The 47,508-nt window shown below is 55.7% G+C and carries 51 protein-coding genes, 1 tRNA gene and 2 pseudogenes; 30 read left to right on the top strand and 24 right to left on the bottom strand.

What is annotated here, in order from left to right:
* Window positions 1-289: 289 nt before the first annotated feature.
* Window positions 290-1,153 (bottom strand): LysR family transcriptional regulator, encoded by an 864-nt coding sequence (locus tag Q0796_RS15850; RefSeq protein WP_298444902.1) that lies wholly within the window; start codon window positions 1,151-1,153, stop codon window positions 290-292.
* A gap of 99 nt (window positions 1,154-1,252) precedes the next feature.
* Here Q0796_RS15850 and Q0796_RS15855 point away from each other — a divergent pair, with 99 nt between their 5' ends.
* Window positions 1,253-1,900 (top strand): TetR/AcrR family transcriptional regulator, encoded by a 648-nt coding sequence (locus Q0796_RS15855; protein ID WP_298444905.1) that lies wholly within the window; start codon window positions 1,253-1,255, stop codon window positions 1,898-1,900.
* A 27-nt stretch (window positions 1,901-1,927) separates the two neighbouring features.
* Entirely contained in the window at window positions 1,928-2,641 is a 714-nt protein-coding gene (locus Q0796_RS15860) for a DNA-3-methyladenine glycosylase I (protein ID WP_298444906.1), read from the top strand.
* Between the two features lie 200 nt (window positions 2,642-2,841).
* On the opposite strand, the gene Q0796_RS15865 is transcribed toward Q0796_RS15860, so the two are convergent.
* The 4 genes from Q0796_RS15865 to Q0796_RS15880 all read right to left on the bottom strand — a co-directional run bounded on the left by Q0796_RS15865 (window position 2,842) and on the right by Q0796_RS15880 (window position 4,764).
* A complete protein-coding gene (locus Q0796_RS15865; protein WP_298444907.1) occupies window positions 2,842-3,387 on the bottom strand; it encodes a DUF1415 domain-containing protein in 546 nt (181 codons plus the stop codon).
* A gap of 118 nt (window positions 3,388-3,505) precedes the next feature.
* Window positions 3,506-3,931: a DUF3069 domain-containing protein gene (locus tag Q0796_RS15870; protein WP_298444909.1), complete on the bottom strand. Its 426-nt coding sequence runs from the start codon at window positions 3,929-3,931 to the stop codon at window positions 3,506-3,508.
* Between the two features lie 2 nt (window positions 3,932-3,933).
* Window positions 3,934-4,278: a RidA family protein gene (locus tag Q0796_RS15875; RefSeq protein WP_298444912.1), complete on the bottom strand. Its 345-nt coding sequence runs from the start codon at window positions 4,276-4,278 to the stop codon at window positions 3,934-3,936.
* Window positions 4,279-4,383: 105 nt separating this feature from the next.
* Window positions 4,384-4,764, bottom strand: a complete 381-nt coding sequence (locus Q0796_RS15880) for a PH domain-containing protein (RefSeq protein WP_298444913.1) — start codon at window positions 4,762-4,764, stop codon at window positions 4,384-4,386.
* Between the two features lie 271 nt (window positions 4,765-5,035).
* Here Q0796_RS15880 and Q0796_RS15885 point away from each other — a divergent pair, with 271 nt between their 5' ends.
* The 3 genes from Q0796_RS15885 to Q0796_RS15895 all read left to right on the top strand — a co-directional run bounded on the left by Q0796_RS15885 (window position 5,036) and on the right by Q0796_RS15895 (window position 6,692).
* A complete protein-coding gene (locus Q0796_RS15885) occupies window positions 5,036-5,329 on the top strand; it encodes a DUF2845 domain-containing protein (RefSeq protein ID WP_298444915.1) in 294 nt (97 codons plus the stop codon).
* A 588-nt stretch (window positions 5,330-5,917) separates the two neighbouring features.
* On the top strand, window positions 5,918-6,040 hold the full coding sequence (locus Q0796_RS15890) for a hypothetical protein (protein WP_298444916.1): 123 nt from the start codon (window positions 5,918-5,920) through the stop codon (window positions 6,038-6,040).
* Between the two features lie 64 nt (window positions 6,041-6,104).
* Window positions 6,105-6,692, top strand: a complete 588-nt coding sequence (locus Q0796_RS15895) for a CPBP family intramembrane glutamic endopeptidase (protein ID WP_298444918.1) — start codon at window positions 6,105-6,107, stop codon at window positions 6,690-6,692.
* A gap of 44 nt (window positions 6,693-6,736) precedes the next feature.
* On the opposite strand, the pseudogene Q0796_RS15900 reads toward Q0796_RS15895, so the two are convergent.
* Window positions 6,737-6,925: pseudogene (locus tag Q0796_RS15900) on the bottom strand (ISAs1 family transposase); the annotation flags it as partial.
* A gap of 390 nt (window positions 6,926-7,315) precedes the next feature.
* Here Q0796_RS15900 and Q0796_RS15905 point away from each other — a divergent pair.
* Window positions 7,316-7,474 (top strand): hypothetical protein, encoded by a 159-nt coding sequence (locus Q0796_RS15905; protein ID WP_298444920.1) that lies wholly within the window; start codon window positions 7,316-7,318, stop codon window positions 7,472-7,474.
* 132 nt (window positions 7,475-7,606) lie between these two features.
* Here Q0796_RS15905 and Q0796_RS15910 read toward each other — a convergent pair.
* Window positions 7,607-7,682: transfer RNA gene (locus Q0796_RS15910), tRNA-Arg, on the bottom strand.
* A gap of 115 nt (window positions 7,683-7,797) precedes the next feature.
* Entirely contained in the window at window positions 7,798-8,916 is a 1,119-nt protein-coding gene (locus tag Q0796_RS15915) for a flagellar assembly protein T N-terminal domain-containing protein (protein WP_298444922.1), read from the bottom strand.
* Between the two features lie 145 nt (window positions 8,917-9,061).
* Between Q0796_RS15915 and Q0796_RS15920 the strand changes: the two genes are divergently transcribed.
* Both Q0796_RS15920 and Q0796_RS15925 read left to right on the top strand, forming a co-directional pair.
* Window positions 9,062-9,688 (top strand): FlgO family outer membrane protein, encoded by a 627-nt coding sequence (locus Q0796_RS15920; protein WP_298444924.1) that lies wholly within the window; start codon window positions 9,062-9,064, stop codon window positions 9,686-9,688.
* On the top strand, window positions 9,685-10,158 hold the full coding sequence (locus Q0796_RS15925; RefSeq protein ID WP_298444926.1) for an LPP20 family lipoprotein: 474 nt from the start codon (window positions 9,685-9,687) through the stop codon (window positions 10,156-10,158). The genes Q0796_RS15920 and Q0796_RS15925 overlap by 4 nt, the downstream gene beginning before the upstream one ends.
* An 819-nt stretch (window positions 10,159-10,977) precedes the next feature.
* Here Q0796_RS15925 and Q0796_RS15930 read toward each other — a convergent pair.
* The 3 genes from Q0796_RS15930 to flgA form a co-directional block, all read right to left on the bottom strand.
* Window positions 10,978-11,409 carry a flagellar protein FlgN gene (locus Q0796_RS15930; RefSeq protein WP_298444928.1) on the bottom strand — a complete coding sequence of 144 codons (432 nt, stop codon included), beginning with the start codon at window positions 11,407-11,409 and terminating at the stop codon, window positions 10,978-10,980.
* Window positions 11,402-11,710 carry a flagellar biosynthesis anti-sigma factor FlgM gene (gene flgM / locus Q0796_RS15935; protein WP_298444930.1) on the bottom strand — a complete coding sequence of 103 codons (309 nt, stop codon included), beginning with the start codon at window positions 11,708-11,710 and terminating at the stop codon, window positions 11,402-11,404. The genes Q0796_RS15930 and flgM overlap by 8 nt, the downstream gene beginning before the upstream one ends.
* A gap of 86 nt (window positions 11,711-11,796) precedes the next feature.
* A complete protein-coding gene (gene flgA / locus Q0796_RS15940) occupies window positions 11,797-12,558 on the bottom strand; it encodes a flagellar basal body P-ring formation chaperone FlgA (protein WP_363322322.1) in 762 nt (253 codons plus the stop codon).
* Window positions 12,559-12,637: 79 nt separating this feature from the next.
* Between flgA and Q0796_RS15945 the strand changes: the two genes are divergently transcribed.
* The 15 genes from Q0796_RS15945 to Q0796_RS16015 all read left to right on the top strand — a co-directional run bounded on the left by Q0796_RS15945 (window position 12,638) and on the right by Q0796_RS16015 (window position 27,215).
* On the top strand, window positions 12,638-13,570 hold the full coding sequence (locus Q0796_RS15945) for a chemotaxis protein CheV (protein WP_298444932.1): 933 nt from the start codon (window positions 12,638-12,640) through the stop codon (window positions 13,568-13,570).
* Between the two features lie 3 nt (window positions 13,571-13,573).
* Window positions 13,574-14,404 carry a protein-glutamate O-methyltransferase CheR gene (locus Q0796_RS15950; protein ID WP_298444934.1) on the top strand — a complete coding sequence of 277 codons (831 nt, stop codon included), beginning with the start codon at window positions 13,574-13,576 and terminating at the stop codon, window positions 14,402-14,404.
* A gap of 78 nt (window positions 14,405-14,482) precedes the next feature.
* On the top strand, window positions 14,483-14,878 hold the full coding sequence (flgB, locus tag Q0796_RS15955; RefSeq protein WP_298444935.1) for a flagellar basal body rod protein FlgB: 396 nt from the start codon (window positions 14,483-14,485) through the stop codon (window positions 14,876-14,878).
* 2 nt (window positions 14,879-14,880) lie between these two features.
* On the top strand, window positions 14,881-15,297 hold the full coding sequence (gene flgC / locus Q0796_RS15960) for a flagellar basal body rod protein FlgC (protein WP_298444937.1): 417 nt from the start codon (window positions 14,881-14,883) through the stop codon (window positions 15,295-15,297).
* A 10-nt stretch (window positions 15,298-15,307) separates the two neighbouring features.
* Entirely contained in the window at window positions 15,308-15,994 is a 687-nt protein-coding gene (locus Q0796_RS15965) for a flagellar hook assembly protein FlgD (protein WP_298444938.1), read from the top strand.
* A gap of 12 nt (window positions 15,995-16,006) precedes the next feature.
* Entirely contained in the window at window positions 16,007-17,413 is a 1,407-nt protein-coding gene (gene flgE, locus Q0796_RS15970; RefSeq protein WP_298444941.1) for a flagellar hook protein FlgE, read from the top strand.
* Between the two features lie 172 nt (window positions 17,414-17,585).
* On the top strand, window positions 17,586-18,326 hold the full coding sequence (locus Q0796_RS15975; protein ID WP_298444943.1) for a flagellar basal body rod protein FlgF: 741 nt from the start codon (window positions 17,586-17,588) through the stop codon (window positions 18,324-18,326).
* 13 nt (window positions 18,327-18,339) lie between these two features.
* Window positions 18,340-19,128, top strand: coding sequence for a flagellar basal-body rod protein FlgG (gene flgG / locus Q0796_RS15980; RefSeq protein ID WP_298444945.1), 789 nt, complete (start codon window positions 18,340-18,342; stop codon window positions 19,126-19,128).
* A gap of 31 nt (window positions 19,129-19,159) precedes the next feature.
* Window positions 19,160-19,816 carry a flagellar basal body L-ring protein FlgH gene (flgH, locus tag Q0796_RS15985; protein WP_298444995.1) on the top strand — a complete coding sequence of 219 codons (657 nt, stop codon included), beginning with the start codon at window positions 19,160-19,162 and terminating at the stop codon, window positions 19,814-19,816.
* 13 nt (window positions 19,817-19,829) lie between these two features.
* Entirely contained in the window at window positions 19,830-20,921 is a 1,092-nt protein-coding gene (locus Q0796_RS15990) for a flagellar basal body P-ring protein FlgI (protein ID WP_298444947.1), read from the top strand.
* On the top strand, window positions 20,921-21,979 hold the full coding sequence (gene flgJ, locus Q0796_RS15995; protein WP_298444949.1) for a flagellar assembly peptidoglycan hydrolase FlgJ: 1,059 nt from the start codon (window positions 20,921-20,923) through the stop codon (window positions 21,977-21,979). The genes Q0796_RS15990 and flgJ overlap by 1 nt, the downstream gene beginning before the upstream one ends.
* Window positions 21,980-21,990: 11 nt before the next feature.
* Complete coding sequence (flgK, locus tag Q0796_RS16000; protein ID WP_298444951.1) at window positions 21,991-23,892, top strand: flagellar hook-associated protein FlgK; 1,902 nt, start codon at window positions 21,991-21,993, stop codon at window positions 23,890-23,892.
* A gap of 11 nt (window positions 23,893-23,903) precedes the next feature.
* Window positions 23,904-25,112: a flagellar hook-associated protein FlgL gene (gene flgL, locus Q0796_RS16005; protein WP_298444953.1), complete on the top strand. Its 1,209-nt coding sequence runs from the start codon at window positions 23,904-23,906 to the stop codon at window positions 25,110-25,112.
* A gap of 126 nt (window positions 25,113-25,238) precedes the next feature.
* Window positions 25,239-26,615, top strand: a complete 1,377-nt coding sequence (gene dbpA, locus Q0796_RS16010) for an ATP-dependent RNA helicase DbpA (protein ID WP_298444954.1) — start codon at window positions 25,239-25,241, stop codon at window positions 26,613-26,615.
* A 192-nt stretch (window positions 26,616-26,807) separates the two neighbouring features.
* Entirely contained in the window at window positions 26,808-27,215 is a 408-nt protein-coding gene (locus Q0796_RS16015; protein WP_298444956.1) for a hypothetical protein, read from the top strand.
* A gap of 124 nt (window positions 27,216-27,339) precedes the next feature.
* On the opposite strand, the gene Q0796_RS16020 is transcribed toward Q0796_RS16015, so the two are convergent.
* Complete coding sequence (locus Q0796_RS16020; RefSeq protein ID WP_298444958.1) at window positions 27,340-27,699, bottom strand: hypothetical protein; 360 nt, start codon at window positions 27,697-27,699, stop codon at window positions 27,340-27,342.
* A gap of 142 nt (window positions 27,700-27,841) precedes the next feature.
* On the opposite strand from Q0796_RS16020, the gene Q0796_RS16025 reads away from it, so the two are divergent.
* Genes Q0796_RS16025 through Q0796_RS16045 form a run of 5 tightly spaced genes read left to right on the top strand, consistent with a single transcriptional unit; the run spans window position 27,842 to window position 31,540 of the window.
* Complete coding sequence (locus tag Q0796_RS16025) at window positions 27,842-28,177, top strand: hypothetical protein (protein ID WP_298444960.1); 336 nt, start codon at window positions 27,842-27,844, stop codon at window positions 28,175-28,177.
* 2 nt (window positions 28,178-28,179) lie between these two features.
* Window positions 28,180-28,875, top strand: a complete 696-nt coding sequence (locus Q0796_RS16030; RefSeq protein WP_298444962.1) for a hypothetical protein — start codon at window positions 28,180-28,182, stop codon at window positions 28,873-28,875.
* Entirely contained in the window at window positions 28,868-29,179 is a 312-nt protein-coding gene (locus Q0796_RS16035; protein ID WP_298444964.1) for a hypothetical protein, read from the top strand. The genes Q0796_RS16030 and Q0796_RS16035 overlap by 8 nt, the downstream gene beginning before the upstream one ends.
* Window positions 29,163-29,474 (top strand): YtxH domain-containing protein, encoded by a 312-nt coding sequence (locus Q0796_RS16040; protein ID WP_298444966.1) that lies wholly within the window; start codon window positions 29,163-29,165, stop codon window positions 29,472-29,474. Before Q0796_RS16035 ends, Q0796_RS16040 begins: the two co-directional genes overlap by 17 nt.
* A complete protein-coding gene (locus Q0796_RS16045; protein ID WP_298444968.1) occupies window positions 29,471-31,540 on the top strand; it encodes a heavy metal translocating P-type ATPase in 2,070 nt (689 codons plus the stop codon). The genes Q0796_RS16040 and Q0796_RS16045 overlap by 4 nt, the downstream gene beginning before the upstream one ends.
* 738 nt (window positions 31,541-32,278) lie before the next feature.
* Here the strand turns inward: Q0796_RS16045 and Q0796_RS16050 are convergent.
* Complete coding sequence (locus tag Q0796_RS16050; protein WP_298444970.1) at window positions 32,279-33,838, bottom strand: SulP family inorganic anion transporter; 1,560 nt, start codon at window positions 33,836-33,838, stop codon at window positions 32,279-32,281.
* A gap of 185 nt (window positions 33,839-34,023) precedes the next feature.
* Between Q0796_RS16050 and rssA the strand changes: the two genes are divergently transcribed.
* Window positions 34,024-35,019 carry a patatin-like phospholipase RssA gene (gene rssA, locus Q0796_RS16055; RefSeq protein ID WP_298444972.1) on the top strand — a complete coding sequence of 332 codons (996 nt, stop codon included), beginning with the start codon at window positions 34,024-34,026 and terminating at the stop codon, window positions 35,017-35,019.
* On the opposite strand, the gene Q0796_RS16060 is transcribed toward rssA, so the two are convergent.
* The 7 genes from Q0796_RS16060 to putP all read right to left on the bottom strand — a co-directional run bounded on the left by Q0796_RS16060 (window position 35,016) and on the right by putP (window position 43,300).
* The gene (locus Q0796_RS16060) at window positions 35,016-35,363 is read right to left on the bottom strand and encodes a rhodanese-like domain-containing protein (RefSeq protein WP_298444974.1); all 348 of its coding nucleotides are present in this window, start codon (window positions 35,361-35,363) and stop codon (window positions 35,016-35,018) included. The two genes, rssA and Q0796_RS16060, sit on opposite strands and share 4 nt — an antisense overlap.
* Before the next feature lies 1 nt (window position 35,364).
* Window positions 35,365-35,592: a DUF2892 domain-containing protein gene (locus tag Q0796_RS16065; protein WP_298444975.1), complete on the bottom strand. Its 228-nt coding sequence runs from the start codon at window positions 35,590-35,592 to the stop codon at window positions 35,365-35,367.
* A 14-nt stretch (window positions 35,593-35,606) separates the two neighbouring features.
* Entirely contained in the window at window positions 35,607-36,830 is a 1,224-nt protein-coding gene (locus tag Q0796_RS16070; RefSeq protein ID WP_298444978.1) for a hypothetical protein, read from the bottom strand.
* Window positions 36,830-37,627: an outer membrane lipoprotein-sorting protein gene (locus tag Q0796_RS16075; protein WP_298444980.1), complete on the bottom strand. Its 798-nt coding sequence runs from the start codon at window positions 37,625-37,627 to the stop codon at window positions 36,830-36,832. The genes Q0796_RS16070 and Q0796_RS16075 overlap by 1 nt, the downstream gene beginning before the upstream one ends.
* The gene (locus Q0796_RS16080) at window positions 37,614-40,145 is read right to left on the bottom strand and encodes an MMPL family transporter (protein ID WP_298444982.1); all 2,532 of its coding nucleotides are present in this window, start codon (window positions 40,143-40,145) and stop codon (window positions 37,614-37,616) included. The genes Q0796_RS16075 and Q0796_RS16080 overlap by 14 nt, the downstream gene beginning before the upstream one ends.
* Window positions 40,146-40,336: 191 nt before the next feature.
* A complete protein-coding gene (locus Q0796_RS16085) occupies window positions 40,337-41,644 on the bottom strand; it encodes an outer membrane protein transport protein (protein ID WP_298444984.1) in 1,308 nt (435 codons plus the stop codon).
* A gap of 216 nt (window positions 41,645-41,860) precedes the next feature.
* Window positions 41,861-43,300, bottom strand: coding sequence for a sodium/proline symporter PutP (gene putP, locus Q0796_RS16090; protein ID WP_298444986.1), 1,440 nt, complete (start codon window positions 43,298-43,300; stop codon window positions 41,861-41,863).
* A 92-nt stretch (window positions 43,301-43,392) separates the two neighbouring features.
* Between putP and Q0796_RS16095 the strand changes: the two genes are divergently transcribed.
* A complete protein-coding gene (locus Q0796_RS16095; RefSeq protein ID WP_298444987.1) occupies window positions 43,393-43,857 on the top strand; it encodes a GNAT family N-acetyltransferase in 465 nt (154 codons plus the stop codon).
* 73 nt (window positions 43,858-43,930) lie between these two features.
* On the opposite strand, the gene Q0796_RS16100 is transcribed toward Q0796_RS16095, so the two are convergent.
* The 4 genes and pseudogenes from Q0796_RS16100 to Q0796_RS16115 form a co-directional block, all read right to left on the bottom strand.
* A complete protein-coding gene (locus Q0796_RS16100) occupies window positions 43,931-44,632 on the bottom strand; it encodes a DUF3379 family protein (RefSeq protein WP_298444989.1) in 702 nt (233 codons plus the stop codon).
* On the bottom strand, window positions 44,625-45,191 hold the full coding sequence (locus Q0796_RS16105; protein ID WP_298444991.1) for a sigma-70 family RNA polymerase sigma factor: 567 nt from the start codon (window positions 45,189-45,191) through the stop codon (window positions 44,625-44,627). The genes Q0796_RS16100 and Q0796_RS16105 overlap by 8 nt, the downstream gene beginning before the upstream one ends.
* 119 nt (window positions 45,192-45,310) lie before the next feature.
* Window positions 45,311-46,960 carry a BatD family protein gene (locus tag Q0796_RS16110; RefSeq protein ID WP_298444993.1) on the bottom strand — a complete coding sequence of 550 codons (1,650 nt, stop codon included), beginning with the start codon at window positions 46,958-46,960 and terminating at the stop codon, window positions 45,311-45,313.
* Window positions 46,954-47,508: pseudogene (locus Q0796_RS16115) on the bottom strand (hypothetical protein); the annotation flags it as partial. The pseudogene Q0796_RS16115 and the gene Q0796_RS16110, both read right to left, overlap by 7 nt.

Here is a 47,508-nt window from a genome sequence, read left to right on the forward strand (position 1 = left end):
CCTGTGGCGAATCGCACCTACCAAGGCGGTGTTCAGAATAGTAGGTCCCGTTAGCCGCTGTTTGGCGTAACGTGACAGCCAAGCCGAGATGATCCCCGCCATTACCGCAGGATTGTTCGATTACGGCTGCGGCTAATCGCAGCTACAAATACGGTGTTCAGAATAGTAGGTCCCGTTAGCCGCGGTTTGGCGTAACGTGACAGCCAAGCCGAGATGATCCCCGCCATTACCGCAATTGTTCGATTACGCCTGCGGCGAATCGCAGCCACTAATGCGCCAAACCTTACGGTTACTGCTCTAACACCAAGGCGTTTAAGTTGGCGGACAACAGCGAACGCAGGTGCGTCATCGCTTGGGGATCGGCGCTGGGGTTGGTGTACAGCGATTCATTGAAGGCGGGCAGGGGCGGCAAGCCGTGCTCGGCGGGATCGAGCACCTGCATGCGCTCGCTGATGCGAAATTCCGCCACTGGGGCGATGGCCAGATCTTCCTCTACCGCCATGCACAACGCTTGCGGCGAAGGGGTGGACAGCATCACTCGGATTGGCCGCATCGACAGCTGATGATTGGCAAATACCTGCGCCCGAATCGGGCAGTTTTCTGGGTACAGTGCCATCTGCAGTACGTCTTTGGTGAGCACCTGACCGTTAAGCGCCCCCACCCATTTGAACTGCCGTTCAAACAACAGATCGCCGTTTTCTGGGTGCTGCCAGTGGGTTGCAATGATGGCATCAAACTCACCGGCTTCGAGCCGCTTAAACAAGTTGCCCGAGACGTCGGTATCAATGGTGAGCTGGTAGTGGGTGAATTCCCGAATGAACTCGATCAGCCCCGATTGCAGATACCAACGCACGTAATCCGTTGGCACCCCTAAGCGGATCAGCTGGCGTTCGTTACTGAATTTCACGTCATCAAGGGCTTGCAGGTTTAAGCGCACCAATTGATAGGCGTAGTTCAGCAGCTTGTTGCCGGCCTCGGTTAGGGTTACGCCGCGGTTGTCGCGATGCAGCAAGGTTTGGCCGGTGCTTTGCTCCAGCTTTTTGATCTGCAAGCTCAACGCCGACTGGGTGCGGCATACGCGATCCGCCGCTTTCGATAGGTTGCCGGTTTCTGCCACCGCAATGAAGCTTTCCAGTAATTCGATTTTCAGCATTGGCTATTGGTTTTCGTCATCATGCTGCAAGTTTTACTCACTTTCCGCTTTTGCCCAAGCTTGCTACCGTGCAAACGTGAGTAGTATCGAGGATTGGAAATGAGTACAAAGCAGCAACGTCACAACTTTTTGGTGGAAGTGGCCCAGCGCAGTTTGCGTGGCCGTAAGTCGTTTGATCTGTGTCGTTCCCACCTAGTGGCCAGCAGCTTGATCTCAAAAGGCACGATTTACAATCACTTCACCAGCGAAGCGGATCTGATTGTGTCGGTCGCCAGCGCGGATCTGCAGGAATTTTGGCAGCACGCCTGCACGCTAGAGCAGCGCTATGCCGATCCCATCGAACGCTTTTTGGCGCACCACTGCATGCGCTTACATCAAGTGTTGGAACTGCAACGGTTTGTGATCTGCCGAGTGATGCCCAATCCCGATCTGTTAGCGCAAGCTCGGCCAGAGCTGCAACAGCAGTTTATCGAGATCAGCGAGCGCTATAACCAGTGGAACATCGAACAGATTAAGCTGCAGGGCGAAGTGGCGGGGTACGATCGCTACGCCTTAGCCAATAACTTTATTCGCGGCACCTTAATTAACGTGTCTGACACGCCACCGGCAACCTCGGTGTTGGCCACTTACCAGCAGTTTTGTTACGCCCTGCTGCAACTGTTGGGGCATTCCGAGCTGCGGCTGCCAAGCCAAGCCCAGATCAGCCAGTGGCTGCAGCAAGATCTTCCGCAGGCGATCCCCGCTTAACCGTTTCTTCTTCGGCTGAGTTTGGGCATGATTAGCCCTCTATTCTTTAGCCAAGACCAAGTTGAAATGGAATCTTTTGCCGCCATTTGGCAGCGCGCCGCCGAGCGTAAAGGGGGCGATGCCGCCCTACAAGCGTTGTTACCGCAAGCCAACCCTAACCTAGCCGAGATGACCGACGCGCAGATGCTGTCGGCCATGAGCAGCCAGATCTTTAAATCCGGCTTTGTGTGGCGGGTAGTGGATAACAAGTGGCCCGCGTTTGAACAGGCGTTTTGGGGTTTCGAACCCACTAAGCTGTTGATGATGTCGCCGGAGCAGATAGAGCAACGGGGCAGCGATACCGCCTTGATCCGCCACGGCAAGAAGATCCAATCGATTTTTGATAACGCCCAGATGATTTTGAACATTGGCTACGATCACGGCAGCTTTGTGCAGTGGCTGGCGCAGTATGACAGCCGCAACATCATTGGCCTGTGGCAAGAGTTAAAGAAGCAGGGCAATCGCTTGGGCGGCAACACCGGCCCCTACTTTTTACGCAGCATCGGCAAAGACACCTTCCTGTTAACCAACGACATTGTTGGTTACCTGAAAGCCCACGATCTCTTAGACGCCGCGCCTACCTCGAAAAAGGGGATGCAGCAGGCGCAGGATATTTTCAACCAATGGCAAGACGAAAGCGGCCTGCCGTTGGCGCAGATCTCGAAGGTGGTGTCGTGCTCGGTGGGGGATAATCGGGTTTAGCCCGATCATCTGACGTCAGATAAACCTCGAAAACTCGCCTCGTCGATTAGGGTTAAACCCGACAGCCGGTTAGCCTTAGCTGAGGCCGATGGGCTTGGTTTTTGTTCGAGAGCAGGTTGCCATCAATGACGACCTACGAGGCACGGCATGGGATGCCGCTTTAGGCGGTCGCCGCCAATGGCGCCGACTCGACCGCGGGCTTACTGGCGGATGCGGCGCAACACCTGCTCGAAGTAATCCACCCCTTTTTGCTCAGTCACGCGGATATTGTTCTCTGGGATCTGCTCGGGGTTGGGGTAAACCCGCAACACCTTTTCCATGCTTTGTTCGCGGATCAGGTGCAGGGTGGGGTAGGGCGAACGGTTGGTGTAATGCCCCGGTGAATCCATCGGTTCATCTTCGAAGAAATAATCGGGATGGAAGTTTGCCAGCTGAAAGGTGCCATCGTAGCCAATGTCGAGCAGTAACTCGTTGGCGTAATCGACCAGCTCTAAAAAGCGCTCAAATTGGGCAAACCCATGGGTGAAAATCAGCAAGGTGGTTTCAGTTTGAGGCTGCTGCTCAAGCTGTTGCAGTTCGTGCGCCAAGGCCGCTAGGGCGGGCTCGAGTTTGCTGGCGTCGCATTCCACGTAGGCGATGGTGTTGTTCACAAACTCTTTTTTGGCAAATGGGCAAAAGTTGAGTTGGATAACAATTTCATCCAGCCATTGCTTGGTTTGTGCGGTTGGCGAGTAGTCGCGGCTCATCTTTTTCCCTGTACGGCTTATCCAGTGTTGGCGCACAGCATAACGGGAATTGCTGGCAACGGATAATCCGGCGGCGAAAACGGGCGCATCCCTGTGCCCATTGCCGTCATCCAAGGCGTTAGGCGAAGGCTTCTTGCAGTTCGCGCGCCAGTGATGGGTTACGGCGAGCTTGTTTCATCTGTTTGCACAGATCTTTAATGGCGTTCGCGGTCAGATCGCTCATCAGCTCGGTTTTGTATTGCTGCACTTGCTCGTCGGTCATGTCGTCGGGCAGTTTGGCTTTGTTGAATTCAGCCACGCAGGTGATGCCCACCATGCACTGACAAAATGCCGCCAAGGCGTGAAACTGCTCGAAATCGGCGAGGATCTTTTGCGCGCTGGCGGGCAGTTCTTGCCACGCATGGCTGATCTCGTCGGCGCTGCTTTGGTACATCGCCATTAACGCTTCAATGGTTGGCTGGCCGAGCTCTTCAAAGGCGATCAGCTGCTGCAGCGCAGGGGTAAGATCATTGATGTCGATAGGGGCATCGTTGCTTTGGGTCATGATTAAACCGCCGCCACTACCGAGATCTCAACCAACAGCACATCGCGCGCCATCTTGGCTTCAACGCAAGCGCGGGCAGGGGCGTGGCCTGCTGGTACCCAAGCGTCCCATACGGCGTTCATGCCAGCAAAATCGTCCATGGTTTTTACGTAGATGGTGGCGCTTAAAATTTTCTCGCGGCTAGAGCCAACGCTTAACAGCAGTTCGTCTACTTTTTCCAGCATGGTGGTGGTTTGGCCGGTGATGTCTTGGCTGGCGTCTTTGGCCACTTGGCCACACAGGTACACGGTACCGTTGTGGATCACGGCGCGGCTCATGCGTTGTTTGGTTTCTCTGCGTTCAATCATCTTGGTTCTCATTTAATGCGTGGGGGCTACCCATAAAAAACGGCGACATTATAGCGTGCCGCCGATCCAACTGATGTGATTTAAATGCAATCAAGATTAATTGAGTTAACCAAACAGCACGCGCGTTGCCAACGCTTTTTGGATGGCAACCACATCGCTGCCTTTCTTTAATTCCTGCTTAAACGGTTCGCTTTGGCCAGAGATCCAGATCCGCAGTTCTGAATCCATATCAAAGTGGCCCGCGCTTTCCACCGAAAACTGGGTGATCGCCTTATACGGCATCGAGTGGTAGCTCACCTTGCTGCCGGTCAGCCCTTGCTTATCAATTAGGATCAGCCGTTTGTTGGTAAATACAAACATGTCCCGCACCAGCTTGTAGGCCATATCAACCTGTTCGCTGTCGGCCAATATTGGCGCTAACTCTTCTTGTACGTCATTCACGTCCAGTTCACTGGCGTTGCCCATCAATCCATCTAACAGTCCCATATGGCCTCTCCTGCGTATTGTGTGTCACTAACCTAGCGCAATTTTTAGGCTGATGAACAGCGACTTTTCTTGGGTTAACGCTGATGCGAATCGACGGAATACATGGCATGTAGCATCCAAAATTTGGAGGCTAGTATGATTAGAGGATGGCAGTTAACTTTATTAATAACTTAGGTTTTATGTCCTATTGGTGTTTCTCTGTCTTTGATGGTCAGTTAGTTTATCAATGAGCTTGAGTAACGGCTCAGGCCATCATTACAAGGAAGATATGATGAAAAAATGGATTTTGATGGCGGCCTCTGTGGTCGCACTAAGCGCTACGACAGCTAACGCAGAAGAGTTTTCGGTGCCAAGCTTGCGCTGTGGAACCGATCTTTTGAAACTAGGCGATAGCACCAGCAAGATGCTGAAGACTTGCGGCCAACCTGTGTTATCCGAAGCACTGGAAAGTGCTGAAGGCGGAGTCGTTGCCACCAACTACCACTACCAATTTAGCAAGTCTTCACCCGCCACAGTGATTCAAATCAAAAAGGGTAAAGTGGTGGAGATCATTCGCGATCGTTAAGGTGCCTCAGGAAGGGGGGTAGCTCTAAAGCAATCCGATTCTCTTGGGCTAATAAGACTTGCGGTGTTGCCTGACAGTCAGTAAAACAGCGGCGGTACTCACTTCCGCTTTTTTATCTGGTGATAAGGACAGTGCATGCCCCCTTCGTCGCGATACTTTACTATGAGTTGAGCGTTGGTGCGAGTGGCAAAAAGTTGGCTCACCGTCACCTGTGGCACACCAAAATTCTCATTGGCGCGTGGCACGCTTTTGGACGACGTGAGTTGGCGGAGGCCTTAAAGGCAGATAACAGAGCGCAAGAAACTAACCCATATTCTGTTAATTGGTAAATTGTCAATGACTCGTTTAATTATCACTCATCGGATTGAAACGACAAAACTGGTGGACAGAGTGTTAACTATGGAATTGAAACAGACCTCAGGCACATTTATAGAAATGAAAAAACGGAAGGTAACTGAAAATTAAATTCAGCTTTTTAGTAGAGGTGTCACGCATTTAGTTGATGGCTATACTAAGAAGGGCGCGATTGTTTTGATTGCGTTCTAAGAGAGTGCCTCGATAAATATCTTGGCGAATCAAAAATGTCATATGAAAGAATTAAGCTTGAATGAAATCGAACAGGTAAGTGGTGGCTTCTTATTGCTGATGTTCCTATTTATTCCCGAAGATACCGGCGGTATGGAATGGCCAGTTACAGGAGCTAAGCCCTAAATAAAATTGGGGCGCAGTAGCTAAAAATTCTGCGCCCTATATTCTTGAATGGTTTTTGATATTTATGAACATTGAAAATATGAAGTTTAGCTCAATCATTTTTTTATCATTCTTTTTGCTTCCGTCCTTTTACTATATGTCCGCTGATCACATAGAATCGTTTCAAGTGAATGGCATACATGTCGCTGTGGGGTTGTTCTTACTTGTTCTGGCTTTATTTGAAGAGGTAGTTTTTAGATTTTTACTACCAAAAATTTTTGGTGAGAGTTTGAAATTGGTTTTGTTGTCATCAATACTGTTTGCAACTTGCCATTTGTTTAACGACGGATCTTCCATTACCTCATTTATTGTGACTTTCGTTGCTTCATTAATTTTATTTTGGATAAGGTTCAATATCGGCTTTTCATTTTCAGTTATCGCACATTTCTTTTGGAACTTTCAGATAGCCGTTTTGTTTGGACAGAAAGTGAGCGGTTTTGATTTATTAGGCAAGGTTGGTGTCGAGCCTATTCTGAAAACCGACAAGGTGCATCAATCCGCTTACGGTATTGAGGGAGAGTTTTCAACCTTAATTATATCTGTTGTGCTATTTGTTTTATTGTCTTTAAGGGTGGCTTATGTCCAAAAATTTAGAGTGCAGCAACACGCATGAGCCATCCATTGGTCCAGGGCGGAATTGAGCTTTGTTAAATCCCATTAACCAAAGAAAATCTCGCTTCTGAATTCATCATTCCACGAAGTTTTTCGCATCTTAGTAGGCTTGCTCGCTTTCAACGGGTGTTGCTGCAGAAGGTTGAGCACAATGCGGCGAAACAAAGCCATCTTCTTTGCATTTTCACGGTCGCCAATGCGAAACACATCTTGCCTAAATGTAACATCGAGTACTCGTTGCTAGTGGTTTTCGGTGGCTGATCCGCGCTAACAGTTCTGATACTCCTATACATACAGTACAGTCGCTAAGCTCCAAAGCAGCCATTCATCACCAGTCAAGAAACGTCTCCTTTGGGCACTTAGCTGTCGTTAATTCATCTCTGTTTTACTCGAAAAATTCTCGTAGTACAGTTATTCACAGAGTTCCAAGTTAAGCGAAGCCAAGCTCAGAAGCACTAGCCTGTCGCCATTGGTGGAGGCGGGTAATTAACAGCAGCCCTTCGCATTTCAAACCCTTCAACGCATAGCGAAAGCTGCCATCGTAGCGGCAGGCTTTAAGCTCACCTGTATTGGTATCGAAAACCGTCTGGTAAAGCGGTGATATAGGTAAGCGAGTGCCGAAAGATGGTGAATCACCTGAAGCTGAATTGTCAGCTGTATGACACTCGCCACGAATTACCTTTAGGTATTGGCACTACTGGCCGTTGTCAGCAGATCTGCGGCGAACAAATTGCCGTTTATCTGACCATTTTTAGCCTGACCAATGCAAAGGCTAATGTATAAAAATGGCGCTTTGGGCTGAAGGTTAGCTTTAGATTAGAGAAAGTGATGGTTTGTGCGGAGGTCGGCACATAGTTGGCACAAAATCTTGGTGATTTTGTAAGAGATTGATTTTTAATTTTAAAAGTGAAGATCTGGCCTCCCCATAGGGACTCGAACCCCAATCGGCCGCTTAGGAGGCGGCTGCTCTATCCTGTTGAGCTATAGGGAGGCGGAAGCAGAGCCATTCTAGCGGGGTTGTGGCTGATTGCAAAAGGGCAGTGATGTGATTGCCGCTAAATTAATCAGCCACTTGGCTGCAGGCGTAAACTAAAGCAAAAACGAGCTTAGTTGCCTTTGCGTTCCACCCAGTCGCCTACTTGCACACCCATGCTGTCGCCAAAATCTAAGATCCGCGCCAGCGCCTGCTGCGGTCGCACCTGTTCTAGCTGCAACATTATTTCGCTGGATTGCCCCCATTGCTGTTGCTGCGGCATAAACACCAGCATGTCACCGGCGCGCAGGCCGTTGTTGCTGCCGATGTCTAACTTAACTTGTTCGCCGCGAATGCTGGTGATCCGCCCACGCAGCGGCTTGCAGGTTAGGGCGGCGTCGATGTCGTGGCTGATTTGGGTTACCACGCGGCGAACCTCTTCGCCAAAGCCGCTGTTCCAGAATCGCTCGGTGGCGGTGTCGGCGATCTCTTGGCGTTTGTAGGGCCAGTTGCCTTTGCCGCGATAGCGTTGGCTCCAAACGACTTGGCCGCTAAAACCATCGTATAAGGTGGCGTTAAGTGCCACGGTGCGCTCGCCGCCGCGATCCCAATAGCCCAGCATTTTCGATTTCAGCTTAGCGGCTACGTCGTCGATGGTGATGGCTAAAACGTATTGGCTTTGTTGCTTGCGGCTCAGTTCCGTTACCCATTGTTTACCGGCTTGAGCAAAGTGGACATTGAGGTGGCTTAAATCGGCGGCGAAGGCGGCGTTGGCTTCGCCATTGAGGGTGTTGGTGAGCACGCGGGCAATGGCGCTGTCGATCTGATAGATGCCGCCAATCACTAACTGTTGGCGGTAGCGCACCTGCGGTCGTGGGATCACAATCTTCGCTTTGCCGCCCACCACATCGCACCGCTGCGCCCCCAGCGGTTCTACATCCACTCGCAGTGCCACCGAGATCTGCCGCCCTTGGCGATCTTCAGACAGCAGCTCCATGCTGCGAACTCGGCTTTGGCTGTTCCAGTTTACCTGCTCATCCGCAAGCACGCCGTTGTTGCTGCTTTGGTTAACGCTCACGGTGCCGCCTTGGCTCATGATCGCTTGCGATAGGGCGTTGTCGATGGCGCGCTGACGGGCATCGGCAATGTCGTCGTTAAAGATCTCGGCGGTGCCGATCACTTCCATCGGCATGGCAACAGAGACGCAAGACAGTAACAGCGTAAGGGCAGCAAGAGCGGCGCGCAGGATCATGGCAACTTAGGTTCCGAAATAACAATTGGCATAGTTTAAGCAAGACACATGCCTAAAGGTGCGGTAAGCGCAGCTAAAGATAAAAACATTGCCGCCGATAGCCTGATATCGAGTGGTTGCTTAAGTTGGCGTAAGAGGAATGCGGATGCGTTGGGCGATATGGGTGTTGCTGGCAATGCTTGCTGGTTGTGCACAGCAAGATAAGGTGAATGTGTATTACTTTGATGACGCTGAGCGTGGCAAGAGTTTGCCGCCACAGGGGCCATTGAATCACCTTGCCAATCAGATAGCCGATGATCTGGTGATCCACCACAACATGCCGATTGGCCGCCAAGTGCTGGCGGTAACAACGCCGGTGCCACTGACCGATTTCAGCAACAGCAGCGAATTTGGGTTGCAGTTGGGGGATGCGCTAATGAGCTCTTTGCATCAGCGCGGTTTCAACCTGGTGGATCTGAACGGATCGGATGTGGTGCGGGTAAGCCGCCAGGGTAACTTGTTGTTAAGCCGAGATGTGCAGCAGCTGTCAAACAGCATTCAGGCGGATCAGGTGTTGGTGGCGACCATTGGCCACACCACCGATGGCGTACAGATTTACACCCGCATGTTAACCCTCAGCAATAACCGGGTGGTCAGCACCAGCCAAACATCGGTGGCGTGGCAGCAGTTGCCAAACCATTTTAAGCCCAGCCGCCAAGTCAGCTTGGAACGGGGCAAACTGTTTCGACACGCCGAAAGCGGCAAGGGCCAAGTGGTGGAGTGGAACCAATGAAAACAATCACCATCGCGCCATTAACGGCTTGGCTGTTGGCGGTTACGATTGCCCTTGGTCTTAGCGGTTGCAGCGGCCTAACAACGCACGTTGAGTACGAAACCCTTACGCCGGCCAGTTTCCCCATCTTAACCGCCACGGGCATGGCGCCGTTGTCGCTGCAACAAGGCAGCACCGAACAAGAGAAGATGCGCCGCGCGATGCGGGCCGCCAAATTAGACGCCTACCGTGAATTGGCCGAGCAGGTGTATGGCCAACGCATTAACGGCAACAGCGAAGTCAGCGAACTGGTGCTGAAAAACGATCACTTTAAAGTGCAGGTTGATGGGGTGATCCGAGGCGCCAAGGTGATCCGCGCCTATCCGGTAGACGATACCTATGTGGCTGAAGTGGAACTGGATTACCGCCGTGTGTGGCAGCTGTACCAGCAGCAGCCGCAGCAGCGAATTAAAGAAGTAACTTATTACTGAAAGCGTGGCTGAGGTATGAGCCGAACACAACGCCGCCGGCCAGGGCGGCGTTGTTGTATCTGCTGCTTTTGGGCGTGGATGGTGTTTGGTTGTTCGATTACGCCTGCGGTTGATCGCACCTACGGGGGGATGTTCGATTACGCCTGCGGCTAATCGCACCTACGGGGGGCAGAATGTATACGGAGATTGTAGGTCACGTTAGTCGCTGTTTGGCGTAACGTGACAACGGCAAGGATTACCGCCGTGGGTGTGGTGGTTCGATTACGCCTGCGGTTGATCGCACCAACGGGTCGCACCTACGGGGGCAGAATGGATACCGAGATCCTAGGTCACGTTAGCCGCTGTTTGGCGTAACGTGACGGCGGCAAGGGTTACCGTTACGGGTGTGGTGGTTCGATTACGCCTGCGGTTGATCGCACCTACAGGTCGCACCTACGAGGGCAGAATGAATACGGAGATTGTAGGTCACGTTAGCCGCTGTTTGGCGTAACGTGACGGCGGCAAGGGTTACCGCCGTGGGCGTGGTGGTTCGATTACGCCTGCGGTTGATCGCACCTACAGGCCGCACCTACGGGTCGCACCTACGGGGGCAGAATGAATACGGAGATCGTAGGTCAGGTTAGCCGCTGTTTGGCGTAACGTGACGGTGGCAAGGGTTACTGCCGTGGGTGTGGTGGTTCGATTACGCCTGCGGTTGAACGCACCTACGGGTCGCACCTACGGGGGTCAGAATGGATGCCGAGATCGTAGGTCACGTTAGCCGCTGTTTGGCGTAACGTGACAACGGCAAGGGTTACCGTTGCGGGGAGGCGCTGCGGCTTAGGCTTTGATCGCTTTACCGAGGCGTTGGCCAACGTGGGTGTTGCCTTCGCCGGTGTAGGTCATGGCGCTGTTGTGGCTGGTGCGTTGCAACACTTGCTGCAGGCGGGTGAGACTGCCTGCCACCAATTCCGCTTGTTCATGGTTGTGCTGGTTACGCTGCTGGCATTGCTGCAGCATCCCTTGGCACTGATCCATTAACACCACCAATTCTGGGGTGTCATTCAGCGCGGGCAGGGCCGGATGGCGGCTGATGCCAACGTCGGCCATTTTAATCTCATCGAGTAACGCCACTTTGCGCTTCAACAGTTGTTCAATCTGCTCGACTTCGCGTTTTACCAGCGCGTCGGTTTCTTGCTCTAAAAGCGCAAACAGCTGACCCAAACGGGACAGCTGTTGTGTCAGTAGGTTATCCAGATCTGGACTAGCCATTTAAGCCATCCAGCTCGGTTTCAAAGCGAGCGATGTTGTCGGCCAGTTTCTCTGGGTCAACATGGTAACGCCCTTCGGCGATGGCGGCTTTGACTGCGGCAACTTTATCCATGTCGATGCCAGTGGCTGAGTCCAAGGCACCTTCCGCTTTTTTCAGCTGCTGGGCTTGCTCTGTTAATACCACTTCGTCCGCGGTTTTGGCTGGTGCGGCTTGGGCACCTGCTTGCGGCTTCGGCGCGTTGCCGGTAGTGGTTTGGTTTACCGGACGCGGGTTGCCGCCAAACATTTTGATCAGATCCATGTTGTGGCTCCGTCGTCATAAATTAGCGATTGATACATACCCTATCGGCATCGGTTGGCGAAGCTTTAGGGTTTATTTGCGATTAATTATAGCTGCACTTCAACTTCGCCAACGGCGATGATCTTGGCGTTGATGATACGCGCGCTGCGATTGTTTTTCACTCGGATTGTGTCGCCAACGTTGCCGCTGCTGATCGCCTCGCCAGAGGTTTTCAGTTCAAAGCTGTCGGTGCGGGCAAAAATGGTCACGCTGTCGCCACGGCAGATTTGGCACACGGCGCTGCGTTTCAGCGCTTGGCCCGCGTTAGCGCGGCGCACCAGTTTGGCTCCCACAAGCTGGTTAAGGCTGTTGAAGTGATTGCCGCGTAAGTTTTTTGCTTCCACCGATGCCATGCGTAAGTTGCTGTAATCCAACTGAGTATCCGCTTCCATTGCGACCGAAGTTACCACCACTTGATAGTATATTTTCGCTTGCACGGGCACATACAGCGACCAGCCGTCGGCATCCGAACAACTGACTTTAACGGTGATGATCCGCGCTGCGCCACGGTTGGTTGGGGCACTGGCCGACAGCGGTAATTGGCATTGGGGAAAACGCAAGCGCTTATCCAATGGCTTGGCTTTGATCACAACTTCAGCATCTTTGGGGAATTCTGTGAAGGCGGACACGTAATCTTCCGCTACAGACTGAATTTCAACTAAAGAAGTGACAGGATCTGCCGCTATAATAGGCGCAGCTAAGCTGAGCAGAAACAACCCGAGGGCAACACCGGTAAAACGTTTCATAGACGAGATTTTTACTGCCTCAACTTGTACCCAATAGGGGAAACTGTTACAACGCCGCAGCATTATAACGATATTTTGGTACTGACTCTCAGTACTGAATCACACTGTTTTCGAATTGCATTCGCACAGGGGCACTTTCACCATGGCAAGTATCTTAGATACGGTAAACCAACGTACGCAATTGGTTGGCCAGAACCGTTTGGAACTGTTGATGTTCCGCCTCAATGGACGCCAAACCTATGGCATCAACGTATTTAAAGTCCGCGAAGTGCTGCAATGCCCTAAGTTAACCGCGCTGCCCCACCAAAAAGGGGTGATCCGCGGGGTTGCCCACATTCGTGGCCAAACCATTTCGGTGATCGACCTGTCTGCGGCCATTGGTGGCCGTCCGGTTGAGAACACCGAAAACAGCTTCATCATCATCACCGAGTACAACCGCACCGTGCAAGGGTTCTTGGTGGGTGGGGTTGATCGCATCGTCAACCTTAATTGGGAAAACGTCCTGCCGCCACCATCCGGCAGCGGTCGCAGCAACTACCTGACTGCGGTTACCGAGCTGGACGAAAAGCTGATTGAAATTTTGGACGTTGAGAAGATCTTGCACGAGATCGTTCCGACCAAAATGGACATCTCTGATGAAGTGGCCGCCACCTTAAAGCCAACCGCACCAAGCAAGCGCATGGTGATGGTTGCCGACGACTCCAGTGTCGCTCGCAAGCAGATCCAACGGGCGTTAGAGCCGCTGGGGCTGGACATTGTGTTAGCCAAAGATGGCTTGGACGCACTGAAGCAGTTAGAGCAGATGGCGTCGGACTGCCACAGCATTACTGAAAAAATGAGCCTGATCATCTCGGACATCGAAATGCCAGAGATGGACGGCTACACCTTGGCGGCGGAGATCCGCACCAACGCCAAACTGCAGGACCTGAAAATCGTTCTGCATACTTCTTTGTCCGGCGTGTTCAACCAAGCGATGGTGAACAAAGTCGGCGCTGACGAATTTATTGCTAAGTTCAACCCGGATGAATTGGCTGCGACAGTTAACCGTTATTTAGCCGAAACTTCCGAGGGGTAAGGTTTGCCGAATAAAACGCTGGGTCCTAATGAATACCGGGCCTTTGCTGAGTTTTTGCAGAAACAAAGCGGCATTGTCTTAGGTGACAATAAACAGTATCTGGTGCGTAGCCGCTTAACGCCGCTGATCAGCAAGCACCAGCAGAACAACATTACTGATCTTGTGAAGTTGTCGATGAGCCCAAGCCAGCACACGCTGCGTAATGAGGTGATCGAAGCGATGACCACCAACGAAACCTTCTGGTTTCGCGATGTGTACCCGTTTGAACTGTTTAAAGAACAGCTGCTACCCGAACTGGCGCAACTGAACAAACGTACCCGCGTTTGGTCGGCCGCTTGTTCCTCAGGGCAAGAGCCTTATTCGTTGTCGATGGCGGTGCAAGAGTTCCGTCAGCGTAATCCGGGTAAGCTCAGCCATTCGTTGGACATTGTGGCAACCGACATCGACAGCAACATGCTGAGTTCGGCGCAAAACGCCTGTTACGATTCATTGGCGATGGCGCGCGGCTTAAGTGCTGAACGCACCCGTCAGTTTTTTGAACCGCAGGCCGATGGTAAGCACAAGGTCAACCAAGCCACGCGCTCGTTGGTGTCATTTCGCCGTCTTAATCTGCTCGACAGCTACCTGTTGATGGGCAAGTTTGATGTGATCTTCTGCCGCAATGTGCTGATCTACTTCTCAGCCGAAAGCAAGCGTAAGATCCTGCGGCAATTCGCTGCCGCCTTGAACCCCGGCGGTTACCTGATGTTAGGGGCTTCCGAATCGATGGCGCAGCTGTCGGACGAGTTCGAGATGAAGCGATTCCCCAATGGAATCGTATATCGCAAGCGATAACAGCTACTTCTCTTAAAAGGCGTGCCAATTGGCACGCCTTTTGCTTTTTATGAGGTATCGATCCATAGGAGGCAATTCATGGCCATCTCTTTTGACAAAGCCTTAGGCATTCACCAGCACTCGTTAGGCGTTCGCGCCGAACGGGCGGAAGTGTTGTCTGGCAACATCGCCAACGCCGATACCCCCGGCTATAAGGCCCGCGACATCGACTTTGAAACGGCACTTAAAAACGCCAAAAGCAGCCAGTCGATGAGTCTCTCGCGCAGTCACGAGAACCACTTTGCCGCCCAATCTAGCCTCGCGGAAGACGCGCTGTATCGGGTGCCGTTACAGCCAGACAGTGGCGATGGCAACACCGTGGATCTGCAGCAAGAACGAAATCAGTTTATGCAGAACTCGCTGGAATATCAGGCCAGCTTAGAGTTTCTGAGCAGTAAGTTCGGTGGCCTGAAAAAAGCGATTCGCGGAGATTAATCATGAGTCTATTCAATATCTTTGATGTGGCAGGCAGTGGCATGAGCGCCCAATCGGTGCGGCTCAACACCACCGCCTCTAACATTGCCAACGCCGATGCGGTTACCTCCAGTGCCGACACCACCTATAAGGCACGGCAGCCGGTGTTTGAAGCGGCCATGGAACGCGCCAGCGCCCACCAAGCGGGCAGCCCGGTAAAAATTGCCGGCATCGTGGAAAGCGATAAGCCGCTGGTGCAAGAGTTCAACCCCAATCACCCATTGGCCGACGGCAACGGTTACATCTACAAGCCTAACGTTAACGTGGTTGAGGAGATGGCCAACATGATCTCCGCCTCGCGCAGTTACCAAGCGAACGTGCAGGTGGCCACCGCCGCCAAAGATTTGGCCAAAGCCACCCTACGCATGGGCGAAGGGTAAGGGGCATTAGATGACCGGAATCACCAATCAAAATCCGCTCGACAGCCTTAAGTGGCAACAAGAGTCAGTGAAAGAGGGTGGCGGCAATGAATCGTTAACCCAAGAAGATTTCTTCTCGCTGCTGTCGCAACAGCTGGCGATGCAAGATCCGTTTAAGCCGGTGGACAACGATCAGATGATCTCGCAGATGTCGTCGTTTGCCACCGTGGATGGGATCAGCTCGCTCAATGGCGGCATCGATACCCTCAACAGCGTGATGACCAGCAACCAAGCGTTGGAGGCGTCAGGCTTAGTGGGGCAAAAGGTATTGATCCCATCGGATACGGCGTTCTTGAACGACGGCGCTGAAGGCTTGTCTGGGGTGGTTAATGTGCCGCCGGGCTCGCAAAACACCCGCGTGCAGATCATGGACAGCACCGGTCAGGTAGTGAAAACCCTGCCGCTGACCGATGGCGCCACCGGCAATGTTGATTTTAAGTGGGACGGCAAAGCAGCCACTGGCGCGGCCATGCCAGCGGGCAGTTACAGCTTTACGGCCACAGGGCTGGTGAATGGCACCGCAGAAGCGCTGCCAAGCTACGCCTACGCCCATGTCTCTAGCGTTACCTTAGGTGGCGCTGATAACCAAACCGTATTGAACCTGAAAGGTCTGGGCGGCATCTCATTAGGTGAGATCCTGGCCGTCGCTGAAGGATAAAGGAAGCAACGTATGTCTTTTAATGTCTCCCTAAGCGGCCTGAACGCCGCCCAGAAAGATCTGGACACCACCTCCAACAACATCGCCAACGTCAACACCGTTGGCTTTAAGGAGTCCCGCGCTGAATTTGCGGATGTGTACAGTAACTCACTGTTTTCTAACGCAGCCACCAGTGTTGGTAGCGGTGTTGCTACGGCGTCTATCGCCCAGCAATTCCACCAAGGTTCGATGAACTTCACCAACAACGCCTTGGATCTGGCGGTTAATGGCAGCGGCTTCTTTGTAACCAACCAAGAGTTTGGTGGTCAGGATTTCTCCTACACCCGTGCTGGCGCGTTTAAGCTTAACGACAGCAACTTCATGGTGGACTCCCAAGGTAACTACCTGATGGCGTTGCCGGTAAACCCCGATGGCACGGTGCAATCGGTGGCGCTGTCAACCAGCACCCCGGTGCAGATCCCGCAGGTGGCAGGCCAACCTAAAGCCTCAACCTCGATCGATCTGTCGATGAACCTGCCCGCCAATGAACCGGCGCTGGATCCGGCCAACTTCGATCCAACCGATCCGTCCACCTACAGTACCTCAACCTCGGTGACGGTGTTTGATTCCTTAGGTGAAGCGCACATCCAAACCACTTACTTTGTTAAGCCGACCGGTGGCTCGCTGAACAACAACAACCAATGGGTTGGCTTTACCACCGTGGATAACCAGCCGGTGAACGTGTGGGATACCGCGTTGGGTGTGCCGGATTCTGGCCAGTGGGGGCAAGACACCACCGGTGATGGAGTGGCGGATGTCACCCAAAACGCCGTTGGCGCCAATGGCCAAACCGGTTTCGTGCTCAGCTTTGACGATTTGGGCAGCTTTTCTGGCTCGGATCCGGGCTTGATTGAAACCCAATCCTTGGGGCTGGACGATCCAACCTCGCTGGCACCGGGCGATGGCGCGGGCATTGTGGCACCGGGCGCCGATGGCACCCAGCGTCTGCGCTTGAACTTTGTTAACCCAACCCAGTACGCGGCGCCGTTTGAAGTAACCTCGTTGGCGCAAGATGGTTCTACCGTTGGCCGTTTGACCAACGTGGAAGTGTCTGCCGATGGCCTGATCAACGCCACTTACTCCAACGGCACCCAACAAGCACTGGGCAAGGTGGCGCTGGCGCGCTTTTCTAACGAGCAGGGGTTAACGCAGGTGGGCAACACCTCGTGGAAAGCCAGCCAATCCTCGGGGGATCCGCTGGTGGGGGAACCGGATGTGGGCTCGTTTGGTACCATTCGCAGTGCCGCACTGGAGCAATCCAACGTTGATCTTACCTCGGAGCTGGTGGACTTGATCTCAGCCCAGCGTAACTTCCAAGCTAACTCCCGCGCCTTGGATGTGTCGAACCAGCTGTCGCAGAACATCCTGCAGATCCGCTAAGTGTCGCATTCTTGACTGGTTGCCGCCCCCAACGCTGGGGCGGCAACCCATTTCCTCCCCGCCGCATCCAAATCGTTCATTTTCTCTCCTAAGTCGCCACTAGACAGGCGATTGGCACTTGGCACATCTTTTGCTTTAATCCACGCAGATACTCTTTTGACGGAAACTGACGGTGGATAACTTCCTCTATCTTGCAGCCAGCGGCGCTAAGCAAAACATGAACGACCTAGCCGTTCGTGCCAACAACTTGGCCAACGCCAAAACCGATGGGTTTAAAGCCGATATGGCGCAGGCACGCAGCATGCAGGCCTTTGGTGAGGGGTTACCTACGCGCGTGTTCGCCATGACCGAACGCCCAGCCACCAACTTCGATTCCGGTAGCATCCAAACCACCGGCCGCGCCTTAGATGTGGCGATAAAAAACGAAGGGTGGTTGGTGGTGCAAGACGCCAAAGGCGGCGAAGCGTTAACCCGCTCTGGCAGCCTGCGCTTTGATGAAACCGGCATGTTGTTGAACAGCCAAGGTCGGCCAGTGTTAGGCGAAGCGGGGCCGATTTTTGCGCCGCTGCCAATCGAAAAAGTGGAGATCTCCGGCAACGGCATGATCACGGTGCGCCCCCAAGGCGCCCCAGCCAATGCGATGGAAGAGATCGGCCAGTTACGATTAACCAACCCAGCACTGAACACCCTCACCAAATCGGAAGATGGGCTGTACCGCCAATTGCAGAACCCAGATTACGTCAGCGACGTAACGGTGCAGCTGCAAACGGGCGCGCTGGAAGGCAGTAACGTCAATCCAATTGAAGAGATGGTGGGCATGTTGGCGGCGCAGCGCCAGTTCGACATGCAAGTGAAATTGATGAGCACCGCGGAAGAAAACGACCGCGCCGGCGCGCAGATGATGCGGGTTTAAGGGGAATAATTAGATGCAACCAGCACTGTGGATCAGCAAAACCGGCCTAGACGCCCAGCAAACGGACATTGCCAACATCTCCAACAACTTGGCCAACGCCAGCACCGTCGGCTACAAGAAAAGCCGCGCCGTGTTTGAAGATTTGTTGTACCAAACCATCAACCAAGCCGGTGGCATCAGCTCGCAAAACAGCGAGCTGCCAGCGGGCTTAACGTTGGGCTCGGGCACCAAGGTGGCCGCCACCCAGCGTTTGTTCACCCAAGGCAACATGCAAACCACCGACAACAGCTTGGATCTGATGGTGGATGGCCCGGGCTTTTTCCAGATTCAGTTGCCCGATGGCAACATCGGCTACAGCCGTAATGGCCAGTTTGCGCTGGATGACGAAGGCCAGTTGGTTACCCCAGGCGCGGGCTACCTGCTTGATCCGGGCATCGCCATTCCTGAAGACGCCCAGTCGATCACCGTGTCAGCCGAAGGCGAAGTGTCGGTGCGCTTGAACGGTCAGGCCGCCAATCAGGTGGTGGGGCAGATTGAGATCAGCAACTTCATCAACCCAACCGGGCTTGAGCCGATTGGGCAAAACCTCTACCTCGAAACCGGCGCATCGGGTGCCCCAATTACCGGCGTACCGGGCTTGGATGGCTTGGGTTCCTTGCGACAGGGCGCACTGGAAACGTCCAACGTGAACGTGACCGAAGAGCTGGTGAACATGATTGAAAGCCAGCGCATCTACGAGATGAACTCCAAGGTGATCTCCACCGTGGATCAGATGCTCGCCAACTTGAACCAGCAGCTGTAATAGGGGAGCGATGATGATTCGCCTTGGTTTGATGTTCTTGGTGGTTTGGCAGCTGGCGGGCTGTGCTCACCCCAATTCACCGCAGCCGGATGATCCGTTCTTTGCGCCGGTGTACCCAGAGATGCCGACCTCGCAAGTGGTGACCACCGGTTCCATCTACAACAGCAGCTTTCAAAGCGAACTGTATTCCGACATCAAAGCCCACCGCGTGGGCGATGTGATCACGGTGATGCTGGAAGAGAAAACCAAAGCGAAAAAGTCCGCCAGTAAAGAGATCACCAAAGACAGCAGCATGCAGCTGGATCCGATCTCAGCCGGTGGCGCCCCCGTTACCGTTAACGGCAAAACCATCGATCTGAAGTACAACGAAGAGTTTGATATGTCGCGGGCGTCCGATGCGGATCAGTCCAACAGCTTATCGGGCTCGATTTCGGTGAACGTATTGCAGGTGCTGTCCAACGGCAACTTGGTGATCCGTGGCGAGAAATGGCTAACCATCAACGACGGCGACGAATTTATCCGCATTACCGGCATTATTCGGCCACGGGACATCAGCCCCGATAACACCGTCAACAGCCACCGCGTGGCGAACGCGCGGATCAAATACAGTGGCACCGGCACCTTTGCCACCAGCCAAAAGTCCGGCTGGTTAAGCCAGTTCTTCTCTGGCCCATTGTGGCCATTCTAACGGGATCATCCTTATGCGCCGTCTTCTGATCTCTGTCTCGCTGTTGCTGCTTACCCTCAGTAACGCCAACGCCATGCGCTTGAAAGATCTGTCGGATCTGCAAGGGGTACGCAGTAACCAACTGGTGGGCTACGGCTTGGTGGTGGGGTTGCCGGGCACGGGCGAGCAAAGCCGCTACACCCAGCAAAGTTTCACCACCATGTTGTCTAACTTTGGCATCAACATGCCCAGCAACGTGCGCCCGAAATTAAAGAACGTGGCGGCCGTGGCGGTACACGCCGAGCTGCCCCCGTTCATTAAGCCCGGCCAGCAGATCGACATCACCGTGTCGTCGGTGGGCAGCGCCAAAAGCCTGCGTGGTGGCACCTTGCTGCAAACCTTCTTAAAGGGCGCGGACGGTCAGGTGTATGCGATTGCTCAGGGGTCATTGATCGTGTCGGGCTTCTCGGCCGAAGGCGCCGATGGCTCTAAGGTGATCCAGAACACCCCAACCGTGGGGCGCATTCCCGCTGGCGCGATGGTGGAACGCAGCGTGCCCAGCCCGTTTGCCAACGGCGATTTTCTGACCTTTAACCTGCACCGTCCCGATTTTTCCACCGCCAAGCGCGTGGTCGATAAAGTGAATGGCCTGCTTGGCCCCGGCGTTGCCCGCGCCTTGGATGCCACCTCGATTCAAGTGTCGGCACCGCGGGATCCATCCCAGCGGGTGGCCTACTTAGCCACCTTGGAAAACCTGCGGGTCGAGCCCGCCGATGAATCCGCCAAGGTGATTGTAAACAGCCGTACCGGCACCATTGTGGTTGGCCGCGATGTGCGGCTCATGCCAACCGCCATTACCCACGGCGGCTTAACGGTCACCATTGCCGAAAGCCAAGGGGTGTCGCAGCCGAACCCCTTTGGTGGTGGCCGTACCGTCACAACCGCCAACAGCGATCTGGGCGTGCAAGAGGACAACTCGCGCATGTTTAAACTGGACGCGGGCACCAGTTTGGATGAACTGGTGCGGGCGGTGAACGAAGTGGGCGCGGCGCCGTCGGATCTGATGGCGATTTTAGAGGCGCTGTCGCAAGCTGGCGCCCTGCGCGGCGAACTGGTGATCATCTGATGGACCAACTCAAGCAAAGCAGCCACTACTTCGATCTGGCCAGTTTGGATAACCTGCGCCAGCAAGCGCAAACCGATCCCAACGCCAGCTTGAAGCAAGTGGCGCAGCAGTTTGAGGGGATCTTCATGGGGATGATGCTGCAAAGCATGCGCGACGCCAACGAAGGCTTTAAAGATCAAGACAGCCCGTTTAATTCGCAAAACACCCAGTTTTACCAACAGATGCACGACAGCCAGATGAGCAACGAACTGTCGAGCCAAGGGTCATTAGGGTTGGCGGATCTGATTGTGGCGCAGCTGGGTGGCGGCGACGGGCTAACCCCAGCATCGCTGTTATCGGGCGATCGTCAGTTTGTGCCGCTGGCCAGCGGCGAAGGCGTTGCCCCGATGGCGGCCAATGCCGCCGAGAACCACACCATCACCCCAACGCCGATGGCCAGCGCCGCTGCCGATAACCGCGCGCTATTGGCAGCGCGCGCCAGTGACGAACAGCCCAGCGCTCGTACGCAACCAAGCCCGCGCCAGCAGGAAACCCTAGTCGCGCCGATGCCACTGAGCGCCGAGGTGGCGATAGAAACCAAGCCGTTGGTGTTTACCCAACCGGACGAGTTTGTGCAGGCGTTATTGCCCGCCGCCACCGACGCCGCGAACAAGCTGAATCAAGATCCGCACCTGCTGATCGCCCAAGCGGCATTGGAAACCGGTTGGGGCCGGAAGATCCTGCCGGGCAATCAGGGGCAAAGTTCTCATAACCTTTTCAATATTAAGGCCGATAACCGTTGGGGTGGCGAAAAAACCAGTGTGAGCGCGCTGGAATTTGAAGACAATATGCCCACCATGAAACGGTCGTCGTTTCGGGTGTATGACGATCTGAAAGCCAGCTTCGACGATTACGTTGAATTTTTACAGCAGCCCCGCTACCGCGAGGCACTGAATGCCAGCGACGCCAGTGGTTTTGCCACGGGCCTGCAACGCGGCGGCTATGCCACGGATCCGCAGTACGCCAGCAAAGTATTAGATGTGTTCCAGCGTTTGCTGCAGCAACGCTTGAACCCATAAGGACGTAGATAATGGCCGATTTAATGAGTATCGCCCGCAGTGGCGTATTAGCAGCACAGCAACGCCTGAATGTGGCGTCGAACAACATTGCTAATGCCGGTACCGAAGGCTACAACCGCCAAACGGTGGAGCAGCGTACCCTCGATTCCGATCGCAACGGCAACTACTTCGTGGGCGCCGGCACCTATGTGTCGGACATCGGCCGGGTTTACAACAACTACGCCCAGCGCGAGATGACCCTCTCCACCTCCACTTACAGCCAATCGGCCACCAGCCATGAAAAACTGTCTGAGTTGGATCAGATCCTGTCGCAAGCTGGGGTTGCGGTGCCAAAGTCGTTGAACGATCTGTTCAGCAACATCAACAACGTGGTTGATACGCCAATGGACATCGCGGTGCGGGAAAACACCCTGACCTCGGCGGAGCAGATGGCGGCGTCGTTTAACTCGCTGAGCCGCGAGCTGGACAGCCAAGTGACCCAGCTGAACGAACAGATTGGCGGCACCGTGGAACGGGTTAACGCCATCACCGTTGAACTGGCAGACATCAACACCCAGTTGGCCAAGATTGGCGGCAAAGACATGAACTTGCTGGATCAGCAAGATCGGCTGATCACCGAGCTGTCGGACTTTGTGCAGGTGAACGTGATCCCCCAAGAGATGGGCGTGAAAAGCGTGATGGCTGGCGGCTCGATGATGCTGGTGGCCGGTTCGCAGCCGATGAACATTGGCGTTGCCGATGGCGATCCGGTGCATTACGAAACCCGCATGACCGCCACCATCGGCAACCAAACCTCGATCATGCCCAACAACGATGTGGGCGGGCAGTTGCAAGCGCTGTTTGATTACCGCGACAACGATTTAGCCAGTGCGCGGCGTCAATTGGACACCATGGCGCTGGGCACCGCAGATGCCTTTAACCAGCAGCAAGCGGCGGGCTTTGATCTGGATGGCAAGGTGGGGCAGAACATGTTCACCGACATCAACGATAAAAGCCAGATGGCGGGGCGCGTGGCGATTTACGGCAGCAACACCGGCGATAAGCAACTGGCGGTGGCGATAGACGACGTTAATAAGCTAACCAGCGACACCTACACCCTTAAATTTGACGGCGCCAACTACAGCCTCAACGACAGCAAAGGCCGCGCCCAAAGCTTAACGGTGGATCCCCACGATCCCGGCCGCATCATGACCCCAGAAGGCTTCAGCCTGCGGATCGACGGCGGCGGCATCGCCCAAGCGGGAGACAAGTGGGAACTGCAACCCAACCGGGGTGCCGCCACCAATTTGTCGATGCTGCTGCAAGAACCGGAAGAGCTGGCGGCAGCCGGCTACGGCTTGGAAACCACCGCCGGTAACGGCAGTGCTACCTTGTTGGCGGTGGATCGCAACGCCACCGGCTTTCCGGCCAACGGCGACAGCGTGACCGTTGAGGTCAACATGCTGGCCAACAGTTTCACCCTATTCAATGCCGATGGCAGCACCGCCTCCGGCGCCATCGTGAACGACAAACTCACCGTTAACGGCATCACCTTGGGGATAGATCCCAGCAGTGGCAGCGGCGATCGCTTTAGCTTGGATCTCGCCTTTGGCCCCGCCGACAACAACAACGCCGTGGCCATGGCGGGCTTGGCGGGCAGCAAGTTGATGGAAGGGGGCAGCCGCACCTTGCACGACGTATACGAAGGGATGATGACCACCAATGGCGGTCGCGCCAATGCCGCCGCCGTGGCCACGGAATCGGCGTTGATCATGAAGCAACAAGCCGAGCTGCGGGTAGAGCAAGAATCTGGGGTGAACTTGGATGAAGAGGCGTCGGATCTGATGCGTTTTCAGCAGGCATACCAAGCGTCGGCTCGGGTGATGACGGTGGCCAAAGAAACCTTCGACACCCTGTTTAATTCGGTTCGTTAAGGGAGTAAATCATGCGCGTATCCACTAACCATTTTTACAACCTCAACAGCCATAACATGACCAAGCTGCAATCCGACACCAACAAGTCGTTGTCGCAGCTGGCCACCGGCAAAAAGGTGAACACCGCCGCGGACGATCCCGTGGCGGCCATCGCCATCGAAAACCTGAATCAACAAGATCAGCGTTTGGGTCAGTACAAAAGCAACATCAACTTGGCCTACAACCGCTTATCCCAGCAAGAGTCGCGCTTGGGCGAATACGAAAACCTGCTGATGAACATGCGCGACAAGATGTTGCAGGGTAACGACGGTGCCTTGCCAGCCGAAGCGCGGGAAGCTTTGGCGCTGGACTTAGAAGAAGGCTTAAAAGCGGTGGTGGCACTGGGGAACACCCAGGACGAGAACGGCAACTACGTGTTTGCTGGCCACCAAGCGGATCTGAAACCCTTTGTGGGCGGAGCCAGCGGTGCGGTCGGGTTCTTGGGGGATCAAGGGCGCCGTAATATGCCCGTGGCGGAAGGGGTGTCGGTGCCGGTCAGCGAAAGCGGCCAGCGGATCTTTATGGACGCCAGCAACGGCAGCGGCGATTACCGCGCCGATTATGCCGGTGCCACCATGGGCGGCGAATACTTTATTGAAACCGCCAACATCGTTAACCCAGCGGTGCATACGGCCGGCGACTACAGCCTAGCCTTTGGCGATGACGGCATGGGCAACACCACCATTACCGCCACCGATAGCGGCGGGGCGGTGTTGCTGCCAACCCAACTGTTTGATGCCAGCCAGCCGATCCTGTTTAACGGCATGGAGATGACCATCAGCGGTGCGCCTCAGCCCGGCGATAGCGTTGATATGTCCAATCAGCCCACCGCCGATGTGTTTACCACCTTACAGAACACCGTGGCGTTGCTGCGTAACCCCGCGGGCATGAGCGGCACCAACGTGCAGGCCCAGTTTGCGCAGGTGCTGCACGATTTTCGCGGCGCCCAAGACAGCGCCAGTGTGGTGCGAGCGGAAAGCGGTAACTACTTACGCTCGCTCGATACCTTCCAAAATCAGCACGAAAGCATGGAGTTGGTGAACGCCAGCGCCAAGTCGACCCTGCAAGATCTGGATTACGCCGAAGCGATCAGCGAGTTTGAAAAACAGTCGTTGGCGCTCAATGCGGTAACCCAAACCTTCGCCAAGGTGCAAGACGTCAGCCTGTTTAACTACATTTGATAGGGCGCGTTCAGTAATTAACCAGCCCAGAGCCACAACACTCTGGGCTTTTTTTGTTATTATCGCCGCCCTGATCCGCTGCCGCAGGCAGCGACACCCCTTTTCTAACCCTAGTGAGACGCCAACGTGACCACTGCCTTTAGCGCATTACCTTTGTCCAAGCCATGTGTGGATAACTTAACCCAGCTGGGTTTCACCCGCATGACCCCCATTCAAGAGCAAGCATTGCCGCTGATTTTGCGCGGTGACGATGTCATTGGGCAGGCCAAAACCGGCAGTGGCAAAACCGTGGCATTCGGCTTAGGGGTACTGAGCCAGTTGGATCCAAAACGGTTAGACACCCAAGCGATGGTGCTGTGCCCAACCCGCGAACTGGCGGATCAGGTCACGAAGGTATTGCGTCAACTGGCGCGCGCTTGGCCCAACGTGAAAATTTTAGCCCTGTGTGGCGGCATGCCAATGCGGGCGCAAACCGGTTCGTTAGAGCACGGCTGCCACATTGCGGTGGGCACCCCAGGGCGCATTCGTCAGCACATCGAAAACGGCAACCTTAATCTGGATCGGTTAAACACCTTAGTGTTTGATGAAGCGGATCGGATGCTGGACATGGGCTTTGAAAAAGAGATCAACGCCATCATGACCGAGGTGCCACATCAGCGCCAAACGCTGCTGTTCTCGGCCACCTACCCAACCGAAATCGAAGCGTTAACCCGCCGAGTGTTGTCGCAGCCGCAAATGGTGAAAGTGGCGGATGAAACCAGCACTCACATCGAGCAAAGCGCGGTTGAATTAACCCCAGCGCAGAAGCCAGCGGCCCTGCTGGCCTTGCTGGCGAAGCATCAGCCGGAATCCACCGTGGTGTTCTGTAACACCCGTTTGGCGTGTCAGGATGTGGCCGACGATCTGCACGCGGCAGGCGTGTCGGTACTGGAACTGCACGGCGACTTAGATCAGTTCGATCGCGATCGCACCTTGGTGCGTTTTAGCAACAAGAGTGCGTCGGTACTGGTTGCCACCGACGTTGCCGCCCGGGGATTGGACATTAAATCATTGGCGATGGTGGTGAACTACGACATCGCCTTTGAACCCGAAGTGCACGTGCACCGTGTTGGCCGTACTGGCCGTGCCGGCGAGCAAGGTGTTGCCATGAGCCTGTGCAGCGGCAACGAAGCCCGCCGTTTGTTGGCGATTGAAGAGCTGAGCGGCACCGAGATCCCGAAAATCGATTTCTCGGAGCTGAAGCTGGCCAGCCACGTCGCGATGGAGCCACCAATGATGACCATCTCCATTGGCGCAGGCCGCAAAAGCAAGATGCGCCCTGGCGACATCTTGGGGGCCCTGACCGCCGACAAGACCTTGTCGGGCAAAATGGTGGGCAACATCAACGTTGGCGATCGCCTTAGCTACGTGGCGATTGAACGCGCCCACGCCAATACCGCGTTGAAAATTCTGCAGCGCGATAAAATCAAAGGCCGTAAGCTGATTGTGAAACTGCACAAGTAAGGCGCATTAGTCCGCGCCAGCGCGCGGCCTTCGCCGTTGCGGTGGCAGTAACGGCTTACCCGAACACGGCACCTTAATGGTGCCGTTTTTGTTTTTATACGGGGCGTGATTTTACATTTTCAGCGCGGCTATGGTGCTTTGGCTGCGGATCCTTCACAATATAATGCAAGTGGGAATTATTCGCGGTTAGCCATGTCGTCGTCATTAAAGAAACTGAAAAAGCTAAAGAAGATTGCTCAGCCTGTTGCCAACCCCTTGGCGGCGATGGCACACGCCAGCCTTGGCTCGGCGGGGGCAACTCGGGCTGGTGGTTCGGCGGTCAGCGCCGAGCTGAAGCAGATCTCGCGTCAGGCGGGGCTGGATGTAGTGCGCGAACTGGCGACGCCGTTAAACCCATTATTGAGCTGGTTTGAAGAGGGCGCCAACCTGCGCTTTGTGGCCGCCAATGAAACCGCGTTAGAGCCGCGAGCTGCGGCAACAATGGCCGCCCCCGCGGCGCAATCCAATATTGCCCGTCTGCCCCTGAAGTCCCCACCTTGTAAGCGTTGTCCTGCCAAGATGGGCGGCTTATGCAAGTGCGCCCAAAAACGCTTTGGCTAAGTGAGCGCCCAGCGCCATCTGGGTGAATACACCTGAGCTAAGCAGATCCGCGCTGTTCCTATCGTGCCAAACTACAAGGCCGCGCAATAGCGCGGCCTTGTGGTTCCGGTTGGGCGTTGCCGCGTTAGGCGAACGGCATCGCTCTCACTAAAGTGGGCCCCATGACCTGTTTCAGTGCCAGCATCGCCACCCCTTTGACCAAGGTGCGAGAGCCGCTTTTAACCGCGTTTTCGACCAAGGCACTGCGCTGTTCGGTGCGTAACCAGCCGTGGCTTTCTACGGTTTCCAGCAGATCGTCGGCGCTCAGTTCGTCGCTGTTAAATTGGATTGCGACCGAACCGGCAAACTTCTTATGGCGGATGGTGGTAATGGCTTCAATCTCGTTCAGCTGCTGGATAAATTCCGCCACTTGTTGCGGGTGCTGCAGGATGTACTCGGATCGGATCCGCAAGCGCCGCTCGGTTTTGTGAATGTAAGTGGACATACAGCTCTCCAATGAGATTGATTTGCATTTACTTTATCACCCTTATACCAGTCGGGGAAATTAAATCTGTGATCTGGGCATAATTTCAATCTGAACGGCTGTGTGATAATCGCAAAATCAGCAACTTGCATAGATTTATACGATGTCAGATCTGGCAACGGAGATCCTCGCTTTACGGCAGTGGGTTCACATTGGTCACCACATTCCCGGCCGCATTCGCCTTAAGTTCAACTCGGCCATCGTGGCGAAATTAGCGCGTTATAAAACCGAGCACACCTTGGAGCAAGCCATCCAGTTTGCGCCACTCAAACGCTATCAACTGAACAGCGACACCAACAGTTTGCTGCTGGAATACGATCCGAGCGTGATCAAACCGGCCCTGTTGGATCAGCTGTTCGACACCGATCAAGCTCAGGCGCTGCAAGCCTGCGCCAGTTTGATCGCCACCCTTTCCCCCATCTATCACGCAGGAGCCTAATCATGGCGAACAAGGAAGAACAAGGTATGCCTTACCCACCCCACGGCTACCCATACCCTCCACATATGCACCCACACATGTACCAACAGCCACACATGCACCCACAGATGATGCCACCGGGTTACTACGGCCACCCGCCGCAGCACCCACAGCATCCGCCACAGGGTTACTACGCTCAGCCTGCCGCGATGCAAGCACCGGCCCATGGCCATCACCACCATCACGAGCCGCAGCAAGCGGATCCGATGCTGGCTCAGTCGCAAGCGATGCTGGAAGGGCTGATGGGCGACCAAGCGGGGCTGTTTAAAGATCTGCTGCACAAGTTGGGCGTGGACGATAAAGAGTTTTGGAAAGGCGCCATGATCGGCGCTGCCGCGGCACTGGTGCTGAGCAACGACAACATTCGTGGCAACCTGCTGAGCATGTTGGGCAACGCCGGCGATCTGCTGAAAAGCGGTGGCGACAAAGTCAAAAGCGCCGCCACCAGCACCGCCTCGAATGTCAGTGGCAACGTCAACATGAGCAAAGACGTATTGCGCGACACCGTTGCCGCCGGCACGGCTGGCTTTAAAGAATCGGTAGCCCGCCATCGTCAGCCAGAAGAGGAGTTGGATGCGGAGCAGCTGGCCCAGGCTCTGGCGGTTGCCGAAGCTGCGGTAGCCGAAGCCGCTGCAGCAGCGGAAAAGGGCAATGAGTAACAGTAACTCAAGCCTGAGCGCCGCCCAGCGGACGCTGATCGCCAGCGCGCTACTGGGGGGCACCGCATCGGTGGCCAGCCAGTGGCGGGCTTATCAGCGGGGGGAAGTGGACATCAATCAACTGACCCACAACACCCTGCGCGACGCCGCCAAAGCGGGTCTGGCTGGCGGCGCAGCCACCGCCATTGGCACCCAAATGGCGGGGCGTCCGGTGTTATCGCTGGCAACGGTACTGCTTGGCGGCGCGGCCGCCCTGTACCTGATGGATGAAATGAAGGATACGCAACATGACCAACAAGACTGATCCCTACTATGGCTACCCTCAAGGCGGCTCCCCCTACGCGGGGCAACACCCAACCGCCGCAGCGCCGCAGCCGTACCAGCAGCAAAACCAGCGCACGCACTTTATTTCTGGGCTGATCGCCGGTGCCGCAGTGGCGTACTTGGTGAACAACAAGAAAGTGCAGCAGGGCGTGGCGTCCACGGGCACCAAAGTGTGGTCGACCGTGCGCGGCGAAGTGGAAGAGTTGAAAGAGCGCTTGGAGGATACCCAAGCGGAGCTGGAATACTACCGCAACTTGCATAAGGATCAGCAATGACCCTAATTACGGTTAAACACCACTTTGCCGGTCGAGTGCGACTGAAAGTGGCGTCGAGCCAACCGCTGGCGGGATTGTCACAATGGCTGCGTAACGGCCTGTTGGCACTGCAAGGGGTGCGAGGGGTGCGCATCAACGAAGCGGCGCAATCGATCGTCGTGAATTACGACGAGCAGCTGCTGTCGCGCGATGAGTTGGAGCAGCGGCTTACGCAACTGGCGTGGCAAGAGGCCCAACCCAGGGCCGACGACGATGACGAACACCAGTACACCCGTGGCGACATCGCCCTGAACTTGATGGGGTTGCTGGCGGCCAGCTTCTTCCCCGGCAAGCTCACCAGTTTGACGACCGCAGGTTTGATTGCGCCCACCCTGACCGAAGGGGTGGCGCAGCTGCAAGAGCGCAAGCTGGGGGTTGAAGTACTGGATGCCTTCGCCATTGGCTTGTCGGCGTACCGTGGCGATCACAAAACCGCGATGCTGACCCAAAGCTTGCTGTCGATGGGCGAGTACATGGAGCAGCAAACCAGCCGCAACAGCGATGAACTGCTGGCGGATCTGATGCAGCCCAAGCACAGCCAAGTGTGGGTGCTGCGCGACGGCGTTGAGCAGCAGATGAGCTCGGCTAAGCTGCTGGTGGGCGATCGGGTTAAGCTCGGTCCTGGCGATCTGGTGCCTGCCGATGGCAGCATCGAACGGGGCTTCGCGCTGGTTAACCAAGCCTCGTTAACCGGCGAGTCGGTGCCGGTGCGGCGCGAGCAAGACGCTTACCTTTACTCTGGCACCGCCATCTACGACGGCAACGTCACCCTGGTGGTCGACAAAGTGGGCAGCGAAACCACGACCGCTCAAATCGCCCAAGTGATTGCCCAATCACTGGGGGAGAAAAGCCAAACTCAGCTGGCCACCCAAGCGATGGCAGAGCGACGGGTCAAAATTACCTTTGGCATTGGCGCGGCGGTGTTCGCCATGACCGGCGATCTTGAACGGCTGGCGTCGGTGTTCTTGGTGGATTACTCCTGCGCCTTGAAGCTGTCCACGCCGGTCACCTTTAAGTCGATGATGTATCGGGCGGCGAAGCAGGGGCTGCTGCTGAAAGGCGGCCGCGCCATCGAAAACTTAGCCAGCGTTGATACCGTGGTGTTTGATAAAACCGGCACCCTGACTTACGGTGATCTGGAAGTCACCGATGTGGTCTGCATGAGCGAGCAGCAGTGCGCCAAAGAGCTCTTAGCGATGGCGGCCTCGGTGGAAGAACACTGCAATCACCCGCTGGCACAGGCGGTGGTGAACGCGGCCAAGCAAACCGATTTGCCGCACATTGAACATGGCGAGGTGGATTACATCATCGCCCATGGCCTTAAAAGCAGCATCAACAACATCACCTTGGTGATCGGCAGTCGCCACTTCTTGGAAGCCCATGAAGGGGTGGATTTCAGCGGTTTGGAAGACACCATTGCCGAGCTTGAAGGCGCAGGCAAACACATGTTGTTTATGGCCAGCGATCATCAGCCCATCGGGGTGATTGGTTTGCGGGATACCCTGCGCGATGAAGTGTTTGATACCTTAGCGGCCTTGCGGGCGGCGGGGATCAATCAGCACGTGCTGCTGACCGGCGATACCGAAGCCAAAGCCAAGCAATTGACCGAACAACTGGGGTTCGAGCGTTACTACGCTGAAGCCACGCCAGAGAGCAAGGCGCAGATTGTCGAGCAGTTGCAGCAGCAGGGGCATCGGGTGTTGTTTGTGGGCGATGGCGTGAACGATGCGCCGGCGCTCAGCGCCGCCGATGTCGGCTTAGCGATGGCCACCGGCACCGATCTGGCGCACATGGCCGCAGACGTTACCTTGATGCAAGATAACTTGCTGGGGGTAGTGCAGGCACGGGAATTGGCGCAGCAAGCGATGGCCTTGATCCAAAGCAACATCCGCTTAGCGGAAGTGGTGAACAGCGGCATTATGCTGGCCGCCGCGTTGGGTTGGCTCAGCCCAGGCACCAGTTCTTTGCTGCACAACGGCACCACCATGGCGGTGCTGGCGCGTGCCATTAACGCCCGTAACGGTTAACGGCTGACATGAGGGAAGCGCGTTAAGGGCTTCTCTTATGCCGTTACCCAGTGGGGGTATTCGCGTGTTTCGCGCCACAAAAAAGGGCTGTGTACCAATTAGCTGTTGAACTTATTGTGCATGACGAGCTGCGGCATAAAGGTCATTGCCGGGACCGCCCGGCGGCGGGCAAGGGACTCGTCCCTTTGCAATCCCGAGCGCCTCCGAGGTGACGACAACCCCTCGTTTTCGCCGCATTGCGTTGCAGCAACGGCCAGATGCGCCATCCATGGCTTACCTGGCCTCTACGGCATCCTGCCTTCGGCTTTACTCCATCACGGCTGCACTCGGCGTCACCAAGTCGGCAGAAAGTTATCACCGCCAGATGATGACTTAGTCGTGACAGATACGCCGCACTGGCTTTACTGCCGCATCACAGCGTTGAGCGGTGTACTGCAAAATGAGGTTGAGCAACAGGATGTTGCGAGTGCATCGCTAAGCCATGGATGGCGCATCGATGCCGTGCCGAATGGCGCAGTGCAAGGAGCGAAAGTTGAGCTGTGCTAAGGCAATGGGATCTCAAAGGGAGAATCCCTTTGGGTGCCGTCGCCACGGCGACATAACCATTTGAAAGCAGTGCCATCGAAGCTCGCCGCAGGCGACAATAGCTACCGCGCAGCAACGCCAACAGTTAACTAATACACAGCCCAAAAAAGGCTACCCGAAGGTAGCCTTTTTCATGCTTGGATTGGCGTCTGGTTAGCCAGCCAGCTCGTCCACGGCCACTTTGTAGTTAGGATCTTCCATCAGGTTAACCTCTACTAAGTTACCGGCTTTGTGCAGCAATCTGCGGCACTCTGGGCTTAGGTGGCGCAGGTGCAGGTGCTTGCCTTCACGCAGGTAGCGTTCAGCCAAGGTATCGATCGCTTCCAAAGCGGAGTGATCCGCCACGCGGGATTGAGCGAAATCCACAATCACTTCTTTTGGATCATTGGTGGCGTCAAACAGCTCTAAGAACGAGGTGGTTGAAGCAAAGAACAATGGCCCCTGCACTTGATAGATCTTACGACCATGCTGATCGATGTGGTGCGGCGCCATCATGTGGGTGGCGTGTTCCCACGCAAAGCGCAGTGCCGACACAATCACACCAACCAGTACGGCAATGGCCAAATCGGTCATTACGGTAACGGCCGACACCAGAATAATCACGAAGGCATCGGATTTCGGGATCTTGTTCATGATGCGGAAGCTGGACCATTCGAAGGTGCCCAACACCACCATAAACATCACCCCAACCAAGGCGGCGATAGGGATCATCTCAATCAGCGCGGCACCAAACAGAATGAACGCCAGCAGGAACATGGCTGCAGAGGCGCCAGACAAACGCGAGCGACCGCCGGAGTTGATGTTGATCATCGACTGGCCAATCATGGCACAACCGCCCATGGCACCGAAGAAGCCCGACACCAAGTTGGCGCTGCCCTGAGCCACACACTCGCGGTTACCTTTACCACGGGTTTGGGTCAGTTCGTCCACCAAGGTCAGCGTTAGCAGCGATTCAATCAAACCAACAGACGCCAAGATCAAGGCGTATGGCAGCACAATCCATAGGGTTTCCAGCGTAAACGGCACCTGTGGAATGGCGAAGGTTGGCAGGGTGCCTTCCAAGGTGGCGTTGGCGTCGCCAGCCATGTTCCGGACAAAATCCACCACGGTTGGGGTATCCAAACCTAAGCCGGTAACCAAACCCGCCACCACCAAGATCGCGGCCAGCGACGATGGGATCGCCTTGGTCAGCTTGGGCAGGAATTGAATGATCGCCATGGTTAAGGCAATCAGCCCCAGCATGGTGAACAGCATTTCGCCCTGCATCCACACCATGTTGCCGTCGCCATCCAGTACCTTAAACTGGCCGAGCTGGGCCAAGAAGATGACAATGGCCAAGCCGTTCACAAAGCCCAGCATCACTGGGTGGGGCACCAAACGAATGAACTTACCTAAGCGCAGCAAGCCGGCGGAGATTTGAATAAGGCCGGTAAGCACCACGGCGGCAAACAGATATTGCACCCCATGTTCGGCAACCAGCGCGACCATAACAACGGCCATGGCGCCGGTTGCGCCGGAGATCATTCCCGGACGACCGCCAAAGATGGCGGTGATGATGCCGACGATAAAGGCGGCGTACAGGCCGACCATTGGCTCGACACCAGCAACGAAGGCAAAGGCCACCGCTTCTGGCACCAGTGCCAGCGCTACGGTTAAACCGGAGAGCAGATCCGCTTTGGCGGAGGCATCAGGATTACTGCGAAGTTCAAACATTGATAGGATGAGCCCGAAAATTGGTTAAAAATAAGCGCGCGAAAGTACCACCTGCACCCAAGCGTGTCAAAGCCTGATTGCGTTCAGATTAGGATAGTCACTGCCTGAATAAATAACAGTCATATGCTGGCGCGATAATAACGGTCGGTGTTTGAATATCATAATGAAAATAAAAGGAAAATTTTATGGCTGACGAGATCCGCATCGGCATCGCTTTAGGCAGTGGTGCCGCCAAGGGCTGGGCCCACATTGGGGTGCTGCGTGGCTTGCAACGGTTGGGCATGGCGCCCAACGTGGTGGCGGGCTGTTCCATTGGTGCCTTTGTTGGCGCGGCCTATGCGGCGGGCAAGTTGGACGAACTGCAGCAGTGGGTGAGCCACTTTTCCAGCTGGGACGTGGTCGGGCTGATGGATCTTTCGTGGCGCCGTGGCGGCATTATTGGCGGTGAAAAGGTGTTCGCCGCCGCCAGCGCGGCGATTGGCATCGAACGCGTTGCCGAGCTGCAACTGCCGTTTGTGGCGGTGGCCACGGATCTGTATAGCGGCCAAGAGGTGTGGCTAGAGCAGGGACGGTTAGAGGATGTGGTGGGGGCGTCTTGCGCCATTCCCGGCTTGATCTTGCCAAAGCGCATCGGCAACCGCTGGTTGGTGGATGGCGCGGTGGTAAACCCAGTGCCGGTGTCGGCCTGTCGTGCCCTAGGCGCTGATCTGGTGATCGCGGTCGACCTGCACGGCGATGTGCGGCAACACGGGGCTGCGCCGGTGCGGTTGGATGCCAGCGCGGTGAGCGCATCCGCCGGTGGCGATCAGGGCAATGGGGCGCTGTTCAGCCCTGCTGCTGATGCCGCCGAGGCCAACAACAGCTTCAGCGATCTGCTGCTTTCGGGCAAACAGTGGGTGGATAAGATCACCGACAGTTTCAATAACGACGGGGCTGAGCAGCCCAATGCGTTAGCGGTGATGCACCAATCGATGGAGATTTTAGAGCAGCGCCACAAGCGGGCGCGGATGATGGGCGATCCACCGGAAGCGGTGATCCTGCCGCGGGTTGGCGACATCGTTACGATGGAGTTTCAACGCGCCGATGAAGCCATTGCCGCAGGGGAAGCGGCCGTAGAGAAAGTGGCCCACCTGCTTGAAGCCGAATTGGAACGGTTGCGGCAGGCTAAACATCAAGGTTAATCGGGCTTCGATGCCAACATCTCGGCTAAGCCGCCGCCGTTGTAAACGAGGTAGCCCTGTTGGGCTAAGGTTTGCTCGGCGATGCCACTGCGGCGACCGCTGCGGCAATACACCACAATCGGCTTAGCTTGATCCAGCTTGAGGCTGGCGATGGTGGCGCCGATCTGATCAAACGGCAAATTGTGGGCACCTTCGAGGTGCTTGGCGGCAAACTCTGCCGAGGTACGCACATCAATTAAGGTGGCGCCTTGTTGCAGCTGTTGCCACGCCAGCTCGGCGCGTTCGCTGGCGGCGGCGGGTAGCCACAGCACCACAGTGATCAGAGCGATTAACCATTTCTTCATGCTATTTTCCTTGGGCTAACTGCCGTTCGTTTGGCAGCCCCAACTTGTGCATTAGCCAAGTGGCGGGGCAAAAGCCGGTAAAGGCAGCTTGAATCAAGTTGACCCCAATAAATCCAGTCAACCAAATAAAATCAGCGTGTACCCAATGGGTTAACGCCATCGAAAGCAGCAGCATTATACCGGCAAAGAGCGGTAAGGCGCGTTCGGTGCTGTTGGGAACTGTGATCATGGTGGATCTCCTTATCAATAGAAGTATTGCAGACGCAGCCAGCCGTTGCTGTGCTGGTGCAGCTGGCTAAAGAAGGTGTTGGGATGACGGCCATCCAATAGGTTGACGCCAAAGCTGAATTGCCATTGGTCGCTATGGCGATAACGCAGCTGTGGCCGCAGGTAATAGTCGGCGTCGCTGGGGCTGTAAAAGGCAAACAGCGACAGAGTGAGTTTTTGCTGCAGGCTGTGTTTGTCTAAGCGCACCGTGGCCAGCTGCCGATAGTGGCGCCATTGATCGCCGCTGCGGTAGGGCTGATGCCAGCGCTGCCATTGATACTGCAGCCCAAGGGTAAGCTGCTGCGGCAGCGACCGTTGATAGCCCAGCAGCAGTAACGATTGATCCGATTGGCCGTTGCCTTGATACCACTGTTTACCCCATTCGATGTTGCCGATCCCGCCGCCGATGGGGGCGGTCACGCTGGCGCCGATGGCGTCCACCGGGGCAAATTCGCTGTGGCCGGTGGCGGTTAGGCTGGCGCTGCCGCTGTAGCCGTGATGCTGATACAGCGCCCATTCTAATCGTTGCCATTGGCCAAACAGGCGCGTGGCCAGCACCTCTTGGTTGGGCTCGGCAGCCGTGGGCGGTGCGCCAGTGGCATCGAGGCTGAGCAGGGCGTTGTCGGCCTCAAACCGAGGCTGGTAGATCAGATCGGCGTTCAGCCGCTGCCCAAACCAACTGAGCTTCACCGCGTTGCTGGCGGCTTTCAGATAGTCTTGGGGCTGGCCGTTAAAAAACGCCTGCCAATCTTTGCGAAACAGATCGTTCACAAACAGCAGATCCGCGGTGCCCCAAGTGAGGATCTGTCGCCCCAGTTTCAGCTCTAATCCCGCGGCAGGGCTCAGGCTGACGCTGGCCTGACGCCAATCCAGATCCCAGCGATTGCGGATGTCGTCGTAAGCCAGATCCAGACGCAGATCGGCATTGAACTGCTGGCCGCGATAGCCACTGTCAAACTGGCTGCGAAGTTCGGCTAAGCTGCGTTGCTGGCCTTGGGTGGGGTTGGTTGGCGCGCGGTGCAAGCGCTGGCCGTAACTGGCGCTGGCGCGAACGCTCAGTGGCAACCACGGACTGTCGCTGCTGGCTTCATCGCCCCAGTCGTCCCACTCTGCGCCGTCGTTAATGCTGGCCGTGGTGCTGGCGCTAAACAGCAGCCACAGGCAGAGGCTGGCGCCGTGGCGCAGGCTGAAAGTTGGCATTAGCGCTGATACGCCTTAGGTACATGGCGCATGGTGCGTTCGCTGAACAGGGCTGGCTCTAAGCCTAAGTCGTATTCGACCCCGCGAAATTCCAGCAGGGTGTAACCGCCTCGGCGCAGATCCTCAACCTTGCTGCGAAGCACGGTGGGGTGGCCGTTAATGGTGCCGATCTTAACCGCGCGGATGCGGCGGTAGTGTTGGCCATGGTCATCAAAGTAATCGGTTTGCAGCGGCAGCATGGTGGCTTTGTCTATCTGCACTTGGTAATGGCCAAACTCCACGTCGTTGGGATCCTTGGGCACCGCGGTTAACCAGTAAGAGTCGGGATCGCTCTTATCCAGGGTGAAGTTATCGGCGCTGGGGCTGCGGCCAGAAACGTCCTCGTAGAAAAAATCGCTGCCGACAAAGGAGCTGCGCTTGTCGCCAGCGCTGATCCGCCGCAGCAGATCCAAGCTGGGCAGGTACAGCCAGCGGTCGTCGTTACCATCAATGTGTTTCTCTACCCTGAAAACCGTGCCGCGCACATCCGCTGGGCGCGAGAACAACACCAGCAGTTGCTGATCGCCGCCTCGGCTGACGTTGCGCCGTAAAATGGAAAATTGGCGCAGTTGGCGGTTGCCGTTGGCATCCACAATCTTCATCCGTGCTTGGCTGCGGCCATCCTTGCCGGGGTAAAACGCGGCTAAGTTGGCTTGCGCGATGATCTGCGTCGCCGTTAGGGTTGGCTCGGTGGCCGCAGCGGTGCTGAAGGCGGTAACACTCAGCAGCAGTAGGGCCAGTGCATTACGAGGCGTCATGGTGATCTCCTTGAGGAAAGGCGCGGCGCTGCAACAGCCCCAGCGCGGCGGGCAACAACAGCAGGGTAACCAAAGCCGAAATCAGCATGATGGCGGCCATGAGCACCCCCACGGTGACGTAGGGCACCAGTGGCGATAACAACAGCGGGGTAAAGCCTAAGGCAATCACAATGGCGTTGCGGCTGATGGCGGTGGCCGGTTCTTGAAATAGCGCCGTTAGCGTGCCCTGCCAATGGCCACAGCGGCGATGCAGCGCGCGGGCGCGTTCTAAAAAGTGGATGGCAAAATCCACCGACAGCCCCAACGCCAGCGCCGAAAGCACCGCAATGGGCATGTCGTAATCTTTGCCGAGCCAGCCCACCAGCCCATAGATGATGGCGATGGTGAGCGTGAGCGGCAGCATCGCCAGCACCCCATACAGCGGCGAGCGAAACAGCAGGGTCATCATCAGCAGGATCACCACAAAGGCCGACATCAAGCTGTTGGCCATGCCTGCCACCATCGCTTGCTGCCACACCACGTTGATGTAGGCTTTGCCAGCCCAGCGCAGGCTGATCCCCGCGGGCAGCGGATTGGCAGCAACAAAGTTATCCAGCTGCTGCATCACTGCGGTCATGTGCTGGTTGTCGCCAGAGGTTAACTGCAACCACAGCAGGCCGCTGCGGTAATCGGGACTGACGAAGTGCCACAGATCCTTGGGGCGATGGGAGGATTGATATTGCAGCAGGGTTTGCGCCACGGCGGCGGCGCTGTCTGGCAGACGATAATCACGATCATCGCCAGAGCTCAGCTCGCGATACACGGTTTTAACCAGATCCGGCAAGCCGTTCGATTTCCCCACCAATCCGGTTTCGAGCAAATGCTGTTGCAACTGGGCGAGGTAACCCAGTAGCTGGGGCTGCAATAACCGCTGTTGTTGCTGTTGCAGCTGTTCGAGCGCGGGCAGCAGCGTTTCTATCTGCTTGGTGATTGCCGCGTCGCTGCGGTTAAAGTGCAGATCGTCCAGCAGCAACAGCAGCTGTTGTAAGGCTTGAGGATCTCCCTTAGCGGCCAGTGCAATGTCGCTGTTGTGCTGTGGCAGCAACCGCTGCAGCGGCGGCAGCAGCGCGGGATCAAGTTGGGCAGTCGGGGTGCTTTGCACCACCAGATAGGCGTTGTAGGTGCCAGCGAAGTGGTGGTTTAAGGTGCGATCCGCCACCCGCAGTGAGTGATCGGATTTAAACCAGCGCAGCGGATTGTCGTTGATCTCGATTTTGCTGATCCCAACCGCGCTCACCCCAAGCAGCAGCAGGGCCAGCGCCAACAACGGCTTGGCTTGGCGTTGGCTAAACTGGCCGAGCAACGACCAATTGTGCTGTGGCCGCCGCTGCAACCGTTGGCGCATCGTAGTTAAAGCGTGGGGTGAGAGCCGGATCAGGTAGGCGGGCAACAGCAGCATCGACAGCGCAAACGCCAGCAAGATGCCGCTGCCAACAAAGGCGCCAAACACCTGCACTGGCGGGATCGGAGTTAACAGCAGCGAATAGAAACCCAAGGCCGACGTTAGCGAGGTGAACAGCATCGGCTGAAACAGATCCGCCATCACCTGTTCAATGGTGTGGCGCAGATCCGCCCCTTGGCGATAGCGCAGGGTGAAATCACTCATGATGTGCACGCTGTCGACCACCGCAATCGGCATCAAGAAGATGGCGATCATCGACGACATAATGTGCACGGTAAAGCCCATGCCGATCAGAGTGCCGCTGGTGATCACCACCGTGGCCATCGCCACCAGCATGGGGGCCATCACCAGCGGCACACTGCGGAAGAACCACCACATCAACGCAAAAATGGTCAGCCCCGCCAGCGGCGCGGCCACCGCCATCTGCACAAACATCTCGTGGCCAAATTGGTTTTCAGCCACTGGCAGCCCGGTTAGGTGGTAGCGATCGCCATTGGCCGAAAACTGCTGTGGCAGCTGCGCGATTAAGGCGCGGATCTGCTCGGCCACTGGGTAGCTTAAGGATTTATCGGTCAGCGGCACATAGATGGCGGCCGCTTGGCCATCCGCCGACAGCACGGTGTTGTGCAGCAGGGGCAAACGTTGTACCGCGGCGGCGATCTGCTGGGCTTGGGCGGGCTGCTGTGGTGCTTTGGCCATCAAGTAATCAAAGCGGATAACGCCCGGTTGCTGTTGGCTGATGTTGTCCATGGTGGACAGCGCCATCACTTCGCTGCTGATCACGCCCGGCAGCTGCATGATGGCGTCGGTAAGCCATTTCATCTGCTGCAGCGAATCGATGTTGGCAAAGCCTTGCTCAGCCACCGCCCCCACCACAATGCTGTCGTACAGATTAAATTGCGCTTTGGTGGCCTGATGAAACTGCCGTGCGGGGTCATCCTGCGGCAGCATGTTCTCAGGATCGGTGTCGATCACCATGGCCGGGATCATCGCTGCGGCACTGATCACCAGCAGCCACACCAGCAGGTAAACGCGGGTAGGGAAATTGAGCGCGAACTGGATCAGGCGGGGGGCCATGACAACCTCAACATTAGAGTTTACTTATGTTGAAGAACTTTAAATTAGTTAAATCTAATATTCAAGGGCGACAAAGGGAACCAATGACATTGGCGGGGTAAGCGCAGAGAATGACGCGACAGCGGTGGGTTTTATCGGCATAAAAAAAGGAGGCCAAGGCCTCCTTCGTTCGCTGCGATTGACGCTATCGCTTAGAAACTGTGGTTGTACTGCACACCAACTAAGAAGGCGTTACCTTCGGATTCCAGTTCAAAGACATTGGTGCTGCCTGGGCTGGCTTCTTCACGAACGGTAACGCTTTCGCCGTCGATGAAGGTGAAGGCCAGATCCAAGCTGCCGTTGTCGCTCAGAATATAGTTGGCACCGATGCTGTACCAGATGCGGTCAGAATCTGGGATAGAGATAGAACGGTGGCTTTCTGGCACTGGCGCTTCATCAAATGCGATACCGGTACGCAGCTTCATTTTCGGGTTAACGGTGTAGGTGGCACCCAAACCGAAACGCCATGAATCTTCAAAGTTCTCTGCTTTTTCCAGCAGGGTGTCACCTTCGTTGATGACCTTATTGCCGATGGTGACGGTTTCGTCTGCCACACCGCGGATCTCTGCAAACTCAGACCAGTTGGTCCACATGACGGTGGTGTGCAGTGCCAGCTTGTCGTTGAGCTGGTGGAAGCCAGAGAATTCAACGATGCCTGGCAAATCTAGATCCAATGAACCGTCTACTTTTACGCCGCCGTTGCCGCCAACGAAACCGGGCAGGTCATCGTAGTACTCGCCTTCCAGCTCTACGGTGACGTCAGAGCGGTAGGTCAGAGCCAAACGGTTGTTTTGATCCAGTTCGTACATCAAACCCAAGTTATAGCCGTAGCCAAAACCGTCGCCTTCCATGTCGGAAATAACGGTTTGACCTGCGTTAGGCAGCAGTGGCGCCAAAGGAGAGCCACCGGCATAACGGGTGAATTTTGCGGTGCCATAAATGACGTTGGCGCCCAAACCTAAGCTCAACTGTTCGTTGATGCGGTAAGACACGCTGGCGTTGAAGTTCATGGTTTGCAGTTCGGTTTCACCAGCGATAGAACCGGCGCTGTAATCTTTACCGTAATCGGTACCCAAACCAAAGTTAGAGAAGCCAGCAAAGCCGATAGCAACTTTGTCGTTCAGTGGCTTGATGAAGTACGAAGCCGGGATAAACGCCTGCGGTGCTGCCCCGTCGAAGTCCAGCGCGCTGGCATCGCCGTATGGGTTATTGGTGCCCTTCAGATCCACGCCGGGATCAATGTAGGTGCCAGCAACCGACAAAGAGGTTTTATCAAACAGTGCCATGGCGGCAGGGTTACGGGCCAGTACGGCGGCGTCTTCAGCCGCAGCGCCTTCACCGGCAAAGGCACGGCCTAAACCAGAAACAGAGGTTTCGCTAAGTTGAAAACCTGCAGCGAAGGATTGGCTGCTAAGTAAAGCCAAGGCGCAAGCAATGGCGGTTTTGTTCATCTTTTTCATTATTTATCTCTACCGGCAATCTAGGGTCGGTTGTCATCGTTTGGGCCGGATGTTAGTAAGCGTACAGGTGTGCACATATCCGACCAGTAGGCTGGTTAGATGCAAATGTGAGCCAGTTCAAGCTTTTGCTTGGGGGTGTAAATTTGCGGTTAAATTGAGGTGTCTAACCGGATCAAAAAAGGAGGCGCAAAGCCTCCTTTTTTGTTGCGGCGATCTTTAGAGCTGTTGCTCAAATTCGCGGTGTTGCTGCTTAACGGCGCTGCTGGCTGGGAACAGCAGGCTGACGAGGATGCCGCTGATTAAGGCGAAGAGGAACCCTGGCAGCAATTCGTACAGATCGAACAGACCGCCTTGCAATGGCTTCCAGATCACCACGGTGGCGGCACCAACCAAGATGGTGGCGATGGCACCAAAGCGGCTGAATTTACTCCAGTACAGTGCCAGGATGATCACCGGCCCAAAGGCGGCACCAAAACCGGCCCAGGCGTAACTCACCAGCGCCAATACGCTGGATTCTGGATTTAGGGCGATAACCGTGGCCAGTACCGCCACCGCCAATACGGTTAAGCGGCCAACCATAATGCGCTCGCGTTCGCTGGCATTTGGGTTGATCCACTTACGGTAGAAATCTTCGGTCACCACGGAGGAGCACACCAGCAGCTGCGAATCGATGGTGCTCATGATGGCAGACAAAATGGCGGCGATCAGAATGCCGGCGATCCAAGGGTTAAACAGCACCTTAGACAGCTCGATAAACACGGTTTCTTTGTTTGGCAGTGGCGCGTCTGCAAACACAATGGCGCCCGCCAATCCGGTGGCCAGCGCCCCGATCAGTGACAGCAGCATCCAGCTCATGGCGATGCGACGAGAGGTGGGCAGATCGTCGATGCTGCCGATGGCCATAAAGCGCGACAGAATGTGTGGCTGGCCAAAGTAACCCAGCCCCCACGCCATCAACGAAGCGATCGACAGGGCGGTTAATGAATCCGGCAGTACGTCCAACATGGCCGGATCTAAGTTGGCGGTGCTGCCATGGCTGTCACCGAAGAACACCACCGCGGGCACCAACAACAGCGCCAATAACATTAAGATCCCTTGGAAGAAGTCGGTCCAGCTTACCGCGAAGAAGCCACCAACAAAGGTGTAGGACACGATAATCGCTGAGCCGATCAATAAGGCGGTGGTGTAATCCAGTTCGAACACTTGCTCGAACAAGATGGCGCCGCCGACCATGCCGGAAGAGGTGTAGAAGGTGAAGAACAGCAAGGTGGTGGTGGCTGCGACTAAGCGCAATACGCCATTATCGGCAAAGCGACGCTCCAGGAAATCCGGCAAGGTTAAGGAGTCGCTGGTGAATTCGGTGTAGATCCGCAGTCGTTTGGCTACCAGTAACCAGTTGCACCAAGCGCCGATCACCAAGCCGATGCCGATCCAGATCTCGCTCAGGCCAGACAGGTAGATGGCGCCGGGTAAGCCCAGCAGCAGCCAACCAGACATGTCGGACGCACCAACGGATAAGGCGGTAACGGCGGGGCCCATTTTGCGGCCGCCTAAGATGTAATCCGAGGTGGTGGTGGTGGCTTTATAGGCCACGGTACCGATCACTAATAACATGATCAGATAAGCAAAGAAGGTGATGGTAGTGGGGACTGGCATCTGCGACTCTTCTGGTTGATGATAGGACGCCTACCGGTGCCGTTAAATGCACGAATTTAACTCGCGAAATAACTCACATTGAAGGCAAAATTGTGACCAGTATACATGACTCTTTAAGTTGGAATTGGCTGTCATTTGAACAGTTAGATATCAACCGGTTGTACGGCTTACTGCAGTTGCGAGAGCAGGTGTTCCAGATTGAGCAAAACAGCCTGTATGTGGACATTGATGGGGCCGATCAACAGGCACAGCATCTGTTAGTTGAACAATCGGGGCAGTTGCTGGGGTATTTGCGGGTGTTGCAGCCGCAGCCGCAGCTGATCAAATTGGGGCGGATTGTGGTGGCGCCGTCGGGGCGCGGGCTGAAATTAGGGCGCAAAATGATTGAAGCGGGAATTGAGAAAGCGCAGCAGTTGTGCCCACAAGGGATGATCAAAATCTCGGCGCAGGTCACCCTGCAAGGCTACTACCAAAGCTTTGGCTTTGAGGTGATCTCGGCCGCCTACGATGACGGTGGGGTGATGCACCAAGATATGCAGTTGAGTTTGCCGCGTTAAGCGGATCAAAAAAGGCCTCGATAAGAGGCCTTTTTTATTGTCGTTAGTGCGATGCGACCCGACAACAACAGGGTTAGATGGCGTTCATGTTACGGGCGAGCTCGTCAAGCACCGGCTCCAGCTTTTGCTGCTTATTACCCACTACCGCCAGATGCAGTTGATTGGTGTTCATTCCCACGCCGTTGTAACGGTCGTTGGTGAACTGGCTTGGTAACGAGGCGCCGTCCTCTTCTGGGATCAGGAACAGGGTGACTCGGCCTTGGTCGGTGTTCATCACGACGTGCAGGCTGCGAATGCCTTCAAAATCACAGTAGTTGGCGTACACCACTTCCCCAGGCACGCTGCTTAACTGGCCGCCTAACGGCGCCATCTTGGTGTTCAGAGCCGCCAAGGTGACGTGTTCATTGATGTTGGCGACAAAGCGCGCTTCATGATCCACATGGGCTAACGCGTGGTTGCCTAAGTTATTTGGCGTTTGCCCTAAAAGGGTAAAGGTGATCCCCACAGCAAAGGCAACCGAAGCCGCTGCGGCTAATTGCCAGCGATGACGGCGTTGGCTACTGCGGTGTACCGCCATGTTTTGGCGTAACAGCAGTCGTTCGGCCAGATCATCGGGTACGTCAACATTCACCGTTTGCGCGAGCTTGTGCTCCATCTGGCGCATCTCTTGGCGCAGCTGTTCGCGGCCGGCGTTGTGTTCGGTGGCACTTAGTAGCTCTTGATCTTGGCTGTTGGGCTCGGCGAATAAACGCCGGCGGAATTCTAAATCATCCATTGCGGTGTCCAATGTTTGGCTGGCTGCCTTCTAACGCGTCGCGCAATTGATTGCGAGCGCGAAATAGTCGAGTCATTACGGTGTTGCGATTCAGCTCTAAGATGGTGGCGATCTCTTCGCCACTGAAGCCGTACAGCACTTGCAACACTAACGGCTCGCGGTACTCCGGCTCCAATTGCGCCATTTTCTGCCGCAGCAGATGATGTTCGGCGTCTTGATCTGGGCCAGGAGTCGCGGTGTCTGCCAGTTGATAGTCGTCAATATCGGTGAGATCGAATTGCTTCCGTTCAAAACGACGGGCGTTTTCACGGCGCAATATGGTGATAAGCCACGCCTTAGCCGCGTTTTCATCTTTCAATGAATCCAATGACTTCCAAGCGCGTAGGAAGGTTTCCTGCACCAGATCTTCTGCGACAGCTCGGTCGTGCACCAGCCAGTAGGCATAACGGTATAGATCCGTATGCAGAGCGCGAACTAAAGCTTCGTAACGGCGTTGTTTACTTATCATGTCTGAGGAGACCGCCGTTGCCGTTTTTTTCTTTCCGAATCCGCCGAACATTTCCTTTATCCGCTCGCTCTTACATTAGTAAGCCGCTCGTTAATGAGCCGCGTTTTTGGCAACTTTACCCATGTTTTAAGGCAGTTGCGAGACTGTAACAGCATAAATCCGTGCTCAGATCAGTGGGACGCCGGATTTAATGCCGGTAACCCCTCTGGCGGGGTATTTACGCTGTCTTGTTGACACTGTTCAATCGCTTGCGCCAGTGCTTGGCCTTGCCATTGCTCCGGTTGTGGTGAGTAACAGCTGTGCTGCAACTGCTGGATGTGCGCGGCCAGTGTTGGCCGTTGTTGCCCCAATTCCACCAAGGTCACGCTATAGCCTAGGTGTTCGCTGCCCCAACGCGGCAGCAGGTTCAACACCGTTGCGCCTTGGTTGGCGCGGCACGCTTGCAACAAGGTTGGCAAACTTTTGATGGGGCGAGCATGGCTTGCCGCTGCTGGTGTTGCCGCGCTGTGGCCTTGACCACGGCGCCAGCCCCACCATGCCGTTAATAACCACAACAGGGCAAACAGCGCGGTTAACCCTTGCCACAGCCACAGCCACAGCCGCGGTGCAGGTGCTGTTACGGTGGGGCTAGGCAGGGCAGGGGCAACCACGGTTGGTGCCGCGGTGCTGCTTGGCAGTACGGTGATGGTTTGCGCAGCAAGGGTTGCCCATTGCTGTTGGTTGGTTTTGGCGTTCCACCACGGCACCTTAATCTCTGGCACAGTGTAGTCGCCGGGCTGTTGGGGCACCAAGGCGATGGTTTGGTTCAGGCGAGCCAGCAACTGCCCATTTTGGCTGCCGCCTTCCCGTTCGGGTTTATCGGGGTAGGCGCGCAGCCCGGTGGTGGCGGGAATGCTGATCTCGGGCAGGGCTTCGGCCACGGTTCCGGCGGCGGCAAGTCGCAGGGTCAGGGTGATGGGTTGGCCCACTTCAAACTGTTCTTGGCTGAGCGGATCGGCACTGAGGGTAACCAGATCGGCCACCAGCCACTGCCCTTGATAGCTGGCGGGTTGGCCTTTAACGTTCAAGGTGATGGGATCGCTGTTGGTGCTAAAGGCTTTGGTGCGGCCGCTGTTGAAGAAATTATTGCGACTGTTGAGCAACATTAAGTCGCCACTAAAATTGATGCTGCCAAGCTCAATGGTGCCGCTGCGCTGGGGGATCAACACATATTGGCGGGTGATCACCTGCAGACGACGACCATCGACGATCTCGGTGTTGTTTTGATCCTGCCCTTGTTGGCGGATCTGCACATCGGGGTGCTCAGGGGCGTTTAAGTTGCCCCGTTGCAGATCCGCCGCCAAGATCAGCCGCACGGTGGCGGTGGTGGCTTGCCCCAGCCAAATCTCCTCTTCATCAAGGCTGACCTCTATCCGCACCGGCTGCGCTTGCGGCGCGTTGCTGTTCTTCGCGGCAACCACGGTCATGGTGATCGGGTTACTGCTGACGCCATCGATGTTCAACGCGGGCAAGGTGACTTGGCCAAGCCGTTTCGGCAATAGCACCACCCGCCATTGGGTTAGGCGCTTCATGTCGAAATTGATGATCTGCGTGTTTTGGCTGACATCAGAGCGATAGACACTGAAGTCTTGCTCAAGCGGGCTGAGATCCAAGCTGTCGTTGACGATGTCATCGGCCACCAGTTGCAGCTCGAACGATTGCCCCATGATCACCGGATTTTGATCCACACTGGCTTGCAGCTGAGTAATGGCCCAGCTTGGGGCGCTGATCATGAGTAAAAGAAGTGGCAGCAAGGTGCGCCAAGAGTTTGCGGTTACCACTGGGTTCGCTCCGGTTGTACGTTGCCATTGAGCTGGCGACGTTGGTATTCCAATTTCATTTTGTTCCGCAGCAGCAAGCTGGGATCGTCGTGCACTTGATTCAGCAGTTGCTGCAGCTGTTGTTGCTGCTCATCGGTTAGGGCATTGGCGCCGGTTTGAGCCGCTGCAGTTGCTTGTTCGCTTGGCTCGTTGTCGCTCGCATCGGCGGCACTCGGCTCACCGAGTTGGGCGGCCTGCTCCTGCTGGTCGTCTGACTGGGGCTGATCCGCTTGCTGAGACTGAGACTGACCCGCTTGCTGGGCCTGATCGTCTTGTTGGGACTGGCCGTCTTGTTGGGACTGGCCGTCTTGTTGGGACTGGCCGTCTTGTTGGGACTGGCTGTCTTGTTGGGACTGGTCCTCTTGTTGGGACTGGCCCGCTTGCTGGGACTGGCCCTCTTGTTGGGACTGGCCGTCTTGTTGGGACTGGCCGTCTTGTTGGGACTGGCCGTCTTGTTGGGACTGGCCGTCTTGTTGGGACTGGCCGTCTTGTTGGGACTGGCCGTCTTG

Source organism: uncultured Ferrimonas sp. (genome assembly GCF_947489035.1).
In the GTDB taxonomy this organism is placed as follows: Bacteria; Pseudomonadota; Gammaproteobacteria; order Enterobacterales; family Shewanellaceae; genus Ferrimonas.

Bases quoted from the DNA above. Each gene is read 5' to 3' on its own strand.
- Q0796_RS15850 (WP_298444902.1), bottom strand. From the start codon at position 1,153: ATGCTGAAAATCGAATTACTGGAAAGCTTCATTGCGGTGGCAGAAACC.
- Q0796_RS15855 (WP_298444905.1), top strand. From the start codon at position 1,253: ATGAGTACAAAGCAGCAACGTCACAACTTTTTGGTGGAAGTGGCCCAG.
- Q0796_RS15860 (WP_298444906.1), top strand. From the start codon at position 1,928: ATGATTAGCCCTCTATTCTTTAGCCAAGACCAAGTTGAAATGGAATCT.
- Q0796_RS15865 (WP_298444907.1), bottom strand. From the start codon at position 3,387: ATGAGCCGCGACTACTCGCCAACCGCACAAACCAAGCAATGGCTGGAT.
- Q0796_RS15870 (WP_298444909.1), bottom strand. From the start codon at position 3,931: ATGACCCAAAGCAACGATGCCCCTATCGACATCAATGATCTTACCCCT.
- Q0796_RS15875 (WP_298444912.1), bottom strand. From the start codon at position 4,278: ATGATTGAACGCAGAGAAACCAAACAACGCATGAGCCGCGCCGTGATC.
- Q0796_RS15880 (WP_298444913.1), bottom strand. From the start codon at position 4,764: ATGGGACTGTTAGATGGATTGATGGGCAACGCCAGTGAACTGGACGTG.
- Q0796_RS15885 (WP_298444915.1), top strand. From the start codon at position 5,036: ATGAAAAAATGGATTTTGATGGCGGCCTCTGTGGTCGCACTAAGCGCT.
- Q0796_RS15890 (WP_298444916.1), top strand. From the start codon at position 5,918: ATGAAAGAATTAAGCTTGAATGAAATCGAACAGGTAAGTGGTGGCTTC.
- Q0796_RS15895 (WP_298444918.1), top strand. From the start codon at position 6,105: ATGAACATTGAAAATATGAAGTTTAGCTCAATCATTTTTTTATCATTC.
- Q0796_RS15905 (WP_298444920.1), top strand. From the start codon at position 7,316: ATGGTGAATCACCTGAAGCTGAATTGTCAGCTGTATGACACTCGCCAC.
- Q0796_RS15915 (WP_298444922.1), bottom strand. From the start codon at position 8,916: ATGATCCTGCGCGCCGCTCTTGCTGCCCTTACGCTGTTACTGTCTTGC.
- Q0796_RS15920 (WP_298444924.1), top strand. From the start codon at position 9,062: ATGCGTTGGGCGATATGGGTGTTGCTGGCAATGCTTGCTGGTTGTGCA.
- Q0796_RS15925 (WP_298444926.1), top strand. From the start codon at position 9,685: ATGAAAACAATCACCATCGCGCCATTAACGGCTTGGCTGTTGGCGGTT.
- Q0796_RS15930 (WP_298444928.1), bottom strand. From the start codon at position 11,409: ATGGCTAGTCCAGATCTGGATAACCTACTGACACAACAGCTGTCCCGT.
- flgM (WP_298444930.1), bottom strand. From the start codon at position 11,710: ATGGATCTGATCAAAATGTTTGGCGGCAACCCGCGTCCGGTAAACCAA.
- flgA (WP_363322322.1), bottom strand. From the start codon at position 12,558: ATGCTGCGGCGTTGTAACAGTTTCCCCTATTGGGTACAAGTTGAGGCA.
- Q0796_RS15945 (WP_298444932.1), top strand. From the start codon at position 12,638: ATGGCAAGTATCTTAGATACGGTAAACCAACGTACGCAATTGGTTGGC.
- flgB (WP_298444935.1), top strand. From the start codon at position 14,483: ATGGCCATCTCTTTTGACAAAGCCTTAGGCATTCACCAGCACTCGTTA.
- flgC (WP_298444937.1), top strand. From the start codon at position 14,881: ATGAGTCTATTCAATATCTTTGATGTGGCAGGCAGTGGCATGAGCGCC.
- Q0796_RS15965 (WP_298444938.1), top strand. From the start codon at position 15,308: ATGACCGGAATCACCAATCAAAATCCGCTCGACAGCCTTAAGTGGCAA.
- flgE (WP_298444941.1), top strand. From the start codon at position 16,007: ATGTCTTTTAATGTCTCCCTAAGCGGCCTGAACGCCGCCCAGAAAGAT.
- flgG (WP_298444945.1), top strand. From the start codon at position 18,340: ATGCAACCAGCACTGTGGATCAGCAAAACCGGCCTAGACGCCCAGCAA.
- flgH (WP_298444995.1), top strand. From the start codon at position 19,160: ATGTTCTTGGTGGTTTGGCAGCTGGCGGGCTGTGCTCACCCCAATTCA.
- Q0796_RS15990 (WP_298444947.1), top strand. From the start codon at position 19,830: ATGCGCCGTCTTCTGATCTCTGTCTCGCTGTTGCTGCTTACCCTCAGT.
- flgJ (WP_298444949.1), top strand. From the start codon at position 20,921: ATGGACCAACTCAAGCAAAGCAGCCACTACTTCGATCTGGCCAGTTTG.
- flgK (WP_298444951.1), top strand. From the start codon at position 21,991: ATGGCCGATTTAATGAGTATCGCCCGCAGTGGCGTATTAGCAGCACAG.
- flgL (WP_298444953.1), top strand. From the start codon at position 23,904: ATGCGCGTATCCACTAACCATTTTTACAACCTCAACAGCCATAACATG.
- Q0796_RS16015 (WP_298444956.1), top strand. From the start codon at position 26,808: ATGTCGTCGTCATTAAAGAAACTGAAAAAGCTAAAGAAGATTGCTCAG.
- Q0796_RS16020 (WP_298444958.1), bottom strand. From the start codon at position 27,699: ATGTCCACTTACATTCACAAAACCGAGCGGCGCTTGCGGATCCGATCC.
- Q0796_RS16025 (WP_298444960.1), top strand. From the start codon at position 27,842: ATGTCAGATCTGGCAACGGAGATCCTCGCTTTACGGCAGTGGGTTCAC.
- Q0796_RS16030 (WP_298444962.1), top strand. From the start codon at position 28,180: ATGGCGAACAAGGAAGAACAAGGTATGCCTTACCCACCCCACGGCTAC.
- Q0796_RS16035 (WP_298444964.1), top strand. From the start codon at position 28,868: ATGAGTAACAGTAACTCAAGCCTGAGCGCCGCCCAGCGGACGCTGATC.
- Q0796_RS16040 (WP_298444966.1), top strand. From the start codon at position 29,163: ATGACCAACAAGACTGATCCCTACTATGGCTACCCTCAAGGCGGCTCC.
- Q0796_RS16045 (WP_298444968.1), top strand. From the start codon at position 29,471: ATGACCCTAATTACGGTTAAACACCACTTTGCCGGTCGAGTGCGACTG.
- Q0796_RS16050 (WP_298444970.1), bottom strand. From the start codon at position 33,838: ATGTTTGAACTTCGCAGTAATCCTGATGCCTCCGCCAAAGCGGATCTG.
- rssA (WP_298444972.1), top strand. From the start codon at position 34,024: ATGGCTGACGAGATCCGCATCGGCATCGCTTTAGGCAGTGGTGCCGCC.
- Q0796_RS16060 (WP_298444974.1), bottom strand. From the start codon at position 35,363: ATGAAGAAATGGTTAATCGCTCTGATCACTGTGGTGCTGTGGCTACCC.
- Q0796_RS16065 (WP_298444975.1), bottom strand. From the start codon at position 35,592: ATGATCACAGTTCCCAACAGCACCGAACGCGCCTTACCGCTCTTTGCC.
- Q0796_RS16070 (WP_298444978.1), bottom strand. From the start codon at position 36,830: ATGCCAACTTTCAGCCTGCGCCACGGCGCCAGCCTCTGCCTGTGGCTG.
- Q0796_RS16075 (WP_298444980.1), bottom strand. From the start codon at position 37,627: ATGACGCCTCGTAATGCACTGGCCCTACTGCTGCTGAGTGTTACCGCC.
- Q0796_RS16080 (WP_298444982.1), bottom strand. From the start codon at position 40,145: ATGGCCCCCCGCCTGATCCAGTTCGCGCTCAATTTCCCTACCCGCGTT.
- Q0796_RS16085 (WP_298444984.1), bottom strand. From the start codon at position 41,644: ATGAAAAAGATGAACAAAACCGCCATTGCTTGCGCCTTGGCTTTACTT.
- putP (WP_298444986.1), bottom strand. From the start codon at position 43,300: ATGCCAGTCCCCACTACCATCACCTTCTTTGCTTATCTGATCATGTTA.
- Q0796_RS16100 (WP_298444989.1), bottom strand. From the start codon at position 44,632: ATGGATGATTTAGAATTCCGCCGGCGTTTATTCGCCGAGCCCAACAGC.
- Q0796_RS16105 (WP_298444991.1), bottom strand. From the start codon at position 45,191: ATGTTCGGCGGATTCGGAAAGAAAAAAACGGCAACGGCGGTCTCCTCA.